Annotated in this window: 55 protein-coding genes and 4 tRNA genes (2 of these 59 only partly in view); 34 read left to right on the top strand and 25 right to left on the bottom strand. The window is 64.5% G+C overall.

Features of this window, described 5'->3' with window-relative positions:
• From P8X75_02230 to P8X75_02190, 9 genes are all read right to left on the bottom strand, one after another.
• Positions 1–408, bottom strand: the 5' portion of a protein-coding gene (locus P8X75_02230; protein ID MEJ1994015.1) for an FAD-binding oxidoreductase. The gene continues 342 nt to the left of window position 1, outside the view; the window shows 408 of its 750 coding nt (coding positions 1–408); the start codon lies at positions 406–408; its stop codon lies beyond the left edge, outside the window.
• 35 nt (positions 409–443) lie between these two features.
• Positions 444–785, bottom strand: coding sequence for an iron-sulfur cluster assembly accessory protein (locus P8X75_02225; GenBank protein ID MEJ1994014.1), 342 nt, complete (start codon positions 783–785; stop codon positions 444–446).
• Between the two features lie 75 nt (positions 786–860).
• On the bottom strand, positions 861–1,259 hold the full coding sequence (locus P8X75_02220) for a DUF59 domain-containing protein (protein ID MEJ1994013.1): 399 nt from the start codon (positions 1,257–1,259) through the stop codon (positions 861–863).
• Between the two features lie 48 nt (positions 1,260–1,307).
• Positions 1,308–1,778, bottom strand: a complete 471-nt coding sequence (locus tag P8X75_02215) for an SUF system NifU family Fe-S cluster assembly protein (protein ID MEJ1994012.1) — start codon at positions 1,776–1,778, stop codon at positions 1,308–1,310.
• A complete protein-coding gene (locus P8X75_02210) occupies positions 1,778–3,046 on the bottom strand; it encodes a cysteine desulfurase (GenBank protein ID MEJ1994011.1) in 1,269 nt (422 codons plus the stop codon). The genes P8X75_02215 and P8X75_02210 overlap by 1 nt, the downstream gene beginning before the upstream one ends.
• On the bottom strand, positions 3,043–4,326 hold the full coding sequence (gene sufD / locus P8X75_02205; GenBank protein MEJ1994010.1) for a Fe-S cluster assembly protein SufD: 1,284 nt from the start codon (positions 4,324–4,326) through the stop codon (positions 3,043–3,045). The genes P8X75_02210 and sufD overlap by 4 nt, the downstream gene beginning before the upstream one ends.
• Before the next feature lie 38 nt (positions 4,327–4,364).
• Complete coding sequence (sufC, locus tag P8X75_02200; GenBank protein MEJ1994009.1) at positions 4,365–5,114, bottom strand: Fe-S cluster assembly ATPase SufC; 750 nt, start codon at positions 5,112–5,114, stop codon at positions 4,365–4,367.
• A gap of 43 nt (positions 5,115–5,157) precedes the next feature.
• The gene (gene sufB / locus P8X75_02195) at positions 5,158–6,615 is read right to left on the bottom strand and encodes a Fe-S cluster assembly protein SufB (protein MEJ1994008.1); all 1,458 of its coding nucleotides are present in this window, start codon (positions 6,613–6,615) and stop codon (positions 5,158–5,160) included.
• Entirely contained in the window at positions 6,616–7,113 is a 498-nt protein-coding gene (locus P8X75_02190) for an SUF system Fe-S cluster assembly regulator (GenBank protein MEJ1994007.1), read from the bottom strand.
• Positions 7,114–7,363: 250 nt separating this feature from the next.
• Here P8X75_02190 and P8X75_02185 point away from each other — a divergent pair, with 250 nt between their 5' ends.
• The 3 genes from P8X75_02185 (at position 7,364) to upp (ending at position 9,667) form a co-directional block, all read left to right on the top strand.
• Positions 7,364–7,744 (top strand): cytochrome c family protein, encoded by a 381-nt coding sequence (locus P8X75_02185; protein MEJ1994006.1) that lies wholly within the window; start codon positions 7,364–7,366, stop codon positions 7,742–7,744.
• Positions 7,745–8,422: 678 nt separating this feature from the next.
• Positions 8,423–8,911 (top strand): cytochrome P460 family protein, encoded by a 489-nt coding sequence (locus P8X75_02180; protein ID MEJ1994005.1) that lies wholly within the window; start codon positions 8,423–8,425, stop codon positions 8,909–8,911.
• 105 nt (positions 8,912–9,016) lie between these two features.
• Entirely contained in the window at positions 9,017–9,667 is a 651-nt protein-coding gene (upp, locus tag P8X75_02175) for a uracil phosphoribosyltransferase (protein MEJ1994004.1), read from the top strand.
• Here the strand turns inward: upp and P8X75_02170 are convergent.
• From P8X75_02170 to P8X75_02150, 5 genes are all read right to left on the bottom strand, one after another.
• Entirely contained in the window at positions 9,652–10,809 is a 1,158-nt protein-coding gene (locus P8X75_02170; GenBank protein MEJ1994003.1) for a 3-phenylpropionate MFS transporter, read from the bottom strand. The two genes, upp and P8X75_02170, sit on opposite strands and share 16 nt — an antisense overlap.
• Positions 10,806–12,128 carry a thymidine phosphorylase gene (gene deoA, locus P8X75_02165; GenBank protein ID MEJ1994002.1) on the bottom strand — a complete coding sequence of 441 codons (1,323 nt, stop codon included), beginning with the start codon at positions 12,126–12,128 and terminating at the stop codon, positions 10,806–10,808. The genes P8X75_02170 and deoA overlap by 4 nt, the downstream gene beginning before the upstream one ends.
• 14 nt (positions 12,129–12,142) lie before the next feature.
• Positions 12,143–12,874 (bottom strand): deoxyribose-phosphate aldolase, encoded by a 732-nt coding sequence (deoC, locus tag P8X75_02160; GenBank protein MEJ1994001.1) that lies wholly within the window; start codon positions 12,872–12,874, stop codon positions 12,143–12,145.
• Positions 12,871–13,290, bottom strand: a complete 420-nt coding sequence (cdd, locus tag P8X75_02155; GenBank protein MEJ1994000.1) for a cytidine deaminase — start codon at positions 13,288–13,290, stop codon at positions 12,871–12,873. The genes deoC and cdd overlap by 4 nt, the downstream gene beginning before the upstream one ends.
• A gap of 166 nt (positions 13,291–13,456) precedes the next feature.
• Positions 13,457–15,031 carry a DEAD/DEAH box helicase gene (locus tag P8X75_02150; GenBank protein ID MEJ1993999.1) on the bottom strand — a complete coding sequence of 525 codons (1,575 nt, stop codon included), beginning with the start codon at positions 15,029–15,031 and terminating at the stop codon, positions 13,457–13,459.
• Positions 15,032–15,252: 221 nt separating this feature from the next.
• Between P8X75_02150 and P8X75_02145 the strand changes: the two genes are divergently transcribed.
• Complete coding sequence (locus P8X75_02145) at positions 15,253–15,951, top strand: alpha/beta fold hydrolase (GenBank protein MEJ1993998.1); 699 nt, start codon at positions 15,253–15,255, stop codon at positions 15,949–15,951.
• 4 nt (positions 15,952–15,955) lie between these two features.
• On the opposite strand, the gene P8X75_02140 is transcribed toward P8X75_02145, so the two are convergent.
• Together P8X75_02140 and parE are read right to left on the bottom strand one after the other, a co-directional pair.
• Positions 15,956–16,543 carry a hypothetical protein gene (locus P8X75_02140; protein ID MEJ1993997.1) on the bottom strand — a complete coding sequence of 196 codons (588 nt, stop codon included), beginning with the start codon at positions 16,541–16,543 and terminating at the stop codon, positions 15,956–15,958.
• Between the two features lie 40 nt (positions 16,544–16,583).
• Entirely contained in the window at positions 16,584–18,584 is a 2,001-nt protein-coding gene (gene parE, locus P8X75_02135) for a DNA topoisomerase IV subunit B (GenBank protein MEJ1993996.1), read from the bottom strand.
• 103 nt (positions 18,585–18,687) lie between these two features.
• Between parE and P8X75_02130 the strand changes: the two genes are divergently transcribed.
• Positions 18,688–19,101: an acyl-CoA thioesterase gene (locus P8X75_02130; protein ID MEJ1993995.1), complete on the top strand. Its 414-nt coding sequence runs from the start codon at positions 18,688–18,690 to the stop codon at positions 19,099–19,101.
• A 10-nt stretch (positions 19,102–19,111) separates the two neighbouring features.
• On the top strand, positions 19,112–19,480 hold the full coding sequence (locus P8X75_02125; protein MEJ1993994.1) for a hypothetical protein: 369 nt from the start codon (positions 19,112–19,114) through the stop codon (positions 19,478–19,480).
• Between the two features lie 28 nt (positions 19,481–19,508).
• On the opposite strand, the gene P8X75_02120 is transcribed toward P8X75_02125, so the two are convergent.
• From P8X75_02120 to P8X75_02105, 4 genes are all read right to left on the bottom strand, one after another.
• The gene (locus P8X75_02120) at positions 19,509–21,392 is read right to left on the bottom strand and encodes an acyltransferase family protein (GenBank protein ID MEJ1993993.1); all 1,884 of its coding nucleotides are present in this window, start codon (positions 21,390–21,392) and stop codon (positions 19,509–19,511) included.
• A gap of 141 nt (positions 21,393–21,533) precedes the next feature.
• Positions 21,534–22,943 carry a type I glutamate--ammonia ligase gene (gene glnA, locus P8X75_02115; GenBank protein ID MEJ1993992.1) on the bottom strand — a complete coding sequence of 470 codons (1,410 nt, stop codon included), beginning with the start codon at positions 22,941–22,943 and terminating at the stop codon, positions 21,534–21,536.
• Positions 22,944–23,034: 91 nt separating this feature from the next.
• Positions 23,035–23,373: a P-II family nitrogen regulator gene (locus P8X75_02110; GenBank protein MEJ1993991.1), complete on the bottom strand. Its 339-nt coding sequence runs from the start codon at positions 23,371–23,373 to the stop codon at positions 23,035–23,037.
• A gap of 274 nt (positions 23,374–23,647) precedes the next feature.
• On the bottom strand, positions 23,648–24,820 hold the full coding sequence (locus P8X75_02105; protein ID MEJ1993990.1) for a pyridoxal phosphate-dependent aminotransferase: 1,173 nt from the start codon (positions 24,818–24,820) through the stop codon (positions 23,648–23,650).
• Between the two features lie 209 nt (positions 24,821–25,029).
• On the opposite strand from P8X75_02105, the gene P8X75_02100 reads away from it, so the two are divergent.
• Positions 25,030–25,106 (top strand) — tRNA-His (locus tag P8X75_02100).
• Between the two features lie 77 nt (positions 25,107–25,183).
• Here the strand turns inward: P8X75_02100 and P8X75_02095 are convergent.
• The 3 genes from P8X75_02095 to P8X75_02085 are packed head-to-tail and all read right to left on the bottom strand — an operon-like array spanning position 25,184 to position 28,447.
• Complete coding sequence (locus P8X75_02095) at positions 25,184–27,034, bottom strand: PAS domain S-box protein (GenBank protein ID MEJ1993989.1); 1,851 nt, start codon at positions 27,032–27,034, stop codon at positions 25,184–25,186.
• Positions 27,031–27,624, bottom strand: a complete 594-nt coding sequence (locus tag P8X75_02090) for a YfiR family protein (protein ID MEJ1993988.1) — start codon at positions 27,622–27,624, stop codon at positions 27,031–27,033. The genes P8X75_02095 and P8X75_02090 overlap by 4 nt, the downstream gene beginning before the upstream one ends.
• Positions 27,625–27,646: 22 nt before the next feature.
• Positions 27,647–28,447, bottom strand: a complete 801-nt coding sequence (locus P8X75_02085; GenBank protein ID MEJ1993987.1) for a response regulator transcription factor — start codon at positions 28,445–28,447, stop codon at positions 27,647–27,649.
• A gap of 346 nt (positions 28,448–28,793) precedes the next feature.
• On the opposite strand from P8X75_02085, the gene P8X75_02080 reads away from it, so the two are divergent.
• The 14 genes from P8X75_02080 (at position 28,794) to P8X75_02015 (ending at position 42,735) form a co-directional block, all read left to right on the top strand.
• A complete protein-coding gene (locus P8X75_02080) occupies positions 28,794–29,951 on the top strand; it encodes an SPOR domain-containing protein (GenBank protein ID MEJ1993986.1) in 1,158 nt (385 codons plus the stop codon).
• A 91-nt stretch (positions 29,952–30,042) separates the two neighbouring features.
• Positions 30,043–30,807 (top strand): aldolase/citrate lyase family protein, encoded by a 765-nt coding sequence (locus P8X75_02075; GenBank protein MEJ1993985.1) that lies wholly within the window; start codon positions 30,043–30,045, stop codon positions 30,805–30,807.
• A gap of 26 nt (positions 30,808–30,833) precedes the next feature.
• Positions 30,834–32,297: an NAD(P)H-hydrate dehydratase gene (locus tag P8X75_02070; protein ID MEJ1993984.1), complete on the top strand. Its 1,464-nt coding sequence runs from the start codon at positions 30,834–30,836 to the stop codon at positions 32,295–32,297.
• Between the two features lie 111 nt (positions 32,298–32,408).
• A complete protein-coding gene (locus P8X75_02065) occupies positions 32,409–32,816 on the top strand; it encodes a hypothetical protein (protein MEJ1993983.1) in 408 nt (135 codons plus the stop codon).
• 118 nt (positions 32,817–32,934) lie between these two features.
• Positions 32,935–33,019, top strand: a tRNA-Leu gene (locus P8X75_02060).
• 139 nt (positions 33,020–33,158) lie between these two features.
• On the top strand, positions 33,159–34,661 hold the full coding sequence (gene tig, locus P8X75_02055; GenBank protein ID MEJ1993982.1) for a trigger factor: 1,503 nt from the start codon (positions 33,159–33,161) through the stop codon (positions 34,659–34,661).
• Positions 34,662–34,731: 70 nt separating this feature from the next.
• Positions 34,732–35,394 (top strand): ATP-dependent Clp endopeptidase proteolytic subunit ClpP, encoded by a 663-nt coding sequence (gene clpP, locus P8X75_02050; protein MEJ1993981.1) that lies wholly within the window; start codon positions 34,732–34,734, stop codon positions 35,392–35,394.
• Positions 35,395–35,563: 169 nt separating this feature from the next.
• Positions 35,564–36,829, top strand: coding sequence for an ATP-dependent Clp protease ATP-binding subunit ClpX (gene clpX, locus P8X75_02045; GenBank protein ID MEJ1993980.1), 1,266 nt, complete (start codon positions 35,564–35,566; stop codon positions 36,827–36,829).
• A gap of 185 nt (positions 36,830–37,014) precedes the next feature.
• The gene (gene lon / locus P8X75_02040; GenBank protein ID MEJ1993979.1) at positions 37,015–39,423 is read left to right on the top strand and encodes an endopeptidase La; all 2,409 of its coding nucleotides are present in this window, start codon (positions 37,015–37,017) and stop codon (positions 39,421–39,423) included.
• A gap of 172 nt (positions 39,424–39,595) precedes the next feature.
• Complete coding sequence (locus P8X75_02035; protein ID MEJ1993978.1) at positions 39,596–39,868, top strand: HU family DNA-binding protein; 273 nt, start codon at positions 39,596–39,598, stop codon at positions 39,866–39,868.
• A 143-nt stretch (positions 39,869–40,011) separates the two neighbouring features.
• A tRNA-Val gene (locus tag P8X75_02030) sits at positions 40,012–40,087 on the top strand.
• A 93-nt stretch (positions 40,088–40,180) separates the two neighbouring features.
• Positions 40,181–40,630: a DsrE family protein gene (locus P8X75_02025; protein MEJ1993977.1), complete on the top strand. Its 450-nt coding sequence runs from the start codon at positions 40,181–40,183 to the stop codon at positions 40,628–40,630.
• Between the two features lie 189 nt (positions 40,631–40,819).
• Positions 40,820–42,061, top strand: coding sequence for an NAD(P)/FAD-dependent oxidoreductase (locus P8X75_02020; GenBank protein ID MEJ1993976.1), 1,242 nt, complete (start codon positions 40,820–40,822; stop codon positions 42,059–42,061).
• Between the two features lie 41 nt (positions 42,062–42,102).
• On the top strand, positions 42,103–42,735 hold the full coding sequence (locus P8X75_02015; protein MEJ1993975.1) for a DUF2238 domain-containing protein: 633 nt from the start codon (positions 42,103–42,105) through the stop codon (positions 42,733–42,735).
• On the opposite strand, the gene P8X75_02010 is transcribed toward P8X75_02015, so the two are convergent.
• Both P8X75_02010 and P8X75_02005 read right to left on the bottom strand, forming a co-directional pair.
• On the bottom strand, positions 42,724–43,032 hold the full coding sequence (locus P8X75_02010) for a hypothetical protein (GenBank protein MEJ1993974.1): 309 nt from the start codon (positions 43,030–43,032) through the stop codon (positions 42,724–42,726). The genes P8X75_02015 and P8X75_02010 overlap by 12 nt on opposite strands.
• Before the next feature lie 47 nt (positions 43,033–43,079).
• Positions 43,080–43,874, bottom strand: coding sequence for a potassium channel family protein (locus P8X75_02005; GenBank protein ID MEJ1993973.1), 795 nt, complete (start codon positions 43,872–43,874; stop codon positions 43,080–43,082).
• A gap of 221 nt (positions 43,875–44,095) precedes the next feature.
• Here P8X75_02005 and P8X75_02000 point away from each other — a divergent pair.
• The 13 genes from P8X75_02000 to nuoL all read left to right on the top strand — a co-directional run.
• A tRNA-Asp gene (locus P8X75_02000) sits at positions 44,096–44,172 on the top strand.
• Positions 44,173–44,471: 299 nt separating this feature from the next.
• On the top strand, positions 44,472–44,837 hold the full coding sequence (locus P8X75_01995; GenBank protein ID MEJ1993972.1) for an NADH-quinone oxidoreductase subunit A: 366 nt from the start codon (positions 44,472–44,474) through the stop codon (positions 44,835–44,837).
• Positions 44,828–45,382, top strand: a complete 555-nt coding sequence (locus tag P8X75_01990) for an NADH-quinone oxidoreductase subunit B (GenBank protein ID MEJ1993971.1) — start codon at positions 44,828–44,830, stop codon at positions 45,380–45,382. Before P8X75_01995 ends, P8X75_01990 begins: the two co-directional genes overlap by 10 nt.
• A 54-nt stretch (positions 45,383–45,436) precedes the next feature.
• Positions 45,437–46,057 (top strand): NADH-quinone oxidoreductase subunit C, encoded by a 621-nt coding sequence (locus P8X75_01985; protein MEJ1993970.1) that lies wholly within the window; start codon positions 45,437–45,439, stop codon positions 46,055–46,057.
• A complete protein-coding gene (locus P8X75_01980; protein ID MEJ1993969.1) occupies positions 46,057–47,235 on the top strand; it encodes an NADH-quinone oxidoreductase subunit D in 1,179 nt (392 codons plus the stop codon). The genes P8X75_01985 and P8X75_01980 overlap by 1 nt, the downstream gene beginning before the upstream one ends.
• A complete protein-coding gene (nuoE, locus tag P8X75_01975; GenBank protein ID MEJ1993968.1) occupies positions 47,232–47,861 on the top strand; it encodes an NADH-quinone oxidoreductase subunit NuoE in 630 nt (209 codons plus the stop codon). Before P8X75_01980 ends, nuoE begins: the two co-directional genes overlap by 4 nt.
• Before the next feature lie 6 nt (positions 47,862–47,867).
• Entirely contained in the window at positions 47,868–49,157 is a 1,290-nt protein-coding gene (gene nuoF, locus P8X75_01970; GenBank protein MEJ1993967.1) for an NADH-quinone oxidoreductase subunit NuoF, read from the top strand.
• 3 nt (positions 49,158–49,160) lie between these two features.
• Positions 49,161–51,221 carry an NADH-quinone oxidoreductase subunit NuoG gene (gene nuoG / locus P8X75_01965; GenBank protein ID MEJ1993966.1) on the top strand — a complete coding sequence of 687 codons (2,061 nt, stop codon included), beginning with the start codon at positions 49,161–49,163 and terminating at the stop codon, positions 51,219–51,221.
• On the top strand, positions 51,214–52,224 hold the full coding sequence (nuoH, locus tag P8X75_01960; GenBank protein MEJ1993965.1) for an NADH-quinone oxidoreductase subunit NuoH: 1,011 nt from the start codon (positions 51,214–51,216) through the stop codon (positions 52,222–52,224). Before nuoG ends, nuoH begins: the two co-directional genes overlap by 8 nt.
• 22 nt (positions 52,225–52,246) lie before the next feature.
• A complete protein-coding gene (nuoI, locus tag P8X75_01955; protein ID MEJ1993964.1) occupies positions 52,247–52,735 on the top strand; it encodes an NADH-quinone oxidoreductase subunit NuoI in 489 nt (162 codons plus the stop codon).
• Between the two features lie 75 nt (positions 52,736–52,810).
• Positions 52,811–53,425 (top strand): NADH-quinone oxidoreductase subunit J, encoded by a 615-nt coding sequence (locus P8X75_01950; GenBank protein ID MEJ1993963.1) that lies wholly within the window; start codon positions 52,811–52,813, stop codon positions 53,423–53,425.
• A 3-nt stretch (positions 53,426–53,428) separates the two neighbouring features.
• Positions 53,429–53,740 carry an NADH-quinone oxidoreductase subunit NuoK gene (nuoK, locus tag P8X75_01945; protein MEJ1993962.1) on the top strand — a complete coding sequence of 104 codons (312 nt, stop codon included), beginning with the start codon at positions 53,429–53,431 and terminating at the stop codon, positions 53,738–53,740.
• A gap of 19 nt (positions 53,741–53,759) precedes the next feature.
• Positions 53,760–55,124, top strand: partial view of an NADH-quinone oxidoreductase subunit L gene (gene nuoL, locus P8X75_01940; GenBank protein ID MEJ1993961.1) — the 5' portion only. Its footprint extends 564 nt past the window's final position; only the first 1,365 of its 1,929 coding nucleotides appear in the window; it begins with the start codon at positions 53,760–53,762; its stop codon lies off the right edge, out of view.

The following is a 55,124-nucleotide window of genomic DNA, read 5'->3' as shown; positions in this document are numbered from 1 at the left end:
CAAGGCCTGAAGCAGGATGTTGTAGACCGGCGCCAAGCCGGTGCCGCCGGCGACCCCGAGCAGCGGGCCTTCGTGGCCCGCGCGCAGCACGCAGGTTCCGAAGGGGCCTTCGATCGGCAGGTGGTCGCCGGGCGAAAGTCGCTGCGCCACGAAGCTGGAAGCGCCGCCTTCTCCATGATCCTTGATATGGAACTCCAGCGCCGGGTCGCCGGGCTGGCTGGCGATCGAGTAGTCGCGGGGTTTGAAATCCGCCAGGAAAAGCCGGAGGTACTGGCCGGGAAGAAAGGAGAAGGCCGCGCCGCCCTCGGTCAGCGGCTGGAGCCAGAGGCGCACGATGCCGCCGGCCAGAACCTGCTTATCGGTCACGCGCGCGGTCAGTTTACGCGGCGCGGGCGGGCTCTGGGTCATGGGGCCTCAGGAATAAGGGGAAGGGCGCTTGGCTGTCACGCCACGTTGAAGCTCTCGCCGCAGCCGCAGCGCGAAGCCTCGTTTGGATTGTTGAACACGAAGCCGGATTGCAGCTTGTCTTCCTGGTAGTCCATTTCGGTGCCAAGCAGGAACATGGTTGCGGTCGGGTCGATGAAGATGCGCACGCCCTTGTCCTCGACCACGTCCTCGAACTTCTTCTGCTCGGTGGCGTATTCCACGAAGTAGGAGAGGCCGGAACAGCCGCGGGTCTTCACGCCGACGCGCAGACCCAGCACCGGTTCGTCGCCGGCGGCCTCCATAAGCTTGCGGACCCGCGCGGCGGCGGCGTCTGTCAGCGTTACGACGGATTGAGCCATGGTTTCGTCTTCTCCGTTTGTCTTCCAAGCGTTAGCGCTTACCGCTCCCGCAGGAGCATAACACAGAATATGGGATCAGAAGATGCCGAGCGCCAGCTTTGCATCCTCGCTCATGCGCTCCTTGTCCCAGGGCGGGTCCCAGGTCAGCGTCACCTCGACCTCGCCGACCCCCGCCGTGCCGCCGACCGCATCGGCGACCTGCTGGGGCATCTCCCCGGCAACGGGGCAGGCGGGGGCGGTCAGGGTCATGGTGATCGCGACGTCGCCCTTGTCGTCCTGCTTGATCTCGTAGATCAGGCCGAGGTCGAAGATGTTCACGGGGATCTCCGGGTCATAGACCGTGCGCAGCGCGTCCTCGATGCGCTCGTTGCCGGCCTTCTCCTCGCCTTCGGGGAGCGGCTTTCCGGCATAGGCGGTGAGGCCCTCGGTCTCCTCGGTTTCGCCCATGAAGTACATGGGATGTCCTGGCATCATGGCGTCTTCTCCTTGACTGATACCCTCATGGTCCTGCCCGGCAAGGGGCTACTCGGTCGTTATCTCTTCCTTATCGTGGACAGCGGCGTCCAGCGTGTGCCAGGCGAGCGTGGCGCACTTCACACGCACCGGGAACTCCCGCACGCCGGCCAGAACCTGCAAGCGGTCCACGGCGTCCTCATCGGTCTCAATGGCCTCCGAGAGGTCGGCGTCGTCTTCCGTGCAGAGCCGGTGGAAGCCGTCGAACAGCACTTCGGCCTCGCGCACCGACTTGCCTTTAAGGATCTCCGTCATCATGGAGGCGGAGGCCATGGAGATGGCGCAGCCCTTGCCGACGAAGGAGACGTCCTCGATGATTCCCTGGCCGTTGGTCTTCAGATAGACCTGAAGCGTATCGCCGCACATGGGATTGTGCCCGTGCGCCGAATGGTTCGCGTCCTCGATCCGCCGCAGGTTGCGGGGATTCTTGCCGTGATCGAGGATCACTTCCTGATAGAGCTCTCTCAGTTCGTCGAGCATCAGCCGAAGAACTCCCTTACCGTTTCGATTGCCTCGACCAGCGCGTCGATCTCGGCCTTGGTGTTGTAGAGGCCGACCGAGGCGCGCGCCGTGGCGGCCACGCCGAAGGCGTCCATGACGGGCTGCGCGCAGTGGTGTCCGGCGCGCACCGCAACGCCTGTCCGGTCGACGATGGTTCCGATGTCGTGCGGGTGGGCGCAGTCCAGGGTGAAGGAGAGGATGCCCGCCTTCTCCCGCGCGCGGCCCTGCAGGGTCAGGCCCTCGATCGCCTCCAGTTTCTGGGTCGCATAGGCCAGCAGGCCCGCTTCGTGCGCCGCCACGTTCTCAAGCCCCAGCGCCTGCAGGTAATCCACCGCGGCGCCGATGCCCACGGCCTCGACGATCGCGGGCGTTCCCGCCTCGAAGCGGTGGGGGGCCTTCTTGAAGGTGGACTTCTCCAGGGTCACGCTGGCGATCATCTCGCCGCCGCCCTGATAGGGCGGCAGGGAGTCGAGCAGCGCCTTCTTGCCGTAGAGCGCGCCGATGCCCGTGGGGCCGTACATCTTGTGGCCGGAAAAAGCGTAGAAGTCGACATCCAGGTCGCGCACGTCGACAGGCATGTGCGGCAGCGCCTGACAGCCGTCAACCAGCACCTTTGCGCCAACGGCGTGGGCCTTCTCCGCGATCTCCTTGATCGGGTTGATGGTGCCCAGCGCATTGGAGATGTGCACCACCGCGACCAGCTTCGTCCTGGGCGTCAGCAGCTTGTCGAAGGCTTCCATGTCGAGCTCGCCTTCGGGCGTGATCGGCACGGCCTTCAGGGTGATCCCGGCGCGGTCTCGCAGCAGGTGCCAGGGCACGATGTTGGAGTGATGCTCCATCTCGGTGAAGATCACCTCGTCGCCCGGCTCTAGCTGCGAGCCGAAGGAGCTGGCGACCAGATTGATCGCCTCGGTCGCGCCGCGGGTGAAGACGATCTCGTCGTCGGAGGCGGCGTTGATGAAGCTTGCGAGCTTCTTGCGGCCGCCTTCATAGAGGTCGGTCGCCTCCTGGCTCAGACGGTGCACGCCCCTGTGGACGTTGGAGTAGTGGTTCTCCATGCAGTCGGTCATGGCCTTTATGACCTGCCGGGGCTTCTGGGCCGAGGCCGCGTTGTCGAGATAGACCAGCGGGCGTCCGTAGACCTCCCGCTTCAGGATCGGGAAGTCCTCCCGGATCCGCTCAACGTCGAAAGCCGCGACCGAGTTGTCGCCGGGCAGCACGCCCTTTGCTTCGCTCACGAGGCTCATGCGCCGTCTCCCGCCAAACTGTCGAGCTTGTCGTCCAGCGCCGCCACCAGGGCGGGCGTCAGGTCTTCGGCCCCAAAGCTCTCGATCACGTCGGTGAGGAAGGAACCGATCAGCAGCCGCCGGGCGTCGCGCAGAGGCAGGCCGCGGCTGCGCAGGTAGAAGAGTGCCTCGCGGTCCAGTTCGCCCACGGTCGCGCCGTGGCTGCACTTCACGTCGTCGGCGTAGATCTCCAGCTCGGGCTTGGCGTCGACCTCCGCGTCGCCGGACAGGAGCAGCGCGCGGTGGGACTGGTTGCCCTCGATCTGCTGGGAGTCCCGGGCCACCTTGATCAGGCCCTGGAAGACACCGCGCGACTTGCCGTCGAGCGCGCCCTTGATGGCCTCGTCGCAGGTGGTGTGGGGGGCGAGATGCTCGACCACGGTGGTGATGTCGCTGTGCTGCTCGCCATCCAGCAGGTAGCTGGCGTTGAGGCCGCAGTGCGCGCCCTGGCCCACCAGCCTGATCTTGTAGTCCTCGCGGGCGACGGCGCCGCCCAGCACCAGCAGCAGCGCCCGGTAGTCGGCGTCCCGCGCCACGCGGACCTGCGTGTTGGTCAGGATCAGCGCTTCCCGGTTCTTCTGCTGGTTGCGGATGTGCTTGAGGCGCGCGCCCTGGCCCAGGGAAATCTCCAGTGCGCCATTGGTGAAGCTGGCGCCGCCTTGGGAGATGTGATGTTCGATCAGCGTGGCCTCGCTGTTCTCTTCCATCACCAGCAGCCCGCGCCACTGCGTGGCGGCTGCCTTCTCGCCGCTGGCGTCCAGGAGCACCAGCTCGATAGGCGCGTTGAGCTTCCGGCCCCGCTCCACGCGAAGCAGGGGGCCTTCGCCCGCCAGGGCGGTGTTCAGATCGAGAAGCGGGCTCTCCGCATCGGCCTCCGCGATCCGGCCCAGGTGATCCTCGGCCCAGCCGGGAACCCCTTGGGAGAGACGCTCGAAGCTGAGACCTTCGGGCAGAGAGTCAGAGAGCTCCGCCTCGAAGACACCGTTCACGAAGACCAGACGGCAGCGCGCCGCGCCTTGCCCAACCAGGCTGGGCAAGCGGTCGGTGCCGGCGTGGGTCTCCTTGGCGGCGGCGAAGTCGAAGCCTTCCAGCGCGCGGAGATGGGTGAACTTCCAGCTCTCCATCCGCCGCGTCGGCAGGCCGGTCGCCTTGAAGCGTTCGAGGGCCTGGTCGCGCAGCTCCTGGGGGAGGGCGCCCTGGCCTTCGAATGCCGTCAGCAGAATGTCGCTGCTATCTTTCATGTTTCCTCGTCGGTCTCTCTTTACGCCGCAGACTCGGCTTACGCCGCAGACTCGGTGAACTCGCCGTAGCCCTTGGCTTCCAGCTCGGCGGCCAGTTCCTTGCCGCCGGAGCGCACGATCTTGCCCCCGGCCAGCACGTGAACATGATCCGGGACGATATAGTCGAGCAGGCGCTGGTAGTGGGTGATCACCAGCATCGAGCGCTCGGGACTGCGCATGGCGTTGACGCCGTCCGCGACCGCCTTCAGCGCGTCGATGTCCAGGCCGCTGTCGGTCTCGTCCAGGATCGCGAGCGACGGCTCCAGCATGGCCATCTGAAGCATCTCGTTGCGCTTCTTCTCGCCGCCGGAAAAGCCCGTGTTGACCGAACGCTTCAGCATCTCTTCCTTCATGCCGAGTTCCTTGGTCTTCGCGCGCAGCAGCTTCATGAACTGCATGGCGTCCAGGCCCGACTCGCCGCGCGTCTTGCGCAGGGCGTTGACCGCCTCCTTCAGGAAGGTGGAGTTTGGCACGCCGGGGATCTCCACCGGGTACTGGAAGGCCAGGAAGATACCGGCGGCGGCTCGCTCCTCAGGCTCCATCTCCAGAAGGTTCTCTCCGTTGAACAGAACCTCCCCGCCCGTCACCTCGTAGCCGTCGCGCCCGCTCAGGACATAGGACAGCGTCGACTTGCCGGAGCCGTTGGGCCCCATGATCGCGTGGATCTCGCCAGGGGCGATGGAAAGGCTGATCCCCTTCAGGATTCCCTTGCCATCGACTTCCGCATGTAAATTTTTAATTTCAAGCATTTGCTGCTCGTTCCTCACCTAAATTTCTATGTTCCTCGGGCCTCTAGCCGACCGAGCCTTCCAGCGATATGCCGACCAGCTTCTGGGCCTCCACGGCGAACTCCATGGGGAGCTGCTGCAGCACTTCCCGGCAGAAGCCGTTGACCACCAGGGCCACGGCGTCTTCTTCGGAAAGGCCGCGCTGGCGGCAGTAGAAAAGCTGGTCCTCGCTGATGCGCGAGGTGGTGGCCTCGTGCTCGATCTGGGCGGAGGCGTTCTTGCTCTCGATGTAGGGCGTGGTGTGGGCGCCGCAGAGGTCGCCGATCAAGAGGGAGTCGCACTGGGTGTAGTTGCGCGCGCCCTCGGCCCGGCCGCCCATGCGCACCAGCCCGCGGTAGGTCTGGTTCGAACGCCCGGCGGAGATGCCCTTGGAGATGATCCGCGAGCGGGTGTTCTTGCCCAGGTGGATCATCTTGGTGCCGGTGTCCGCCTGCTGGCGGTTGTTGGTGATGGCGATGGAGTAGAACTCGCCCACCGAATTGTCGCCCTGCAGGATGCAACTCGGGTACTTCCAGGTGATGGCCGAACCGGTTTCCACCTGGGTCCAGGATATCTTGGAGTTGCGGCCCCGGCAGGCGCCGCGCTTGGTGACGAAGTTGTAGATCCCGCCCTTGCCCTCGGCGTCGCCCGGATACCAGTTCTGAACGGTGGAGTACTTGATCTCCGCGTCGTCCAGCGCGATCAGCTCGACCACGGCTGCGTGAAGCTGGTTCTCGTCGCGCATCGGCGCGGTGCAGCCCTCCAGGTAGGAGACCTTGGAGCCTTCGTCCGCGATGATCAGCGTGCGCTCGAACTGACCGGTGTTGGCCGCGTTGATGCGGAAGTAGGTGGAAAGCTCCATCGGGCAGCGCACGCCCTTGGGGATGTAGACGAAGGAACCGTCGGTGAAGACCGCGGAGTTCAGGCAGGCGTGCTTGTTGTCCCCGTAAGGAACCACGGAGCCGAGATACTTCTGCACCAACTCCGGGTGGTTCTTCACCGCTTCGGAGATCGAACAGAAGATGACGCCGACCTCCTCCAGCTTCTTCTTGTAGGTGGTCGCGACCGAGACGCTGTCGAAGACGGCATCCACGGCCACGCCCGCCAGGACTTCCTGCTCCTTCAGGGGGATGCCCAGCTTCTCATAGGTTTCCAGCAGCTCCGGATCGACCTCGTCCAGGCTCTTGGGCATGTCGTCCTTGCTCTTGGGCGCGGAGTAGTAATAGGCGTCCTGGTAGTCGATCGGCGGGAAGCCGACCCGCGCCCAGCCCGGCTCCGGCATGGTCAGCCAATGGCGATAGGCCTTCAGGCGCCACTCCAGAAGCCACTCCGGCTCCTCCTTCTTGGCGGAGATGAAGCGGACGATGTCTTCGCTCAATCCCTTGGGAGCGGTATCGGCCTCAATGTCGGTGACGAAGCCGTACTTGTACTTCTCTTCGCCGAGGGCGCGGACCTTATCGACGGTCTGTTCGCTCGCAGCCATTCAGGATTCTCCCGTGCTTGTGCCGGCGGTTGCGCCGGTGGTGGTGCCGCTCCGCCGCGCCGCATCGGCGGCGGGGGCGGGCGGAAACGTCAGGAAGGAGGCAGCCATCTCCGCCAGCGTCACGCTGTCGAGGGCGCCTTGGATCGCCTGATTGACGCGGTCCCAGGTGCCGCGGATCGGGCAGAGCGACTCAGAAGCGCAGGAATCTTCCGACCCGTCCACGCAGGCTGTCAGGGCGATGGGCCCCTCGATGGCCTGGATGATCGCCGCCATGGTGATGCGCTCAGGCGCTTGGGCCAAGTTGTACCCGCCGGATGCGCCCCGCTGTGAAACAATCAGGCCGTCCTTGGCCAGAAGCCCCAGCACTTTCGAGACGGTCGGCAAGGGAACGGCGGTTTCCCGTGCCAACTGCTGTGCGGAAAGGGTTTCTTCCTCGCGCAGAGCCAGCTGCGACATCACGACGACGGCATAATCTGTCAGGCGGTTGAGCCGGAACATTCCCGGGCCTCCAATCCCTACGAAATTAGTATGGTTTGATAGGTACCCACGCTCAGCTAAAAATCAAGAGTAAAGTGGTAAGGATTGGGTCATTTCACTGCTTTCTTGCGATAAATTGACCCACGCCGAGGCTAAAGGCTTGTCAGGCTCCGGGGATTGATCCATTTCTTGGACCGTATATCACTGTGAGGCGCTGGCCCGGATTGTGGCCAACCTCAGGAATACGCAAAAAGAGACCCGAGGAGGAATCATGCGTTTCAAGAATTTCGCGATCGCCGCCGCCGCTGTGACCGGTGTTGTATTCAGCGTTGGCGCTGCTCAGGCCGCTGGCGACGCTGCCAATGGCGAGGGCATCTTCAAGAAGAAGTGCGCCGTCTGCCATGCGGTGGAAGAGGGCAAGAACAAGGTGGGGCCATCTCTCCACGGCGTCGTCGGTCGGCAGGCGGGCACCGTCGATGGCTTCCGCTACTCGAGCGCCATGCAGAGCCACGATGTGGTCTGGGACGCCGAAACCCTGGATCCTTACCTCGAGGACCCGCGCGGCGTGGTCAAGGGCACCCGCATGGCTTTCCCCGGCCTCAAGGACGCCGGTGAGCGCGCGGACGTGATCGCCTACCTCGTAACTCTCTAAACGCTCTTGATCGCCGTAGCGGCTTGGTCCGCTTCGGCGCTACGGTGCGAAGAAGGGCCTGCCCAGCGAATGGGCGGGCCCTTTTTCGTTGCAGGCCAGCGTCAAGCCAGCGGCAGGCCGGCGGCCTCACAGGGATGTCATTTTGAAAGACGCGACTCTTGCGTGTAGTTCTAAATTACTTAAATTATTATTAGGACATAAGCTCGACGGACGCCGAGTCATCAGGAATGGCTCCCCTCTCGGTCCATAGCTCAGGAGATGAAGATGCGCGCCAGGAAGATCAAACTCTTCACCTCTACGATGCTTCCTCTCGCCGTCGCGTTCGGAGTGGCCGGGGGAACGGCCTTGGTCATGACCAGCCACAAGCCGCTGAGGGCTGCTGAGCCCGAACGGACATTGCTGCCGCAGGCCCAGCCGAAGCCGCAGTCCTCGCAGATGGCTCAAGCGGGCGGTTGTGGCCCTTGCAGCCCCTGCGCGGCATCATCGGCGGCGGTCCCGACGGATTGCTACGTTCCAAGGCTGCGGAACGCGGCCGCCGGTTCGCCTTGTAGGCCCAGTTCACCCTGCAATCCCTGCGCGGCCACCAATCCCTGCGCGGCCACCAATCCCTGCGCGGCTGCGAATCCCTGTAGCCCTTGCGGGGCCGGTAACCCCTGTGCGGTTTCGGCGAGCGCAGGCTTGAGCGATGCGGAAGCGCTGGCTGCCTATGACTGCGTCTTGGAAGCTCTGGGGGCCGCCTATGCGAAGTCCGGGCTGGAGAGCGCGGTTTCCTATCAAGCCTGGGACATCTACAGCACCGCGCCCTATGGCTCCGCGACGCACGGCGGCCTCTATGTTCACAACTACGCGAACGAGGCGGCGGAGGCTTATGGCGCGTTCGAGAACGCAGGCGTCATGCCAGAGGGCGCCAAGCTCGCCAAGGACTCCTTCCGGGTGACGGAGGCGGGCGCCGTTCAGGTCGGGCCGCTTTTCATCATGGAGAAGATGGGCTCGGGCTTCAGCCCGGCGAGCAACGACTGGCGCTACACCATGGTGTTGCCCGACGGAACGGTGGCCGGAAGCACTGGCGGAGAGGGCTCTGGGAAGATGCAGTTCTGCGCGGATTGCCATCTGGCGACGGCCAGCGATTCCATGATGTTCATCCCGGAGAAGTACCGCAGCGAATGACCGCGGTGCGGCGGAAGGGCGGCATCCGGGTTTCCCGTCTCCGCGCGGCCTGCTATTTCTGATCTTTGCCGACAGACTTCATCGATCAGGGGAGCCAGCCGTTCCATGTCCGTCACACCATCTGAGTTCGAGGGGGTGACCCTCGTCGACCATCCGCTGGTGCAGCACAAGCTGACCTGGATGCGCCAGAAGGACACCCCGAGCCCGCAGTTCCGCCTGCTGCTGAAGGAGATTGCGCTGCTGCTGGCCTATGAGGTGACGCGGGACCTGAAACTGACCACCATCGACATAGAAACCCCGCTCCAGGCCATGCGGTCGCCGGTGATCGACGGCAAGAAATTCTGCCTGATCTCGATCCTGCGGGCGGGCAACGGGCTGCTGGAGGGCATGATGGACCTGGTGCCCAACGTCCCGGTCGGCCACATCGGTCTCTACCGCGATCACGAAACGCTGCAGGCGGTCGAGTACTACTTCAAGGTTCCGAGCCACCTGGAAGAGCGGATGTGCATCGTGGTCGATCCCATGCTGGCGACGGGCCACACGGCGGTGGCCGCCCTGACCAGGCTGAAGGAGGCGGGCGCCAAGAGCCTGCGCTTCGTCTGCCTTCTGACCGTGCCCGAGGGCATCCGTGAGCTGCGCGCCGCCCATCCCGATGTGCCGATCTTTACAGCCGCGATAGACGAGCGTTTGAACGAGAAGGGCTACATCCTGCCGGGCCTGGGCGACGCGGGCGACCGCATCTACGGCACCAAGTGAGGATCGCGCCGGCGCCTCAGCCAAAAGCCCAGCAAGAGGGCTAGCGCGGAGAGGGCGGCCATGGCCAGGAATGCCATTCCGCCATAGGTCTCGAACAAGGGGCCGCTCACCAGCATCATCAGGCCCATGGCGCCGCCGACGGCGGCGGCCAGCAGCGACTGGGCCCCGGCGGCCCGCTGCGGTTCGACCCGTCCGGCGATCCAGTACATGGCCCCCAGGTGCGCCGCGCCGAAGGTCAGGGCATGAAGCAGCTGTCCGGCACCCAGCAACCAGGGGTCGACGGTCCAGGCGAGCAGTGCCCACCTCAGAACGCCGCCGCCCGCCGCCAGCAACAAGAGGCTCGTGGGCCGCATCCGCCGGACCAGCGGCTTGCCGAGGTAGAAAAGCAGCACCTCCGCGATCACGCCCAGAGCCCAGAGCAAGCCCACAAGGGTCTCATCCAGTCCGCCTGCCTTCCAGTGCAGGGCGGAGAAGGCGTAGTAGACGGCATGACTTGCCTGCAAGAGGGCGGCGGTGCCCAGGAAGTGGAGGTAGTAGCTGTCCTTCAGCAGGGTACGCGGCCGTGCCGCCGGTCGAGGCGCCCGTGGCGCCCTCGGCAGAAAACCGATGGTGGCCGCGGTCGCCAAAGCGCCGCCGATCAGGAGCCAGAAGATGCTGTCGCTGTCCGTCAGGGTCACCAGCTTGCCGGTCGCCGTCACGGCGAGAATGAAGCTGAGCGATCCCCAAAGCCGGACGCGTCCGTAATCCATCTCGCCCCGTTTGACCGCCTGCATGGCCTGGCTCTCGCCGAGGGGGAGCAGCGGCTGGGAGAGGGCGTAGGCGGCTATCTGAAACGCGAGGAGTGACCAGAAACCCTGGCTGAGAGGCATCATCAGGAAGGCGGTGATGCTGGTGAAGGAACAGAAGAGCAGGAGGCTGCGCAGGCGCTGGCTCCGGTCGGCCACCTCCCCGAACAGTGGCGCGACGGCGACCCGCGCCCAGGTTCCCGCAGCCAGCAGAAACCCGACTTCCTCGGCGGACAGGCCGCGTCCGCTGAGCCAGAGCGGCCAGAAGGGGAGTTGCACGCCCGCGGCAAAGAATAGAGCGCCGTAGAAGAAGGCGAAGCGCGGGCCGCTGCCGACCCGGCCCGTCTGTCCGCTCATGTCCCGATCCGCTCGATCACCGGCGAGGGGGCGGCCGCGCCATCTTCCTCTTCGATGCGGTAGGCCCGGCGGAGCGCGTTGGCGGCCTCCTCAAAGGAGGCCTCGTCGCGGGCGTGGATCAGGGCCAGGGGCGTATCGGGCTCAACGGCGGCATGGCGCGGGAGCAGGGCGGAGAAGCCGACCGCAGGGTCGATGGATTGATCGGCCCGGCTGCGCCCGCCGCCCAGCCCCATGACGGCGAGGCCCACCGCCCGCGTGTCGACCGCGGCCGCGACGCCTGACCGTCCGGCGAGGACGGGCCGCCTCAGGGGCGCCTCCGGCAAGTGTTCGTCCGGGGCTTCCAAAAGATCGGCGGGGCCGCCAAGGGCGGCAACCATGCGTTGGAAGCGCTCCGCCGCCGCGCCGCTTTGCAGGGCGTCGTCCAGAAGGCGCGCCGCCTGCGTCTGATCCGCGACCAGATCGGAAAGAAGGAGAGCTTCGGCGGCGAGCGCCAGCGTGACCTGCTCCAGCCTCGGCTCGCGCGCCTCGCCCTTCAGGAAGTCCAGGGCCTCGCGGACCTCCAGCGCATTGCCCGCGGTCAGGCCCAAGGGCTGATCCATGTCCGTGATCAGCGCGGTGACCGGCAGGCCGGAGGCAGCACCGGTTTCGGCCAGGCTGCGGGCCAGCTTCCGGGCGTCCTCCAGCAGCGGCATGAAAGCGCCGCCGCCGGTCTTCACGTCCATCACCAAACCCTGGAGCCCGGCAGCCAGCTTCTTGGAGAGGATGGAGGCGGTGATCAGCGGGATCGACTCCACCGTCGCGGTGACGTCCCGGATGGCATAGAGGCGTCCGTCAGCGGGCGCGAGGGACCCGGTCTGTCCGATGATCGCGCAGTGTTCGGCCCGCACGACCGCCTGGAACCGCTCCAGATCCGGCTGGGCGTCGTAGCCGGGTATGGACTCCAGCTTGTCGAGCGTGCCGCCTGTGTGTCCCAGTCCGCGGCCCGAGATCATGGGAACCGCCGCGCCGCAGGCCGCCAGCAGAGGGGCCAGGATGAGCGAGACCTTGTCGCCTATGCCGCCGGTTGAATGCTTGTCGAGGACGGGCCTGTCCAGGCCGGGCCAGGTCAGTCTTTCGCCCGAGTCCGCCATGGCCTGGGTCAGCGACAGACGTTCGTCCGCTGTCATGTCTTGGAAGTAGACCGCCATGGCAAAGGCGGCTGCTTGGCCGTCGCTGAGGCTGCCGTCCGTCAGGGCCTGGACCAGCGCCTCGATTTCCTCGCGGGTAAGGGCTTGCCCGTCGCGTTTCCTGCGGATCACTTCCTGGGGAAAGAAGGTCATGCCCGCCCCGCCGCTCACAGCCTGGAGAGCAGGTCGTCGAGCAGTGAGGAGGCGCCGATGCGGAAGTGGGCCGGATCCGCCCAACCTTCGCCCAGGATCTCCTCGGCCAGGGATAGGTAGGCGGTTGCCTGCTCCAGGGTCTTGATGCCTCCCGAGGCCTTGAAGCCCGCCGCGCCGCCGTCCTCGGCGATCGCGTCCAGCAGGATGCGGGCGGCCTCCAGCGTCGCACCGCCGCCGCACTTGCCGGTCGATGTCTTGAGAAAGTCGGCGCCGCTTTCCAGGCAGGCGCGCGCCGCCTCCGGCAGGTCGTCCCGACCTTCGAAGGCGCTGGTTTCCAAGATCACCTTGAGCCGCGCGCGTCCCTCGGTGAGCGCTGCAATGCGCTCTACCGCCACCAGAGCGCGGGCTTTGCGGCCTTCCTGCCAGGCGCGCCAGTTCCAGACGAGGTCGATCTCGCCGGCTCCGACGGCCAGTGCTGCGATCACCTCGGCCTCCACGGCTTCGACCTCGTCGGTGCCGTTCGGAAAGTTGGCGACCACGGCGAGCGCGATGGGGCTCCCGGCCAGCCGTCTGGCAGAGAGCGCGGCGAAATCCGGCCAGCCGCAGACGGCGGCCGGGTGCGGGTCCAATGCGAGCGCACGCTCGCACAGCGCGGCCATGTCGTCGTCCAACGCATCGTTGAGGCTGGTCAGGTCCAGAAGACCGATCAGGCGGCGCGCCAGCGCTTTCGTGTCAGCCCCGCTCATCGACGCTCTTCCTCTGGCAGGCCGAAGGCCTCGGGCAGCAGCTCGCCAAGGGTGAAGCGGGCCCGGAGCCCCTCGGGGCCGCAGACGAGGACGGGTGTGTCGGCCTCGGCGAACTCGGCCAGCCTTTGGCGGCAACCGCCGCAGGGCGTGCAGAGACGCTCTCCCTCAGCGACCAGAAGCAGGCTTGTAATGCGCCGGCCACCGCCGGCCACCATCGCCGAAATCGCGCCGGTCTCGGCGCAGGCGCCCTCCGGATAGCTGGCGTTCTCCACATTGCACCCGCAGAAGTACTCCCCGCCGGCCTCTTCAAGGCAGGCCCCGACGCGGTAGCCGGAGTAGGGCGCATAGGCCCGCTCCCTGGCGGCCAGTGCGCGCCGCAGCATCTCTTCCATTTTTTCTGACGTTTTGCCGGTCATGAAGGCTGGCGCTCCCGATTCGACCCCTCGCCAAAGAAGGTGCGACAGAAGGGGCGCTCGCGGCAAGCCCCAGGCCGGACAAGAAACTCCAGGGCCGGGCAAGAAAAAAGCGCCCGCCGGGAGGCGAGCGCTTCTTCGTCTTACGCGTGGCTGACGTTTTGAGCCGTCAGGCGACCAGCGGCACCGGCTTTAGCAGGAAGGCCGGGGTGTGATCGCCAAAGGGCGTGGAAACGTGGCCGTTACCGTCGCCGGGCTGCTTCTCGCCATGACGGCCCTTGCCGCCCTCGGCGCGCTTGCCGCGCGGCTTGTTCTCGGTCTTGTCGCTATTGTCCATTTTTTCCTCTTTTTTGGGCTTCTTAGAGCGGGCGGACTTCTTGGCCTTGGGCTTTTCGTCCTTGCCCGCATCTTCCTTGGCCGTCTCGACCTTTGGCGCCTCGTCCTTGGCCGTGTCGTCCTTGGCCTCTTGCTTGGGCGCGGCAGCCTCTGAAGGCTCCGGCGCCGCCTCGGCCTTGATTTCCGTTTCAGACGGCTTCGCGGCTTCGGTCTTCGCGTTTTCCGGGGTTTCGGCTGTCTCGGTCGTCGCGCGCTTGTCGTGCGCCTGCGGAGCATTCCTGCTGTCGGGGACCATCTCTTCGATCGGGCGCTTGATCAGGCGTTCGACCGCGCTCAGCAACTTGCTGTCGAGAGAGGTGGAGAGGGTGAAGGCCTTGCCGCTGCGGCCCGCGCGGCCGGTGCGGCCGATGCGGTGGATGTAGTCGTCGGCGTGGCTGGGCACATCGAAGTTGAAGACGTGCGAGACTTCCGGGATGTCGAGACCGCGGGCCGCGACGTCGGAGCAGACCAGGATCTTGATCTGTCCCTTGCGAAAGCGCTCCAGGGTCTCCATGCGCGAGGACTGGACCATGTCGCCGTGCAGCGCTTCGGCATCGTAGCCGTGGCGCGCCAGCGACCGTTGCAGGATGCCCACGTCGCGCTTGCGGTTGCAGAAGATCAGGGCGGATTGGATCGAATCCAACTCCTGGTTCAGCAGCGTGCGGAGCACCGCGCGCTTGGCCTGAGGCTCCTTGGCGCAGCGCACCAGGCGCTGGGTCACGGTCTCCGCCGGAGAGGAGGGCGGCGCCACGCTGATTTCCTTGGGGTTTGACAGGAACTTGTCGGCCAGACGGCGGATTTCCTTGGGCATGGTGGCCGAGAAGAAAAGCGTCTGGTGCGGGAAGGGCAGCTTGGAGACGATGCGCTCGACATCGGGGATGAAGCCCATGTCCAGCATGCGGTCGGCTTCGTCGATCACCAGGATGCGGGTGTCGGCCAGGATGATCTTGCCGCGCTCGAACAGGTCGAGCAGGCGGCCCGGCGTGGCGATCAGCACGTCGACGCCGCGATCCAGGCGCTTCAGCTGTTCTGCCATGGAGGAGCCGCCGATCAGCAGCGCCATGGAAAGCTTGTTGTTGGCTCCGTACTTCTCGAAGTTCTCGGCGACCTGCGCGGCCAATTCGCGCGTCGGCTCAAGAATAAGGGAACGCGGCATCCGCGCCTTGGCGCGGCCGGAGGCCAGAATATCGATCATGGGAAGGGTGAAGGAAGCGGTTTTCCCGGTGCCGGTCTGCGCGCATCCGAGGACGTCGCGGCTCATCAGCACGTAAGGAATCGCCTTTTCCTGAATGGGTGTCGGCTTCGTGTAGCCCATCGCCTCTACGGCGTCGACCACCTCGGTGCTCAACCCTAGGTCTCTAAAACTCATGCAGTCTCTTTGTTTGGGATTTTTGTAGCTCTATCGGCTCGATTAAAGACGCGCTCATCGCGTCGATGGCCGCTATATACGCTCACCTGAAAAATTGTCAATGAAAGCCTTGTTATTTCGGGATTCTTGGGCCAAGAACGTGCCTTTATTGCCACAAGACCGGCCGCCATAGCAGCTTTGTTTCGCGAATTCATGGCGGTGTTGAGGGAAAGGAAGGGGCGATGACCAAGACAGCGCTGGCGCTTCTTCCCGGACTTCTCTGCGATCATGCGCTTTGGCGGCATCAGGTGGATTCGCTCATAGATATAGCAGATTCGCAGGTCGCGGACTTCACCACGCAGGACTCCGTCGCGGACATGGCCGAGAGCGTCCTCGCCATGATGCCGCAGCGCTTCGCGTTGGCCGGGCTTTCCATGGGCGGCTACGTGGCGCTGGAGGTGATGCGCCGCGCGCCGGAGCGGGTGGAGCGCCTCGCCCTCCTGGACACCTCGGCCCGTCCGGACACCGAAGAACAGTCGCGCAAGCGCCGTGGGCTGCTGTCGCTGGCCGAGCGCGGCCAGTTCAAGGGCGTCACGCCCCGCTTGCTGCCGCTGCTGATCGCCGAGCGTTTCCTGGAGGACGAGACCATCACCTCGGTCGTGATGGAGATGGCCGAGCGGGTCGGTCGCGAGGCCTTCAAGAACCAGCAGCGGGCCATCATGAACCGCCCCGATAGCAGGCCGGACCTGGCCGGCATTTCAGTTCCGGCCCTGCTGCTCTGCGGGGCGGAGGACGTACTGACGCCGCCGGACCGGCTTCAGGAGATGGCCGAAGCGATCCCCGACGCCGATCTGGTGATTCTGGGAGGTGCGGGGCACCTGACGCCGCTGGAACGGCCCGAGGCCGTCACCGCCGCGTTGCGCGCCTGGCTTGACCGCTAGGAAATCAGGGCTTCCACTTCCGCCTGCCGTCGCGGCCCCGGTTCGGGTTGTCGGGCGGCAACGTGACCAGCAGCATGGTTCGCAGGAGCTCACCGAGCGCCGCGTCGTCCGGCCGCGCCGGCGGCAGCAACGATCCCCGGGACCGGGATACCGGCTGCCTTCCCCGGCAGGCCGCCATGTAGACGCGCATGCGCTCTCCGGCTGATCCGGCCGTCAGCTCGCCGCCCCGGCAAAGATCGCCTGCTTCCGTGCTCGCCGCCGCATCGAGCAGCACGACGATCCGAAGACCAGGGTTAACACCCGGCGGCGCTTCGGCCAGAAGCGGGATCTGGTCGCCGATCCGCGCGGTGCGCATGGATTGAAGCAGGAGCGGCACGGCGGTTTCGCGCGGCTCAAGGAACGGAAGGTTCGGGAAGCTGACCGGGATGCCCCCCTGAGCGGCGGTGTAGCGCAGCAGGGCAGGGCTGTAGGAAGGCCCGACATCGACGTTGTTCACCAGCGGCGCGCCCGGGGTCTGCGCACAGGCCGTGAGCAGCAGGGCCGCGGCGCAAAGGAGGCCCTTGAGGGCGCTGATCTGTGAACGGATCGTCATGTCATGAAGATAGGCGGCCTGATGCTCCGCTCCAAGCCGCTTAGATGTCGATCTCCTCGACGAAGCGGGCGCGCTCCTGGATGAAGGCAAAACGCAACTCCGGCTTCTTGCCCATCAGTTGTTCAACGAGGTCGGCGGCGCGCTTCTGCTCTGCCGCGGGGTCCGCGTCGTCCGCTTCGACCACGGTGACACGCAGCAGGGTGCGGGTCTTCGGGTTCATGGTCGTTTCTTTAAGCTGCATGGGAGGCATTTCTCCCAAGCCTTTGAATCGGCTAATTTCTATCTTGCCGCGCCCCTTGAATCCGCTCTCCATCAATTCCTCCTTGTGGAGGTCGTCGCGGGCGTAGATGGAGGTTGTGCCCTGGGTCAGGCGATAGAGCGGCGGTTGGGCCAGATAGAGGCGGCCGGATTCGATGAGACCGGGCATTTCCCGGTAGAAGAAGGTCATGAGCAGCGAGGCGATGTGCGCGCCGTCGACATCGGCGTCGGTCATGATGATGACCCGCTCGTAGCGCAGCTTCTCGAGATCGAACTGCCCGCGCGTGCCGCAGCCCAGCGCCTGGGTCAGGTCGTTCAGCTCCTGGTTCTGCTTGAGCTTGTCGGAGGTCGCGCTGGCGACGTTCAGGATCTTGCCGCGCAGGGGCAGCACCGCCTGGGTGTCGCGGGTCCGCGCCTGCTTGGCTGACCCACCGGCCGAATCGCCCTCGACCAGAAAGATTTCCGTGCCGTCGGAGCGGTTGCGCGAGCAGTCGGCGAGCTTACCGGGCAGGCGCAGCTTCCGGCTGGTCGCGGTCTTGCGGTTCAGTTCCTTTTCCTGGCGGCGGCGCAGGCGCTCCTCGGCGCGCTCGATGGTCCGCTCCAGCAGGAGGCGGGCCTGCTCCGGGTCGCCCGAAAGCCAGTGCTCGAAGTGATCCTTGACGGTGCTTTCCACCAGACGCTGCGCTTCCGGGGTCGCCAGCCGCTCCTTGGTCTGGCCCTGGAACTGCGGGTCGCGGATGAAGACGGAGAGCAGGGACATGGCCCCGCCGAGCAGGTCTTCAGCCGTCACCTGCTGCGCCTTCTTGTTGCCGATCAACTCGCCATAGGCCTTGAGGCCCCGCAGCAGCGCCGAGCGCAGCCCCTGTTCGTGGCTGCCGCCCTCGGGCGTCGGGACGGTGTTGCAGTAGGAGTTCTGGAAGCCGTTCTCGTCGGCGGGCCAGGTGATCGCCCATTCGGCGCGTCCCCGGTCTCCGGGGAAAGCGGCTTCTCCGACGAAGGGAGCGGGCGTCAGCGAGCGGCGCTGGCCCAGCGAACTGGTCAGGAAGTCCTGCAGTCCGTTGGGGAAGTGCAGCGTCTCAGTGGCCGGGGTCGCATCGCCCTCCCGGATGAGGCTCTCCGCGCAGGACCAGCGGATCTCCACGCCCCGGAAGAGGTAGGCCTTGGAGCGCGCCATGCGGTAGAGACGCTGAGGCAGGAAACGCGCGCCGCTGCCAAAGATCTCCGGGTCGGGATGGAACAGGATCGTAGTGCCGCGCCGGTTCGAGACGGCGCCGGCGTTCTCCAGCTTGCCGAGCGGCTGGCCCTTGGAATAGGACTGGCGCCAGAGGGTCTTGTCGCGCGCCACCTCGACCGTCAGCTTGTCCGCCAGGGCGTTGACGACCGACAGGCCGACGCCGTGCAGGCCGCCGGAGGTGGCGTAGGCCTTGCCGCCGAACTTGCCGCCCGAATGGAGCGTGGTCAGGATCACTTCCAGGGCGGACTTGTTCTTGTACTTGGGATGCGGGTCCACCGGGATGCCGCGCCCGTTATCGCGCAGCACCACCGCGCCGTCCTCGCCCAACTCCATCTCGATTCGCGTCGCGTGTCCGGCGACGGCCTCGTCCATGGAGTTGTCCAGCAACTCGGCGACCAGATGATGCAGCGCGCGCTCATCGGTGCCGCCGATGTACATGCCGGGGCGGCGGCGCACGGGCTCCAGCCCCTCCAGGACCTCGATGTCCTTGGCGGAGTAGGCGTCGTCGGTTCGCGCTGCGTTCTGGAAGAGATCGGCCATGGCGGGCATTATAAATCCGCACCGGGCCGTAGCAAGCAAATGCTGTGGTGGATAAGTCCGATTTCCACTAGATATAGCCAATTCTCAGACAGTTACAGAAAAAGAGGTCAGCATGAACGCCAAAGCCGCACCACCGGAGGGGATCGAGCCTGCGCTCCGGACGCTCGCCATGCCGGGCGATGCGAATCCGAACGGCGACATCTTCGGCGGCTGGGTCTTGTCCCAGATGGACCTGGCGGGCGCCGTGCCGGCCGTGCGCCGGGCCCGCGGGCGCGTCGCCACCGTCGCGGTCGATGCGATGCGCTTCCACCGCCCGATCTTCATCGGCGATCTGGTGAGCTGCTATGCCTGGATCAAGGAGGAGGGGACAACCTCCGTCTCGGTCCATATCGAAACCTGGGCCGGGCACCGCGACAACGAACAGCCCGTCAAGGTCACCGAGGGCACCTTTGTCTACGTCGCCATCGACGAGCGCGGTAACAAGCGCGCCCTGCCGCCCGACCCGACCCGGACGCAGATCGCGTGAGGAGCGAGTCATGAAGTTGAGAAAATTCGTCCTGGCCGCCGCTCTAGCCTTTCCCGCATTCCCGGCGATGGCGGGCGATGTCGAGATCGTCGAGGCCGTCGCCTACGCCGATGCGGGCGGAACCTGGATGTTCGACGTCACCTTGAAGCATGGGGACACCGGCTGGGATCACTACGCCGATCAGTGGGAGGTGCTGGCGCCGGACGGCGGCGTGCTGGGCACCCGGACCCTCTACCACCCCCACGTCAACGAGCAGCCCTTCAGGCGCTCCTTGAGCGGTGTGCGGGTTCCCGAAGACCTCGATCACGTCATGATCCGCGCCCGGGACTCGCTGCATGGCCACGGGCCGGAGCTGTTCCGGGTGACGCTGCCCCGGTGACCTTGCCCCGGTGACCTTGCCCCGGTGACTAGGAAGGATTCTCAAGCCGTTTGATGGCGGGCGTCAGCATCTCGTCCACCGCCCGACGGCTTCCCAGCAGAGTGTAGTGGCCGCGATCCCAGAAATAGAGGCGGTCCCCTTCGCCGAAACGGCAGGTCTGCCGCTCACAGAACAGGGGCCAGGGATCGAGGAAGAGGGCGCCCTCGGACGCGGCGGCGACCGACTCGTTCAAACCTGGTTCCTGCACAGGCTGTCCGCTGCCGACGCTGCGTTCGGGCCCCATGTTTCCCCAGGCGAAGAGGGCTGGGACCCGAGCTGCGAAACTGGGCGATTGTCCGATCACGATCACCTTGAGACCGCGCTGCTTCAGCCAAGCGACTGTCTGGCTCAGCTCTTCGAGCCGATAACCCTCACCAAGCGCAGTGGTCCAGTCGGCTCCCAGAATGACTCCCTCGAAGCCACCTTGTTCCAAGAGGTCGCGGGCATGCTCGTTGTAGTCGACGCAGGTCTTGTTGGACGGCGGTTCGTAGGTGAAGCCGGGCGGGCAGGCGGACTTTGTATGCTCGACAAATGTGACCGGCAGCTGGTCGTCGCGCACAGTCAACCCCGGGCGGTAGTGGCCGAGGAAGGAATCACCCCAAAGCAGATAGCGGCTCTCTGAAGCGCCGGGGATGATGCAGTCCTCCAAACGCCAGTCGTCCGGCGTTTGGCGCTTGTTCTGCATGCAGCCGTCCATGGCGTAGTACTCACGCCCAGTCAAATCGAGGTCGGCGTAGCCGGCGGGCAGACGCTTGGGATAGCCCTCGAACTCCGTTGCGCGGACCGCATGGAAGACACAAAGAGCGATCAACAGCACGCCGCCGGCGTAGATCGACCTCCGGCCCGGCCAGCCCCGGCGTTTGCGAAAGGGTTGCTCGACGAAGCGCCATGACAGGGTCGAGATGACCACGGCCAGGGCCGCGGCGGTCAGGGATTCCCATGTCTCCAAGTCGCGCCCCAGCCAGAAGACCGGAAACACCAGCAAGGGCCAGTGCCAGAGATAAAGCGAATAGGAGATCTTGCCGAAGAAGACCCAGGGCGAAAGCCGCAGGAACCGCGAAGCCAATCCCTCCGCGCCGCCGAGTCCAGACCAGATGATCAGGCTGGCGCCCAGCACCGGCGGGACAGCGCCAATGCCAGGGAACGGCGTTTGCGGGTCATAGAAGACGATGGCGCCTAGGATCAAAAGCAACCCAAGGAGGCCCGTACAGTCTTTCATGCGCTGGCTGCCGGGCGCCGGAAAAAGGCCAAGCGCGATGCAGCTTCCCGCAAAGAGCTCCCAGGCCCGAGACGGCGCCAGGAAGAAATTCGCCTGCGGATCTATCGGGGCCAGAAGCAGACTGACCGCAAAGGAAGCGACACTCAGCCCCACGACCCAGGCACGCAGTGTCTTGAGGTTGCGCTTCAGCAGCAGGATCATCATCACCGGCAAGATGAGGTAGTACTGTTCCTCGACAGCGAGCGACCAGGTGTGGATCAGGGGTTCGGTATCCGCCGCGGCGGCGAAGTAATCCAGTTCCAGATAAAAGAAGATGTTGGAGACGAAGAGCGCGGCGCTCGCGGCGCTTTGCGCGAAGCGGATCAGGGCTTCCGGCTCGAACATCACCAGGGTGATCCAGACGCAGGCGCCAATCACCGTGAAGAGCGCGGGAAAGATGCGGCGGATGCGCCGCTCATAGAACCCGAGAATCGAGATGCGCCCTTCTCGATCATGCTCCTCAAGAAGCAATCGCGTGATGAGATAGCCCGAGATGACGAAGAAGACGTCCACGCCGACGAAGCCGCCGGAGACGGCGGAGAAGCCGGCATGGAAGAAAACCACCGGCAGAACGGCTACGGCGCGCAGCCCATCTATGTCGTCCCTGTAACGCATTGCCCGCCTAGATAGCCGAACCGTCGCGGGAAAGAACCAAAAAAAGTGCCTCTTGGCAGTGGTTTCCGCAAAAGCAAGGGCCGCCCCCGCAATAGGGACGGCCCAGCCTTCAAGAGTCTGAACTTACGCTACAGAAACTCGTCAGGAAGAGTAGTACATCTGGAATTCGATCGGGTGGGGAGCCTGCTCGAAGGCGTAGATCTCCTCCCACTTGAGCTCCATGTAGCCCTCGATCTGGTCCTTGGTGAAGACGTCGCCGCCGAGCAGGAACTCGTGGTCCTCGGCGAGCGCCTGGACGGCCTCACGCAGCGAACCGCAGACGGTCGGGACGTCCTTCAGCTCCTCGGGCGGCAGATCGTAGAGGTTCTTGTCCATGGCGTCGCCCGGGTGGATCTTGTTCTTGATGCCGTCGATACCCGCCATCAGCATCGCCGTGTAGGCCAGATAGGGGTTGGCGGTCGGATCCGGGAAACGGATCTCAACGCGCTTGGCCTTGGGGCTGGATCCGAAGGGGATACGGCAGGAGGCCGAACGGTTGCGGCTGGAGTAGGCCAGCAGGACCGGCGCCTCGAAGCCCGGCACCAGACGCTTGTAGCTGTTGGTGCTGGGGTTGGTGAAGGCGTTGATCGCGCGGGCGTGCTTGATGATGCCGCCGATGTAGAAGAGGGCCATCTCCGACAGACCGGCATAACCGTCGCCCGCGAACAGCGGCTTGCCGTCCTTCCAGATCGACTGGTGAACGTGCATGCCCGAGCCGTTGTCGCCGTAGACCGGCTTCGGCATGAAGGTTGCCGTCTTGCCGTAGGTGTGGGCGACGTTGTGCACGACATACTTATAGAGCTGCATGCCGTCGGCCATCTTGATCAGCGTGTTGAACTTGATGCCGAGCTCGTGCTGGGAGGGCGCCACCTCGTGGTGGTGCTTCTCAACTTCGAGACCCATCTCCTTCATCACCGTGACCATCTCGGCGCGCAGATCGGTTCCGGAATCGACGGGCGGAACGGGGAAGTAGCCGCCCTTGACGCCCGGACGGTGGCCGAGGTTGCCCTCTTCGAACTCGGTGCCCGAGTTGTAGGGACCTTCCTCGCTGTCGAAGCGGAAGAAGGAGTGGTTCATGTTGACGCCGAAACGCACGTCGTCGAACACGAAGAACTCGGCCTCGGGGCCGAAAACGGCGGTGTCGCCGATGCCACTGGACTGAAGGTAGGCCAGCGCCTTCTTCGCGGTGGTGCGGGGGTCGCGGTCATAGGGCTGACCGGTCGAGGGCTCCAGCACGTCGCAGAACAGGATCAGCTGCGGCTGCGCGGCGAAGGGGTCCATGACGGCGGTGGCGAGGTCGGGCTTCAGGCTCATGTCCGACTCGTTGATCGCTTTCCAGCCGGCGATCGAGGAGCCGTCGAACATGATGCCCTCTTCCAGCATCTCTTCATCGACGGTGTCGATGTGCTGGGCGACGTGCTGCCACTTGCCGCGGGGGTCGGTGAAACGGAAGTCGACGTACTTGACGTCGTTGTCCTTGATCATTTCCAGAATGGTCTTTGGGTCCGACATGATGGTTCCTCTTCAATTGGACGGTTGGTCGGTTGGCTCTAGCGGTGGGTGGAGGGCGCGGGCGCCCTCAAGTAACGAATGGTCCGGCGGATCAGACGGCTTCTGCGCCCCGCTCGCCGGTGCGGATGCGAATGGCTTCGTCGATCGTGGAGACGAAGATCTTGCCGTCGCCGATGCGGCCGGTCTGGGCGGCCTGTTGGATCGCCTCGACGGCGCGCTCGACGAGTTCGTCTTCTAAAACGACCTCGACTTTCACTTTCGGCAGGAAGTCCACGACGTACTCAGCGCCGCGATAGAGCTCGGTATGGCCTTTCTGGCGACCGAAACCTTTCGCTTCGATGACCGTGATGCCCTTGATGCCGACCTCGTGAAGGGCTTCCTTCACCTCGTCCAGCTTGAAGGGCTTGATGATCGCCTCGATCTTCTTCATGGCTTTATTCGCATCCTTCCAAAAAAACTCGCAAATCCCTCGGGCTGTCCCAAAGGGACGCAGCGTTGCCACCACGCCCTGACGCCTGAAAACATCTCAAAGGCTTGGGCCGCACTATGTCTCGTGCGGGAAGAAGCAAGAGCCGTGCCAACTTGGCATAAGACCGTCACAACAGAGACTTAGACGGTGGCGGCGCTTCCATATGAGCGGAGCCTCAAAGGGGCTGCACAAAAAAACGGCAGGTCAATGCCTCACAGTCGTGCAGGGGCGCGCCCTAGCGGGCTGCGATCCAGTCACCCATGCGGCCCACGGCCTCCTGGATGTTCTCCAGGGAGTTCGCATAGGAGAGGCGGAGAAAGCCTTCACCGCAGCGTCCGAAGGAGGTCCCGGCGATGGTCGCGACCCCGGCATCTTCCAGCAGACCCACCTCCATCTCCTTGGCCGTCAATCCGGTGGCGGAGATATTCGGGAAGGCATAGAAGGCGCCGCCGGGCTCCACGCAGCGGACCGAGGGCAGGGCGTTCAGGGCATCGACGAGCCAACGCCGCCGCTCGTCGAAGGCCCGGGCCATGTCATCGACGGAGTCCTGCGGCCCGTCGAGGGCGGCGATGCCCGCGTACTGGGTGGCCGCGTTGACGCAGGAATTGGAGTTGACGGCAAGGCGCGTGGCCCCCTCGACGAGGCTCTCGGGCCAAACGCCGAAGCCCATGCGCCAGCCGGTCATGGCGTAGGTTTTGCTCCAGCCGTCCAGGAGGATCAGCCGGTCTGCGATCTCGGGATAGCTGAGCAGGGAAACGTGCTCGCGCCCATCATAAAGCAGCCGGCTGTAGATCTCGTCGGACAGGAGGCAGACGTCCGGGTGGCGTTCCAGGCCCGCCACCAGCTTGTCGATCTCTTCCTTGGGCGTGACGCCGCCGGTCGGATTGGCCGGCGAGTTGATGATGATAAGGCGCGTGCGCTCCGTGATACGCCCGAGCAGCGCCTCGGCGGCGAAGGCGAATCCGTTCTTCTCCTCCAGCGGCAGCGGAACGGGCGTCGCCCCGGAAAAGCGGATCATGGATTGATAGATGGGGAAGCCCGGGTCGGGATAGATGATCTCGGCCCCCGGTTCGCCGAACATCAGGATCGCGAAGAACATGGTGACCTTGCCGCCCGGCACGATCACGACGCGGGCCGGATCGACTTCCACCCCGTAGCAGCCGTTCAGGTACCGTCCGACGGCCTCTCGCAACTCTGGGATGCCGTTGGCAGGGGTGTAGCCGTGATGACCGTCGCGCAGGGCCTTCACAGCGGCCTCCACCACGTGCTCGGGGGTCAGGAAGTCAGGCTGCCCGATGCCGAGGTTGACCACCGACCGGCCCTTGGCTTCCAGCGCCTTCGCACGTGCGAGCACCTCGAAGGCGGTCTCGGTTCCCAGGCGGCTCATGGCGGCGGCGGGTTTCAGCATCGGGGTCTCTCTCTGCGGCTTGAAAGCAGTGGCTCGAAAAGGCGGCGCCAGGATCGGCGCGAAGGCGAAGATAGGCCGAACGTCCGCTGTCCGCCAAGGTCCGAATGGAGGCTCCCCGAGACAACTTGACGCCACGCGCGCGAGGGCATACAACGCGAAACCTCAGCAGGAACGGGCCGACTTCTACCGTCTTCGCCCTTGTCCCGATGGTGGCTGTAGCTCAGTTGGTTAGAGCGCCTGGTTGTGGTCCAGGAGGTCGCCGGTTCAAATCCGGTCAGCCACCCCATTCTTCAATTCAGATTAGACGGCATCGCACGGTCCCAGCGCCCCGGGCCCAGCGCCCCGGGCCCAGCGCGCCCTCGGTCACTGTGCGGCAGCCGTGTCGCTCACCCGCGACGCCTCCTGCACCAGCGGCACGGTGATGGTCGCCTGGAGACCCGTCTCGCCATTCTTGAGGCTGAGGCCGCCTTCCATGTCGCGCAGGATTTCGCTGCTGATGGAAAGTCCCAGGCCCGTGCCTCGATCCGCGGGCTTCGTGGTGAAGTAGGGCTCCAAGGCCCGCTGGAGCAGGGCATCAGGCATGCCGCCGGCCGTATCTTCGACCAGCAGGCTGAGAAGATTATCGGTGCGGCAGAGTTCCACGGTGACTTTTCGCTCAGAGCCCGCGGGCAGCGCCTCCAACGCATCCGCGGCGTTGTTCAGCAGATTGAGCAGGACCTGCTCGAAGAGGATGGTATGCCCCCGCACCGGCAGAGGCTGTTGGGGCTGGCGCAGGCTGAGACGGATATCCGCGCGCTCGAAGCGATGCTGGATCAGCATCAAGGCGGCCTTCAGGCTCTCCCGGCTGTCGAAGACCTGGGTTTCGCCGTCGACCTTCCTGCCGAACATCCGCAGATGCTCGATCACGGCCCTGAGGCGGGCCGTGCTCGATGCGATCCGCTCCGCCTTGGAAAAGGCGTAGGAGCGCATCTCCTCGGCCGTGAAGTCCTCCTCCTTGAGCGTCTCCATCATGTTCTGGGCGATCATGTCCATGACGCTCAGGGGTTGCTTGAGCTCATGGGCGATGGAGGTGGATATCTCCCCCAGGGTCGCGAGCTTAGATGTCTGGATCGCCATCTGCTCGGCGACACGCTGCTTGCTGACGTCACGCGCCACGATCAGATATTCCGAGATGCGCTCAAGATCGTCGAAGACGGCACTGAGGGTTGCCTCGATCCAGCGGATCTCCCCATCGGCGGTGGTCAGGCGGCAGGCGAAGGCGGCGCTGCGTTGTTGCGGGGAAAGCTTCGCGTGAGCCGCCTCGATGTACTTACAGTCCTCCGGCGGGATCAATCTCGCCGGCCGTTCTCCGTAGAGTGTGTCCCTGTCGTACCCCACCATCTCCAGAAACGCGCCATTGGTGAAGGTCACTTGGAAATGGCGGTCGAGGCGGCAGATGCTCTCCGTCTGGCTTTCGACGATGCTGCGGTAGCGCTCCTCGCTTTCGCTCAAGGCCCGGCGGCTAGCGTTCAGTTGTTCGACCATCTCATTGAAACCGTTCACCAGCGGCTTCAGCTCCCGGTCTCCGATCTTCGGCATGTAAAGACCCGAGGTGCGGCCCTCACCGACGCAGCGCATGGCTTGGCGGAAGACGTCCAGAGGGGAGAGGATCGCGTTCACCTGACGGCGCGCCAGCATCCCCGCGAGCGCGATGGAGACCAGCAGGATCGGAAGCACGATGACGGCCGTGCTTTGGAACCACTGCGAGAAGCTTTGCAGGGCGGAGACCATGACCAGTTGGCCGACGAGTTCGGAATCCACCATGATCGGCGTACGCACGCTCAGGCGTCCGGCGTCCAATTGGTGCCCCTCGATCTCCAGCCCCATGCGGAGGTATTCCTTGTCCACGCCTTGGGGATAGGCGGCGAAGAGCGTGCCATCGGGCAGGAAGACGCCGGCCGCCGTCATGCCCGGGCGGCCTTCGAGCGAGTGCAGCACCTCCAGCGCCGCCGTGTCATTGCGGAACAGAACCGTGGCGCCGAGGTTCTGGCTGATCACCTTGGCGATGGCTTCTTCGGCGTTGATCGCGGAGCGGCGGTTCCCGTCGAACTGGACGTAGGTAAGCGTGATGGTGACGAGCAGCAGCGCGAGCACCACGGTCCCCAGGGAGGCCCGCTTCAGCTTCGAGTGGAGCGAGGGGGCGCTGGCCAAGCGGCTGCTGTCGAAGCGGCTCACGGCTGCCTCCCGTCGCCGTGGCCGGGCAGGCTGCCCATGCGCATCAGCGATTGGGCGAGCTGGATTCCGCACTCGACCAGCATCGGTTGGTTGAAGCGGAAGAAGGCGTTGTCTTCGTTGAGTATCAGTTCGAACGAGCCGCCCTCCGCGGCGAAGCCGGGGGTGTCGCCGACATAGGCGATGGGATGGTCGGCCCGCCCGGCATGGTGACGCCGGAAGACCGCCATGTCCTCGCTGGAGAAGAAGGCGACCTGACAGGACTCCAGGTGAACCAAGTCTTCCGATTCACGCAGGATGACGCCGCGCCCGTTTATCGGCGTGGCGGCATTTGCATAGTCTTCCGGCAAGACCACGTGGCCGGGGCGCGCGCAGACGACGGTCGGCGCTTCCTTGTCCGCGTAGGCCGCATCGGGCCAGTAGGAGAACCGCATGAGGTTTACGATCGCCCAGCCGCGCACGACGGGCGCGGTGCTCCCCCCGGCTTTCGCATAGGCAACCGATACAAGGCCCGTCAGAGATATCAACACCAGGCTGGCGAAGACCCCGTGGCGGGCCATCTGTCTCGAGGTGCTGGTGCGGGCTCGCTTCATGTGCCGGCCGCCGCAGCGGCGGTCAATCCTGACCGCCGCCCAGCTCCTCGATGTCGGGGGTGAAAAGATATCCGCGGCTTCTGACCGTCTTGATCATCTGCACGCCCTCGCGTTCGTCCTCCAGCTTCTTGCGCAGCCGGGCGACCAGGTTGTCGATGCTGCGGTCGAGCGGCGACCACTTCCTGTTGTAGACGTTCTGCAACAGGTTATCGCGGCTCAGAAGCTGGCCCGGATGATTGAGGAACGCCTCCAGCAGCATGTATTCAGCAGTGGTCAGATCGACGTAATCGCCTTTGGGCGTCATGACGCTGCGGCTGCGTCCGTCGACGTTCCAGCCGAGGAACTTCCACTGCTTGTTGGAGGTGCGCTGGGGCACGGTGCTGGCGATCGCGTGGCGTCGCATGACGGCCTTGATGCGCGCCTGCAACTCCCGGAAGTCAAAGGGCTTGCTGATGTAATCATCCGCTCCGATCTCAAGCCCCACCACGCGGTCGATAACATCGTCGCGCGCGGTGATGATGATGATCGGCACGTTGGAGCGACCCCGGACTTCGCGGGTCAGCGCGATCCCGTCGTCCCCGGGTATCGTCAGGTCCATCAGAATGACATCGAAGGGCAGGCGGTGGCCGCCGCCATGCAGCAGACGTCCATCGGGATAGGCCGTAACCTCATATCCCTGGCGCGTCAGGTACTCGGCGAGTTCGCTGCGCAGGTCTTCGTTGTCCTCAATTAGAAGTAAGCGGTTGAGCGACTCGCTGCTCTGTTCCTCGCGGCTTCGGTACCCGCCGTCACGGGCTTCCACGACAGTCTCACTGGCTGGCACGTCATAGGCTCCTTTCACCCTCGAACCGCTGGCGCACGCCGGACGGCTTGTTAGACCCCCAATGGTGAGGCCTTGATAGGCGCTTCTCCGCCGACCGGCCTTCTCATCCCGCCTGTTTCCAACCTTGTAAGACCCGGGTATTCGCGTAATCTGCTGCAAAGGGTCGATCGGCCAGACGGGTGTTATCGAGCAGTGAATCTGCTCTTATTAGTAATCGTTCGCAGACTAGCAAGTTTCGCTTATTGTGAAAATAGAAAATTCTCATAAGGGTACGATAGCGAAAGTTATCCTTAACCTTAAGGTTGCAGTCTGTACCTGTGGAGAGAATCAGGAGGAGCCTTCCCCTATGACCGGACGTTGGCAGCTGTTGGCGCGACGCTTCGGGCTGGTGGCCTTCGTATTCTTCTTCGGCCTCGGCATGGTCGCGAGCGACCTGCGCGCGCAGACCTACGAGGCGGGCTTGCGCGCCTTCAACCAGGCCCAATACGACCGGGCGGAGGCTGAGTGGCTGCCGCTGGCGCGCAGCGGCGATCTGAGATCCCAATACGCGTTGGCCGTGCTCTACGAGAAGCGGGGCGGTCGCGATCCCGCCTTCCTGGAGCAGGCGGCCGAGTGGTACCGCCGGGCCGCCGAACAGGGCCATCCGGGCGCGCAGACCAACTACGCGAGCCTCCTGGCCCAAGGCGCTGGCGTGGCGAAGGACCAACCCCTGGCGGTGCATTACTGGCAACTGGCGGCCCGGCAGGACAACCTGCTGGCGCAGTACAACCTCGGCCTCGCCTACTACCGGGGAGAGGGCGTGGTGCCGGATGCGACTCGCGCCCTTGGCTGGTTCCGACGGGCCGCCGATGCTGGAATGGCGGACGCACAGTTCGCCATGGGGCAGATGAACGCCCTGGGAGTCGGCACCGCCCGCAATCCTGGCCGCGCCCTCACGTGGTTCGCCCTGGCCGAAGCGCAGGGGCACAACGATGCCGGGCGGCAGGCTCAGCGCTTGCGCGAAGAGGGCGTGGTCGCGGCAGCGCCCGGCACGCCGCTGCCCGTAGCCGAGGACGCGGAGGTGCCGCCGGTGGCGGAAACCGCAGAACGCCCACCAGCGATTGAGGAAGAGGCCGACGCCGCCGAAGCGCCGACCGGGACCGCCCCAGCGGCGGCAGCGTCCGAGGCCGACCCGGAGCCAGCCACCGAAGTCGCCACTGCACCCGCCACTGCACCCGCCGCCAAGCCGGAGACCCTTTCGGAGCCTGAAAAAACCGAGAGCGGGGTGGGGCTGCTATGGCTGGGCAGCTTCGCCGAGCGCGCGGAAGCCGAGACCTTCAAGGACAAGACCATCGCGCTCTATGGCGCGCGCTTCGCGGAACGGCCCTTGCAGGTTGAGCCCGCTGGCGAAGGGCGCTTCCGGGTGATGGTGGCCGGATTGCCCGATAGCGAGGCGGCGCTTGCGTTCTGCCGCACCCTGAAGCGCGACATCGAAAACGCGTTCTGCGCCGTGCTTCAGCCCTGATTGCACGCACGCAGCGCGCTCTCGACCGCAGCGCCCCACCGTCCTACTGTTGCCTTCTTGCTTCTGTTTTCGGGGACGACGGGGAGGGACCATGCCGACCATCAAGGAACGCCTGAAAGACGGGCAGCGCACCCTCGGCTGCTGGCTGGGACTCTTCAATCCCATCGCCGCCGAGATCGTGGCGCTCTCCGGTTACGATTGCGTCGTGATCGACATGGAACATGGCGCGGGAAGCTATCTCGAAGCGATTCCCCTGCTTCAGGCGATCAAGGGAACCTCTTGCGCTCCGCTGGCCCGCGTGCCGTCCAACGAGCCGGTCTCGATCAAGAAGACCCTCGACCTGGGGGTCGAGGGCATCATCATCCCCAACGTCAGCAGCGTCGCCGAGGCCGAGGAGGCGCTCAGGTCTTGCCGATACCCGCCGCAGGGGATTCGCGGCAACGCCGCCGGTTTGGTCCGCGCGTCCGACTATGGTCTGCGGGCCGAGGACTATCAGAAGACCGCCAACGACGACCTTCTGGTGATCCTCCAGATCGAAAGCGCCAAAGGTCTGGAGAACGTCGAGGCAATAGCGGGTGTGCCGGGCGTGGATATGCTCTTCATCGGCCCCTCCGATCTCTCCTCCACGATCGGGCACCACGGCGATCCGGGGCATGGCGAGGTGGCCGAGGCCATTGCGCGCATTGAACGCGCGGCGGCCTCCGCCGGCGTTCACATCGGAAGCATCCTGCTGCGGGGGCGCAGCGCCGCCTCCATGGCGCGCGATGGCTACGCCTTGGTCGTGGCGGACTCGGACATCACCCTGCTTCGGCGTGGCGGCTGTCAGTCGGTAGAGGCCTTTCGTAGCGATAGCTGAGCGCTGAGCGGAGCCGGAAAAACGAAATGATGCAGTCCGGGCTGGAACTTTTGACCGTCGAGCAGATGGGGCGCGCAGACCGCTTGGCAATCGAGGCGGGCGTTCCCGGGGAGCTTCTGATGGAAAACGCAGGGCGCGCGGTGGCGGACGCCCTTTGCGAGCGGGCGCCCTGTGGCGCGGTCCTGGTGCTCTGCGGCCCCGGCAACAACGGCGGGGACGGTTTCGTTGCAGCGCGCCATCTGGCGGAGCGGGGCTGGCGCGTGCGCCTGGCGCTGTTCGGTCCGCGCGAGGCGCTCAAGGGAGACGCCGCCCTGCACGCCCAGCGTTGGACGGGTGAGGTGCTGTCAATCGAGGACGTCGAGCCCCAAGCGGAAGAGGCGGTGATCGATGCTCTCTTCGGAGCGGGTCTCAGCCGGCCTTTGGAGGGCGCCGTCGCGGCGCTGGTCGGCAAGCTGAACGCGCTGCCGGGTTTGAAACTCGCCGTCGACGTGCCGAGCGGCGTGAGCGGCGACAGCGGGGCCGCGCTCGGCGGACTCGCACTTGAAGCCGATGTGACCGTGACCTTCTTCCGGAAGAAACCGGGTCACCTGCTACTGCCCGGCCGGCTGCTCTGCGGTGAGCTGCTGCTCGCCGAGATCGGCATCCCGGCGGAGGCGCTTGAGACGATAGCGCCTCAAGTGGCCGAGAACGGGCCGGCGCTCTGGCGCTCCGGCTTCCCGGTGCGCGGGCTGGCGGACAATAAGTATAGTCACGGCCATCTCCTTGTGCGCGGCGGCGCGGGCAGTGGCGCGGCCCGTCTCGCAGCCCGGGCGGGTCTGCGCATCGGCGCGGGGCTCGTCACCCTCGCGGGTCCGGCCGCGCTGCATCCGCTCTACGCGCTCTCGGGCGCCGCTGTGATGCTGGCGCGGGACGATGCGCGTGGCGATTGGCGCGACCTCCTGCGCGACCGACGGCGCAACGCCTGTCTGGTCGGCCCCGGCAATGGGGTGGGGGAGGCGAGCCGCGCCGCCTGCCTGGATGCGCTGGCCGAGGACCGCGCTTGCGTCTTCGACGCCGATGCCCTCACCAGCTTTCGGCAGGATCCGGACGCACTTTTCTCCGCAATTGCGGGGCCTGTGGTGCTAACGCCCCATCAAGGGGAGTTCAGCCGTCTCTTTCCTGACCTGGGGGAGGAGGACAAGCTGAGCCGCTGCCGGTCCGCCGCCGCACGGAGCGGCGCCGTTGTGCTGCTCAAGGGAGCGGACAGCGTGATCGCCGCGCCGGACGGCCGGGCCGCTATCAACGCGAATGCGCCCGCATGCCTTGCCACGGCGGGCAGCGGTGACGTGCTTGCTGGGATGATCGCCGGCCTGCTGGCACAGGGGATGCCGCCTTTCGAAGCGGCGGCGGCGGGTTGCTGGTTGCAGGGAGAAGCCGGCGCCGCCTGCGGTCCCGGACTGATCGCGGATGACCTGATAGAGGCGATTCCGGGATTGCTTGCAGGCCTGTAAACATCAGCTTTCGCTTAACCTGCCATTAATCCGCCCCAGTCTACCGTTTCAGGACGGCAATCGCGATGAGTTGCCGCCATGATTATCTTAGCGTGAGAAAGGGGACGGCAGTTGCAACTCTTTGCTTTCCCGCATATAGTCGAGACTGAAGCGCCGGGTCAGCGATCGGAAATCGGTCGTGAAGAGAAGGCCAAAGGGTCCGCCCGGTACGCTTCTCAGTTTGGGGCCAAGCTCTGGGGGCAGGGTGGCTTTATGGGTGCTCAGGAACGAGTTTCGACATTCTTCCGGAAACCATCGCCCGACGATGGCGTGCAGCCTGGCTCGCGTTTCCGGTTCTGCGGCCAGAAGATCACGGAAACCGCCGAAGTCATCGCGCTGATCAAAGACGAGATGGGCATCCCGCACGTCCGCTTCCGCGTGACCATCCAGGCGCCCTACCAGCGCCCCTTCGTGGACGGTCCGCGCACGCTCAATCTGAAGAGCTTCCGGGAGCGTTATTGCGAGGCCGTGGTCGCCTGATTCCGCCGGCCGAAGCCCGGCCTGCCTCCAGTCCTGTTAAGATCGCAGAAGAAAGCCTCTCTGGCGCAGTTGCCAGAGGGGCCGTCTTTGTTGTACACCGCGCACCTCGCAAAGAGTTGCGGGCGTGGCGGAATTGGTAGACGCGCTGGATTTAGGTTCCAGTGGAGAAATCCGTGGGGGTTCAAGTCCCTCCGCCCGCACCACAACTCTTTGCCGTCCGGCCGCCGATTATCGCGACGAATGTGATTGAGGCGCCGACGTGACGACCGTGGACACGAAGACCGTGGACGCGAAGACCGTGTTTGAGATTTGAATTTGGACCAAGAAAGGCCGGGCCCTGTCATGCAGGTACAAGAGATCAGCACCGAAGGCTTGAAGCGCGAGTTCTCGGTAACAATCAGCGCCAAGGACATCGACGAGAAGGTCGAGAGCCGTTTGGAAGAGGTCGGCAAGACGGTCAAGATGCCGGGCTTCCGTCCCGGCAAGGTGCCGCTCAACCTCTTGAAGAAGCGCTACGGCCAGGCCGTGATGGGCGAGGTTTTGGAGCAGGCGGTCAACGACAGCTCCCGCCAGGCGCTGGATGAGCGCGGCCTGCGCCCGGCCATGCAGCCGAAGATCGAGGTCACGAAGTTCGAAGAGGGCGAGGATCTCGAATACAAGATGGAGATCGAGCTGCTGCCCGATTTCACGCCCATGGACTTCTCCAAGCTGGAGCTCGAGCGCGTCACCGTTGAGGTGCCCGACGGCGAGGTCATGCAGGCGATCGAGAACCTGGCCGCGAACTACCGCGACACCAAGCCTCTGGAAAAGGACCGCCCGGCCAAGAAGGGCGACACCCTGATCCTCGACTTCGACGGGTCGGTCGACGGCAAGAAGATGCCGGGCATGGCCGGTCAGGATCATGCCTTGGAGCTGGGGTCCAACCGCTTCATCGAAGGATTTGAAGACCAGCTGATCGGCGCCAGCAAGGGCGACGAGCTGACCGTGAACGTCACCTTCCCGAAGGAGTACATGAACGACGAGCTGTCCGGTAAGGACGCCGTCTTCGAGGTGAAGGTGAAGGACATTCAGGAAACCTTGCCGCAGCCCATCGACGATGAGCTGGCGAAGAAGTTCGGCGAAGAGTCCCTGGCGACCCTGAAGGACCGCGTGCGCGAGCAGATCGCGGGCGACTACGCCGGCGTCACGCGCTCCAAGTTGAAGCGTCAGCTGCTGGACAAGCTGGCCGAGGGCCACGATTTCCCCGTGCCGGCAGGCATGTTGGAGAGCGAGTTCGAGGTGATCTGGCGTCAGGTCCAGCAGGACAAGGAAAAGGGTGAGCTCGATCCGGAAGACGCGGACAAGGATGACGAGACCCTGCAGCAGGAGTACCGGGATATCGCCGAGCGCCGTGTGCGTCTTGGCCTGGTCCTCTCCGAGGTTGGCCGCATCAACGCGATCGAGGTAACTCAGGACGAGTTGAACCGCGCCCTTCTGCAAGAGGTGCAGCGCCACCCCGGTCAGGAGCGCGAGGTCTTCGAGTTCTTCCAGAAGACGCCCGAGGCCATGAACAACCTCCGCGCGCCCGTCTTTGAGGACAAGGTGATTGATTTCATCACCGAACTGGCCCAGGTGACGGACCGCAAGATTTCGCCCGAAGATCTGCGCAACGAACTGGACGCGGAGATGAAGGCCGGCGAGAAACCCGCCAAGAAGGGCGGCGCCAAGAAGGCCCCGGCCAAGAAGGCGGCCTCCAAGAAGGAGGCGGCCGATAAGGCGCCAGCCAAGAAGCCAGCTGAGAAGAAAGCCGCGGCGAAGAAACCGGCCGCCAAAAAAACTTCCGCCAAGAAGTCTGGCGAAGCCTGATCCAAGGGCTTAAATGAGAAGAGGCGGGCCAAGCGGGGCGACGACACATCAGGCGACAGGAAGAGAGAGCATGACGGACCAAGGCGACGAGCTTCAGATGAACTACCTGGTTCCCATGGTGGTCGAGCAGACCAACCGCGGGGAGCGTTCCTACGACATCTACTCGCGCCTCCTGAAAGAGCGGATCATCTTTCTGACCGGTCCGATCAACGATGCGGTGGCGAGCCTGATCTGCGCCCAGCTGCTTTTCCTCGAGTCCGAGAACCCGGACCGGGACATCTCCTTCTACATCAACTCACCGGGCGGCGCCGTGACGGCGGGTCTGGCGATCTACGACACCATGCAGTACATCCGCCCGCCGGTGTCCACCGTCTGCGTCGGACAGGCGGCCTCGGCGGGATCCCTGCTGCTCTGCGCCGGTGCCAAGGGCAAGCGTTATGCGCTGCCGAACGCGCGGGTCATGGTTCACCAGCCCTCCGGCGGGTTCCAGGGGCAGGCCACGGACATCGAGATTCACGCCCGCGAGATCCTTTCGATCCGCGCCCGGCTCAACCAGATTTACGTCGATCACACCGGCCAGCCCATCGAGAAGATCGAGGAAGCCATGGAGCGCGACCGCTTCCTGGCGCCGGACGAAGCGGTGGCCTTCGGCTTGATCGACGAAGTGGTGACGAATCGTCCCAAGGCGCCAGGTGAAGAGACCGGCGGCAAGGGCGAGAAGAAGGACGCGTGACGCAGGGTCCGCGAGGAACCGCCCTTCAACTGCCGGAAACTCCCATCGGCGGATCGGAAGAAACGAGCGCTGCCCTTGTCTTTCAGGGGTATCGCCCGATTTTTCGTTGTGCGGTTTCGAATGACTTGTCTAACATGACAATTGTGCTGGAACGCTAAGTGACGAGGCCATGACTAAAAGCACCGGAAGCGATTCCAAGAATACTCTTTACTGTTCTTTCTGCGGAAAGAGTCAGCATGAAGTTCGTAAACTCATTGCGGGCCCGACGGTCTTTATTTGCGATGAATGCGTCGAACTCTGCATGGACATCATCCGCGAGGAGAGCAAGTCCGCTCTTCCGAAAACCGGCGATGGCGTGCCTTCGCCCGGCGACATTTGCGGGGTTCTGGACGACTACGTGATCGGTCAGGGGCAGGCGAAACGGGTTCTCTCGGTCGCGGTCCACAACCACTACAAGCGCCTGGCGCATGGCCAGAAGCACAACGACGTGGAACTGGCCAAGTCGAACATCCTGCTGGTCGGGCCCACAGGTTGCGGCAAGACGCTGCTGGCTCAGACGCTGGCGCGCATCCTCGATGTGCCCTTCACCATGGCCGACGCCACCACGCTGACCGAGGCGGGCTATGTCGGCGAGGACGTCGAGAACATCATCCTGAAGCTGCTGCAGGCCGCGGACTACAATGTCGAGAAGGCGCAGCGCGGCATCGTCTACATCGACGAGGTCGATAAGATCAGCCGCAAGTCCGACAACCCCTCGATCACCCGTGACGTGTCGGGCGAGGGCGTTCAGCAGGCGCTGTTGAAGATCATGGAGGGCACTGTCGCCTCCGTGCCGCCGCAGGGCGGGCGCAAGCATCCGCAACAGGAGTTCCTGCAGGTCGACACCACCAACATCCTCTTTATCTGTGGCGGCGCCTTCGCGGGACTGGAGAAAATCATCGCTGGGCGCGACAAGGGCTCCTCCATCGGCTTCGGCGCCGAGGTCAAGGGGCCCGACCACCGCTCGACGGGTGAAATCCTGAAGGGCGTGGAGCCGGAGGATCTCTTGAAGTTCGGCCTGATCCCGGAGTTCGTTGGACGCCTGCCGGTGGTCGCGACCCTGGAAGATCTGGACGAGGCCGCGTTGATCGAGATTTTGACCCAGCCCAAGAACGCCCTGGTCAAGCAGTACCAGCGCCTCTTTGAGATGGAGAACGTGAAGCTGGAGTTCAGCCACGATGCGCTCGAGGGGATCGCTCAGCGCGCCATCGCGCGCAAGACCGGCGCGCGGGGTCTGCGCTCCATCATGGAGGGCATTCTGCTCGATTCCATGTACGAGCTGCCGTCTCTCGAAGGCGTCGAGGAAATGGTGATCAATCGCGAGGTGGTTGAGGGGCGCGCCAAGCCGCTCAGCATCTATGCCGACCGTCGCGACGACGTCGGCAGCAGCGCCTGATCCGGCCGCCCTGGCGAACCGGCCGTTTCAAGAACTGCGCCCTTGAACAAGGGGTGCTATCTGCCCAATTTGTTCTTTGACCGCGCTGGTTCGTCTTTTCTTTAGAGAACTGGCGTATTCCGGGAATCGTTGCCCATGTTGGGGATGGTTTGACCCGGACAAGGAATGCTGTTGAAAGGGGACATATGTCTGATCTCGCCAAAGGCGCCGTCTTCCCCGTCCTTCCCCTGAGGGACATCGTGGTTTTCCCGCACATGATCGTGCCGCTCTTCGTGGGCCGCGAGAAATCCGTGCGGGCGCTGGAAGACGTGATGAAGGATGACAAGCAGATCCTGCTCGTCACCCAGAAGAACGCCGCCCAGGACGATCCGCAGCCCGAAGACCTCTACGAGGTGGGCACCATCGGAACGATCCTGCAGTTGCTGAAGCTGCCCGATGGCACCGTGAAGGTGCTGGTCGAGGGCAGCCACCGCGCCAAAATCGTTTCCTACGGAGAGAATCCGGAGTTCTTCCAGGCCTCGGCTGAGGTGTTGGAGGAAGAGCGCGCCGATGAGCGCGAGCTGGACGCGCTCGGCCGCACGGTCGTGGGCGAGTTCGAGCAGTACATCAAGCTCAACAAGAAGATCCCGCCCGAGGTTCTCTCCTCGGTCAATCAGATCGAAGAGCCGAGCAAGCTGGCCGATACGGTCGCTTCGCACCTCAACCTCAAGATCGCCGAGAAGCAGGAGCTTCTGGAACTGCGCGCCGTCGCCGACCGTCTGGAGAAGGTCTACTCCTTCATGGAGAACGAGATCGGCGTGCTGCAGGTGGAAAAGCGCATCCGCAACCGCGTCAAGCGGCAGATGGAGAAGACCCAGCGCGAGTACTATCTGAACGAACAGCTAAAGGCGATCCAGAAGGAGCTGGGCGAGGGCGAGGACGGCAAGGACGAACTCGGCGAGCTCGAAGAGAAGATCCGCAAGACGCGTTTCTCCAAGGAAGCCCGCGACAAGGCCCAGGGCGAGCTGCGCAAGCTGCGCAACATGAGCCCCATGTCGGCCGAAGCCACGGTGGTGCGCAACTACCTGGACTGGCTGGTGGGCATCCCCTGGAAGAAGCGCACCAAGACGCGTAACGACCTGAAGATCGCTCAGGAGATCCTGGACCGCGATCACTACGGTCTGGAGAAGGTCAAGGAGCGCATCCTCGAGTATCTCGCCGTTCAGGGCCGCATGAAGAAGGTCAAGGGGCCGATCCTCTGCCTCGTCGGACCTCCGGGCGTCGGCAAGACCTCCCTCGGCAAGTCCATGGCGGAGGCCACGGGCCGCAAGTTCGTCCGCATCTCGCTGGGCGGCGTGCGCGACGAGGCCGAGATCCGCGGACACCGCCGGACCTACATCGGCTCGCTTCCGGGCAAGATCGTCCAGGGCATGAAGAAGGCCGGGAAATCCAACCCGCTGTTCCTGCTGGACGAGATCGACAAGCTCGGCAACGACTTCCGCGGCGACCCCTCGTCGGCCCTGCTCGAGGTCCTGGACCCGGAGCAGAACGGCACCTTCAACGATCACTACCTGGAGGTCGACTACGACCTCTCGGACGTGATGTTCATCACCACGGCCAACACGCTGCGCATGCCGCAGCCGCTGCTGGACCGCATGGAGGTGATCCGCATCCCCGGCTACACCGAGGATGAGAAGGTCGAGATCGCCAAGCGTCACCTGCTGGATAAGCTGATCGCCAACCACGGCTTGAAGAAGTCCGAGTGGTCGATCACGGACGAGGCCCTGCGCCAGTTGATCCGCCTCTACACCCGTGAGGCGGGCGTGCGTAACCTTGAGCGCGAGCTCGCCAATCTGGCGCGCAAGGCGGTCAAGGAGATCGCGCTGGAGGAGCATGACTCCGTGGAGGTCACGCCGGAGAACCTCGACAAGTACGCCGGCGTGCCGCGCTACCGCTCGTCCGAGGCCGAGAAGGAAGACATCATCGGTGTCTCGACCGGACTGGCCTGGACCGAAGTGGGCGGGGAAATCCTGCAGATCGAAGCCGTCACCGTTCCCGGCAAGGGCCGCGTCAGCTCGACCGGCAAGCTGGGCGACGTGATGAAGGAATCGATCCAGGCCGCCGAGTACTACATCAAGAGCCGCGCGATCGAGTTCGGCATCAAGCCGACGCTGTTCGACCGCAAGGCGATCCACGTCCACGTTCCCGAGGGCGCCACGCCCAAGGACGGCCCCTCGGCCGGCACCGCCATGGTGACCGCCATCGTGTCCGTCCTGACCGGCATTCCGATCCGAAGCGAGGTCGGCATGACGGGCGAGATCACCTTGAGGGGCCGGGTCCTCGCCATCGGCGGCTTGAAGGAAAAGCTGCTGGCGGCGCTGCGGGCCGGCATCAAGACCGTGATCATCCCCAAGGAGAACGAGAAGGACTTGGCGGATATCCCCGAGAACGTCCTCAAGGAGTTGACCATCAAACCGGTCGATACCGTGGACGAAGTCCTCAAGATCGCGCTCACGGAGGCTCCGACTCCGATTGAGTGGACCGAGGAGGATGAGCTCGAAAGGGCCGCTTTGGCGAAGGACGGGGGCGACCACAAAGAGGTTGTCACCCACTAACCACCCGAGTCGCGTGGGAAATCCGCTGAAACTGGCGGTTTTCCCACGCTTTCCACAGCTTCGCGCGTTGACGCGGCTGAATCCCCGCCGGTAAAATCTACGGGTCTGAAGCGGTTTTCGCTTTGTTAGATTCCAAAAGACACCCGCAGCTTTATTGGAAGGGGGGTTCGACGTGAACAAAAACGATCTGATTTCCACCGTCGCGTCCGGCACCGGTCTCTCGAAGGCCGACGCCGCAAAGGCCGTTGACGCGGTTTTCGATTCCATCACCGGTGCTTTGAAGTCCGGTGACGATGTCCGGCTGGTCGGCTTCGGCAACTTCGCCGTCAGCCAGCGCGCCGCCTCCGAGGGCCGTAACCCGCGCACCGGTGAGAAGATCCACATCCCGGCCTCCAAGCAGCCGAAATTCAAGGCTGGCAAGGCCCTGAAGGACGCCGTCAACTAAAACGAGCGTCGACCAGGTTTCAAGAAAACGGCTGTTGCGACGGGAAACCGCGCAACGGCCGTTTTTCTTTCAAGGTTTTTGCGGTAGAAGAGCGGCGCTGCGGCATTCGCACCGCTAAACGGGTGCGATGGTTCCGCCGAGATGGGCGGTTAGCTCAGTTGGTAGAGCATCTCGTTTACACCGAGAGGGTCGGCAGTTCGAGCCTGTCACCGCCCACCACCTTCCAGCCCAAACCATTCCAAATATGCGAATATTAATATAAGCTCCTCCTACAATAGAAAAATCTTGGGAGGAACTCAGATGACACTCGCCATGAAACTGTTATCCGCTTTGACCCTCGTGGCACTCGTGGCTTTCCCGGCTGGTCAAGAGGCCGCCGCGGAGGGCTACGGCAAGCAGAAGGTCGTCTATCACATCAACTATCCGGGTGGTGAGGGCGACAAGGCCTACAAGGGCGCCATGCGGAACATTCAGAACCACATCAATGCCGTGGGCGCGGAGAACCTCGACCTGAAGGTGGTGCTCCATGGCAATGGCGTTGGTCTTCTCATGAGCGCCAAGAGCGACGACACGCTCCAAACCACGGTCGCCTCGCTCAAGGGTCAGAATGTCGGTTTCTATGTCTGCAACAACACGCTGACCGGCCGCAACATCAGCTACCAGAACGACCTCTACGATGTCTGGGACCAGGACATCGTGCCCTCGGGCGTGGCCGAACTCTCCCATCTGCAGCAGCAGGGCTATACCTACATCAAGCCCTAAGCTTCTTTTCCCGCCTCCAGGACGAGCGATCACCTCTCCACTTCGGCGGAGAGGTGATTTTCCTGACCCCTAGTCCTCGCGGGGGGTGGGGCCTGTTCCCGCGATCTATCCCTTCTTCAAAGCAAGCGTCTGAAATAGACTTCTTGAGCGGGGTTTCGAAAGGCCCTGATGCCGGAATGGGAAGGTGAGATGCCGAACGAGAAAGTCGAGACACTGGTGGTGGGCGGCGGACAGGCCGGCTTGGCGATGAGCAAGCATCTCAGCCGCCAGGGGCTTTCCCATCTGGTTGTCGAGCGCTCCCGGATCGCCGAGCGTTGGCGCAGCGGGCGCTGGGATTCCCTGGTCGCCAACGGCCCGGCCTGGCATGACCGTTTCCCGGACAGGGAGTTCTCCGTGACCGGCCCCGACGGCTTTCCGCCGAAGGACGAGATCGCGGACTACTTCGAGGCCTATGCCGAGCAGATCAAGGCGCCGATCCGCTGCGGCGTGGAGGTGACGCGGGTTCAGCGCAAGGCGGGCGAGGCAGCCTTCACCGTCGAGACGTCGGACGGTGTGATCGAGGCCAGGAACCTGGTCGCCGCGACCGGGCCTTTCCAACGCCCGATCATTCCCCCGATCGTGCCTGAAGAGGCAGGCCTCCTGCAGATCCATTCCTACAACTACCGGAATCCGGCCCAGCTGCCCGAGGGGGCGGTGCTGGTGGTGGGCGCCGGGTCGTCGGGCGTCCAGATCGCCGATGAACTGCTGAGAGCGGGCAGGCCGGTATACCTCTCCGTCGGCCCGCACGACCGCCCGCCCCGGCGCTACCGCGGCAAGGATTTCGTTTGGTGGCTCCGGGTTCTCGGCAAGTGGGAGATCAAGGCGCTGGAGCCCGGCATGGAGCATGTCACCATCGCCGTGAGCGGCGCGCACGGCGGGCAGACCGTCGACTTCCGGCGCCTCGCCGCGCGCGGCATGACGCTCCTTGGCCGGACCGACGCTTGCAAGGAGGGCGTCCTGAGCTTCGCCCCTGATCTCGCGCGCAACATCGCCCAGGGTGACGCCAACTACCTCTCGCTGCTGGCCGAGGCGGATGACTATGTCGCACGCCAGGGCCTCGATATGCCGGAGGAACCTGAGGCCCACGAGATCGGCCCGGACCCGGCTTGCATGACCAACCCGATTTTGACGTTGGACCTTGCAGAGGCCGGTATCACCTCGATCATCTGGGCGACGGGCTACGCCCTCGACTTTGGCTGGCTCGATCTAGACGTCTTCGATGAAAGCGGCAGACCCAGGCATAGGCGCGGCGTCTCGGTCGAGCCGGGGCTCTATTTCCTGGGCTTGCCGTGGCTGTCCTGCCGGGGCTCGTCATTCATTTGGGGCGTTTGGCCCGATGCGGAGTATCTGGCGGGTCATATCGCCGCGGGAGGAAAGACCAATGTCGCATAGCGCAGCGGCTCCTTCATGGGCAGCGGGAGGGATAGGACGACATGCCGCAGCGTGACAACGGCGGGGGTTTCTCCTTAAAGCCCCGGGAATGGGCGGTGCTTCTTTTCACGCTCGGCTATGTCGGACTCTTCTCGGTCTACTTCCTCGCCATCGGGAACCATGAGTTCCTCTGGTACGTCACCACCATGCTCGTGCTGATGGGGCTGGCGCTTGCAGGCGCGCGGGCGGCGGAGTTTCCCGCCTACCTTCTTTGGGCCCTGAGCCTCTGGGGCTTGGCGCACATGGCCGGGGGCGGCGTCCAGGTCGGCGACAGCGTGCTCTACGCCTACCGGCTCGTCCCCATCGCGGGCGAGGGGGAGTTCACCGTCCTGAAGTACGATCAGGTGGTGCATGCTTACGGATTCGGCGTCGCCGCGCTGGTGTTGCGGCATCTGCTGCTGCGCGCCTTCCCGGGCGTGGCGGGCAGCAAGTCGCTCTACGTGTTTCCGGCCTTGGGCGCCATGGGCTTGGGGGCTGTCAATGAGATCATCGAGTTCATGGCCGTGGTGATGCTGCCGAACACCAACGTGGGCGGTTACTACAACACGGCCCTCGACCTTGTGTTCAACGCGCTGGGGGCGGTTCTTGCCATGGCGGGGGCGGCGCTGCTGTCACGCAAGTCCTCAGCTGAGTGACCGGCGGGCCCAGGCGCCAAGCGCCGCACCGATCGCGACGCCCGCGGCGTTGGCCAGAAAATCCAGCATCTCCCCATAGCGGTTGACGAAGGGCTGTATCAGTTCAACGACCCCGCCCCAGGCCACGAACCCGCAGAGCAGGAGCGGCCAAGCCTTCGGCCTGGCGAGCGCGGAGGGCAGGGCGAGCAGCGCATAGGCTGCCAGGTGGTGCAGCTTGTCGCCGCCCGGCGCCGGTGGCAGCTGATCGAGCGGCGCCAGGGAGAGGTAGCTGATCGCCGCCAGTACCACTAGGGTCACTGTCGGCCAGCGCCGCGCCGTCAGCCGCAGGGCCGGGTCGAGCAGGCTCAATCGCCACCTTCCGTCTTTATTTTCAGAGTGTTGCCGCAGTGCTTGCAGTGCACGGCATCGGGATCGTGCCGGGTCAGCCCGCACTGCTCGCAGGTGTGGCGGACCTTCTGCGGGCGGAACATGGTTTGCGCCAGACGCAGGAACAGCGCCACGCCGACCACCATGATGACGACGGTCAGGATCCGGCCGGTGGTGTCCGTCATGGTGATGTCGCCGTAGCCCGTGGTGGTCAGGCTGGTGACCGTGAAATAGAGCGCATCCAGGAAGGAGCTGATGCCGGGATTGCTCCGCCCTTCCAGCACGAAGACGACGGCCGAGACGAAGAAGACGAAGACCACGAGGTTGGTGGCCGAGCGCAGGGCGTCCTCGTTGTTGCGGAACCACGCGACATGCCCCCGCAACTCCTTCACGACATGGTAGCTGCGCAGCAGCCGCAGCATCCTCAAGACCCTGAGGAAGGCGAGGTTGTCGAAGATCAGCGGCGCCAGCAGCGAGAAGATCACCAGCAGGTCCACGACAGCAAAGGGGCTCATGAGACTGCGCCAGGTGCGCGGCGCGATGATCGTGCGGGCCGCGAGATCGGCGGCGATGACCGCGGCAATGATGTAGTCCAGCCCGAAATGGTTGGTCCCTGTGGGTAGGGCCGTGGTCACCACGAAGAAAATCAGGGTCGCGATATCGAAGATCAGCAACCCGATACGAAAGCGTGTGGAAAGGCGGCTGTCTCCGAAGTAGAGCGCACGCAGCTTGGCTTGGACCGTAGGCTCGCTTTCAGGTTTCTTGCTGCTCATGTCCGGCGGCTTCCCCCTCTGGAACGCAAAGGAGTCTGCACGCTGGACGGCGATATGCAAAGGCCGGCTTCTCCCGCCGCCCCTTGCGCTTCGCCGGGCAGCCGGGAAGCGGTCAAAAATCGCGTCAGCTCGCTTGACAGCCACGGGGGGCTGGAGTAAGTCACGGCTCCGTCGCGGTCACGGCTGCGGCGCCCTGGACGAAGTCCAATCTGGAAGGTTCCGGGGGTGTAGCTCAGTCGGTTAGAGCGCTGGCCTGTCACGCCAGAGGCCGCGGGTTCGAGTCCCGTCACTCCCGCCATTTCCCGGTTCTCCTTCAAAATCGCAATCCGAAAGCAGAATCGGGCGTTCTCCCGCTCACCGGCGGCGGCGCTGCCGCGCGTCTCTTGTTCCCGGTGCTTTTAAGAGCGCTTGGGGGCTTTGCTTTCCACGTCTTTGCGTGTTGCAATGCGGTAGCTTTAATGGAGCTTGTCCGGCTGGCAGCTTCCATGGGAAGCATTGCGCCTGCCGCCGCTTGCGTTTGCGGCTTGCGGCGTAAGGCGAGGTCGTTATAGTCCCGAGCGCGGAGCCGCCGCCGAACGGGCATTTGGAGCGGAGGATATGGACGCACTCTTAATCGAATACCTCCCGATCCTTATCTTTATCGGGCTGGCGATCGGCTTGGCGGGCGCGATGGTGATCGCCTCCTTCGTCGTGGCGCCGCAGCGCCCCGATCCCGAGAAGCTCTCGGCGTACGAATCCGGCTTCGAGGCTTTCGACGACGCACGCAGCCGTTTCGACGTGCGCTTCTATCTGGTCACCCTGCTGTTCATCATCTTCGATCTGGAAGTCGCCTTCCTCTTCCCCTGGGCCGTGTCCCTGGGCGAGATCGGCGTCTTCGGCTTCTGGTCCATGATGGTGTTCCTGGGCGTTCTGACCATCGGCTTCATCTACGAATGGCGAAAGGGAGCTTTGGAATGGGAGTAAAGGCGACAGGCGCGCTCGACGCGGCGGCGCCGCTGCCCCCCGGCGCCGAGCAGGACTTGATCTTCAAGAAGGTCAACGACGAGCTCCAGGACAAGGGTTTCGTGGTCGCTCAGTTGGACAAGCTCGGAGCCTGGGCCCAGTCGGGCTCGCTCTGGCCCATGACCTTCGGGTTGGCGTGCTGCGCGGTCGAAATGATGCACACGGCCTGTAGCCGCTACGATCTCGACCGCTTCGGCATGGTGTTCCGGCCGAGCCCGCGCCAATCGGATGTGATGATCGTCGCCGGCACGCTCTGCAACAAGATGGCGCCGGCCCTGCGCAAGGTTTACGACCAGATGGCAGAGCCGCGCTACGTGCTCTCCATGGGCTCCTGCGCAAACGGCGGTGGCTACTACCACTACTCCTATTCCGTGGTGCGCGGCTGCGACCGGATCGTGCCGGTCGATATCTACGTGCCGGGTTGCCCGCCGACCGCAGAAGCGCTGCTCTATGGCATTTTGCAGCTGCAGAAGAAGATCCGCCGTCAGGGCGGGCTGTCACGCTAACAGGGGCGCGTTGATTCAGCGTGGCTCCTCCAGGGAAGTCGAACGAAAGCCGATATGAACGAAGCTTTGAAGGAAATGGCCGATCTTCTGGAGGCGACACGCCCCTCGGAAGTCCTGCAGGTCGAAGAGGTGGTGGGCGAGCTGATCGTCTGGACCAGCAAGACCGGTTTGCCGGTGCTCTTGAAGCATCTGCGCGACGACCAGAACCTGAAGTTCCAGCAGCTTCTCGACATCACGGCGGTTGATTACCCCTCGCGCGAAGAGCGTTTCGAGGTGGTCTACAACCTGCTTTCCCTGATCCACAACCAGCGCATCCGCGTGAAGGTGTCGGCGGGCGAGGAGGACACGCTGCCCTCCGTCGTCTCCCTCTTTCCCTCCGCGGGCTGGATGGAGCGGGAGGTCTGGGACCTCTACGGCGTCTATTTCGCCGATCACCCCGACCTGCGCCGCATCCTCACCGACTACGGTTTTGAAGGGCACCCGCTGCGCAAGGACTTCCCGCTGACCGGTCACGTCGAGCTGCGCTATGACGAGACCCAGAAGCGCGTGGTCTACGAGCCCGTGAAGCTGACCCAGGACTTCCGCACCTTCGACTTCGTCAGCCCCTGGGAGGGCATCCTGCACCTGCCGGGCGACGAGAAGGCCGAGAAGAAGAAAGAAGAGGGGGCTTCCTGATGGCTGAGACCAAGATCCGCCCCTTCACGCTGAACTTCGGCCCGCAGCATCCCGCCGCCCACGGCGTGCTGCGCTTGGTGCTGGAGATGGACGGCGAGGTGATCGAGCGCGCCGACCCGCACATCGGCCTGCTGCACCGGGGCACGGAAAAGCTGATCGAATACAAGACCTACCTTCAGGCCATGCCCTACTTCGACCGGCTGGACTACGTGTCGCCCATGTCGCAGGAGCATGCCTTCGTGCTGGCGACCGAGAAGCTTCTGGGCCTGGAGGTTCCGCCGCGCGGGCAGTACGTGCGGGTCCTCTTCTGCGAGATCACGCGCATCCTGAACCACCTTCTGAACATCGCGACCTTCGCCATCGACGTGGGCGCCATGACGCCGATCCTCTGGATGTTCGAGGAACGCGAAAAGCTGATGGAGTTCTATGAGCGCGCCTCCGGCGCCCGGCTCCACTCGGCCTATTTCCGTCCGGGCGGGGTGCATCAGGACATTCCCGCGGGCCTGCTTGAGGATATCCACGACTGGTCCAAGGGCTTCTTGAAGCACCTGGACGACATCGAAGCGCTGTTGAACGAGAACCGCATCTTCCGCCAGCGCACGGTGGACATCGGCGTGATCTCGGCCCAGGACTGCTACGATTGGGGCTTCACCGGCCCGATGCTGCGCGGCTCAGGCGTCGCCTGGGACCTGCGCAAGTCGCAGCCCTACGAGTGCTATGAGGAGCTGGACTTCGACATTCCCGTCGGCAAGAACGGCGACTGCTTCGACCGCTATCTCGTCCGCATGGAGGAGATGCGACAGAGCCACAGCCTGATCCTCCAGTGCATCGAGCGCATGCCGGACGGCCCGGTTTCCGCCGTCAACAACAAGGTCGTGCCGCCCAAGCGCCCGGAGATGAAGAAGTCGATGGAAGCGCTGATCCACCACTTCAAGCTCTACACCGAGGGTTTCCACGTGCCGCCGGGCGAGACCTACTGCGCGGTCGAGGCGCCCAAGGGCGAGTTCGCCGTCTATCTGGTGTCCGACGGCTCCAACCGTCCCTACCGCTGCCGCATACACGCGCCGGGCTTCCTGCACCTCCAGGGCATGGATTACATGTGCAAGGGCCACATGCTGGCCGATTCCGTCGCGATCCTCGGCTCCATGGACATCGTCTTCGGGGAGGTCGACCGATGAGCCTCAAGATCACCAGCCATCCGGAGCCCCGGGATAAGGGCTTCGAGTTCACGCCCGAGAACCAGAAGAAGGCGGAGGCCTACATCGCCCGCTATCCCGAGGGACGGCAGGCGAGCGCGGTTCTCTATCTGCTCTATCTGGCGCAGGAGCAGAACGGCAACTGGGTGTCCCCGGCCTGCATCGAACACGTGGCGCGCCTGCTCGATATGGCGCCGATCCGCGTCTACGAGGTCTCCAGCTTCTACACCATGTTCAACCAGAAGCCGGTGGGCGACCATCTGGTGCAGGTCTGCCGCACCTCGCACTGCTGGCTCAACGGGTCGGACGCGATCACCAAGGCCTGTCTCGAAGCCGCCGGCACCTCCAAGCTGGGCGAGACCAGCGAAGACGGCAAGGTGACTGTCACGGAGGTCGAGTGCCTGGGCGCCTGCTGCAACGCGCCGATGTTCCAGGTCAACGACCGCGACTACTACGAGGACCTGACGCCGGAGCGCGCCAAGGAGATCGTGGCGGCTCTGCGCAAGGGCGAGAAGCCCGAGCCCGGGTCGCAGAAGGGGCGTCTCTCCTCGATCCCGGAAGGGGGCCCGACCACGCTTCAGGACACCTTCGGCAAGGAGGGGGCGTGAGCAGCCATGCTGAGTGACAAGGACCGCATCTTCCAGAACCTCTACGGCCAGCAGGATTGGCGCCTGAAGGGCGCGGAGAAGCGCGGCGTCTGGGACAAGACCAAGGAGCTGCTGGACCTGGGCCCCGAGGAGATCGTCGAGCGGATCAAGGCCTCCGGCTTGCGCGGGCGCGGCGGGGCGGGCTTTCCGACCGGCCTGAAGTGGTCCTTCATGCCCAAGCAGAGCGATGGACGCCCGGCCTACCTGGTGGTCAACGCGGACGAATCCGAGCCGGGTTCCTGCAAGGACCGGGAGATCATGCGCAACGACCCGCACATGCTGCTGGAAGGCTGCCTGGTCGCGGGCTTCGCCATGCGCTGCACCAAGGCCTTCATCTATATCCGCGGCGAGTACTGGGAGCCCTGGGTGCGCCTGGAGGAGGCCGTGGCCGAGGCGCGCGAGGCGGGGTACCTGGGCAAGAACGCCTGCGGCTCGGGCTATGACTTCGATATCGTCATCCACCGCGGCGCGGGCGCCTACATCTGCGGCGAGGAGACGGCGCTGATCGAATCGCTGGAGGGCAAGAAGGGCCAGCCGCGCCTGAAGCCGCCGTTCCCGGCGGCGGTGGGCGTCTACGGCTGCCCCTCGACGGTCAACAACGTGGAGACCATCGCGGTGGCGCCGACGATCCTGCGGCGCGGCGCGGACTGGTTCGCCGGTCTCGGTCGCCCGAACAACACCGGCACCAAGATCTATTCCATCTCCGGCCACGTCGAGCAGCCCTGCAACGTGGAGGAGGAGATGGGCATCCCCCTGCGCGAGTTGATCGAAAAGCACGCGGGCGGGGTGCGCGGCGGTTGGGACAACCTGCTGGCCGTAGTGCCGGGCGGCTCTTCGGTCCCGGTCATCCCCAAGGATGTCTGCGACAACGTGCTGATGGACTTCGATTCGCTTAAGGAGGCGAAGTCGGGCCTGGGCACGGCGGCGGTGATGGTGATGGACAAGTCGACCGATATCGTCGAGGCCATCGCGCGCTTCAGCCACTTCTACATGCATGAGTCCTGCGGCCAGTGCACGCCCTGCCGAGAGGGCACGGGCTGGATGTACCGGGTCATGACCCGCATGGTGCAGGGCCGCGCGGACGTCGAGGAGATCGATAACCTTCTGGACGTCAGCTATCAGGTCGAAGGCCATACCATCTGCGCGTTGGGCGACGCTGCGGCCTGGCCTGTCCAGGGCCTGATCCGCCACTTCCGGCCGGAGCTGGAGAAGCGGATTGCGGACTATAAGAAAAACCACCAAACGGCAGCGGAGTAAGCAATGCCGAAGGTAACCGTCGACGGCATCGAAATCGAAGTACCGGCAGGAGTCACGGTGCTCCAAGCCTGCGAGATGGCGGGCAAGGAGATACCGCGCTTTTGCTATCACGACCGCCTGTCGATCGCGGGCAACTGCCGCATGTGTCTGGTCGAGATGGAAAAGGCGCCCAAGCCCATCGCGTCCTGCGCCATGCCGGTCGGCGAAGGAATGGTGATCAAGACCGACACCGACAAGGTCAAGAAGGCGCGCAAGGGCGTGATGGAGTTCCTTCTGATCAACCATCCGCTGGACTGCCCGATCTGCGATCAGGGCGGTGAATGCGACCTTCAGGACCAGGCCATGGCCTATGGCTTCGACCGCAGCCGCTACGAAGAGAACAAGCGCGCGGTCACCGAGAAGTACATGGGGCCGCTGATCAAGACGATCATGACCCGCTGCATCCACTGCACGCGCTGTGTGCGCTTCTCCACGGAGATCGGCGGCGTCGAGCAGATGGGCCTCGTCAATCGCGGCGAGCACGCCGAGATCACCAGCCTTGAGCAGGCGGTGAACTCGGAGCTTTCCGGCAACGTTGTGGATGTCTGCCCGGTCGGCGCACTGACCAGCCGTCCCTACGCCTTCCACGCGCGCCCCTGGGAGTTGCGCAAGACCCTCTCGGTCGACGTTATGGACGCCGTGGGCTCCAACATCCGCGTCGACGTGCGGGGCAGGGAGGTCCTGCGGGTCCTGCCGCGCCTGCATGAAGGCATCAACGAGGAGTGGATCCACGACAAGACCCGCCATGCCATCGACGGCCTCAAGAAGCGCCGTCTGGACCGGCCCTACCTGCGCCGGGACGGCAAGCTGCAGCCGGTGAGCTGGGAGGTGGCCTTCCAGGCCATCGCCGACAAGCTTTCCGTGCTGAAGGGCGAGCAGGTGGCGGCCATCGCGGGCGATCTCTGCGAGGTCGAGTCCATGCTGGCGCTGAAGGACCTGATGAGCTCCCTCGGCTCGGCCAACATCGATTGCCGCCAGGACGGCGCCAAGGGCGATCCGGGCGTGCGCGCCTCCTACCTTTTCAACAGCTCCATCGCGGGTATCGAACAGGCTGACGCTTGTCTCATCGTCGGGTCCAACCCGCGCTGGGAAGCGGCCATGGTCAACGCACGCCTGCGCAAGCGGTTCCTGAGGGGCGGCTTCAGGGTCGGCGTGATCGGCCAGCCGGTCGACCTGACCTACGAGACCGACTACCTGGGCGCGGGGCCAGACAGCCTGAAGGAACTGGCCGAGGGCAAGGGCGCCTTCGCCGAGGTGCTGGAGAAAGCCGAGAAGCCCATGATCATCCTGGGCTCTGGCGTCCTGGCGCGCGCGGACGGCGATGCGCTGCTGGCCCTGGCCCGGCAGGTGGCCGAGCGCTTCGGCATGGTCTCCGGCGACTGGAACGGCTTCAACGTGCTGCAGCGCGCCGCCAGCCGCGTCGGCGGTCTCGACATCGGCTTCGCGCCGGGCGAGGGCGGGCGCGACACGACCGGCATCCTGGAGGGCTGCGAGAAGGGCGATATCGGCCTGGTCTGGCTGCTGGGCGCGGACGAGATCGACATGGGCCGCCTGGGCGACAGCTTTGTCGTCTATCAGGGGCACCACGGCGACGCGGGCGCTCACCGCGCCGATGTGATCCTGCCGGGCGCCGCCTACACGGAAAAGAACGGCACCTACGTCAATGTCGAGGGCAGGGTGCAGCTCGGGCGCCTGGCTGCCTTTCCGCCGGGTGAGGCGCGGGAGGACTGGACCATTCTGCGGGCTTTCTCGCCGCTGACCGGCAAGGCGCTTCCCTACGACAGCCTGGGCGAGTTGCGCCAGCACATGATCGAGGTCAATCCCCTCTTCGCCGCCATTGATCAGGTGCCCAAGGCCGCTTGGGAGGCCTTCGGAATGGATGGGAGGATTGCATCGGAAGCCTTTGATCTTCCAATAGAAAACTTCTACATGACTGACCCGATCTCACGGGCGTCGGAGACCATGGCCGCCTGCAGCGAGGCCTTCGTCTGGAACAAGGGGGAGGCGACGGGCACCGATGGCTGAGTTCTTCCAGGGCTATGCGTTGCCCGGCATCATCATCGTGCTGCAGATCCTGGCGATCGTGGTGCCGTTGCTGGGCGCCGTCGCCTATCTGACCTACGCCGAGCGCAAGGTGATCGGCGCCATGCAGCTGCGCAAGGGGCCCAACACGGTCGGGCCGCTGGGGCTTCTGCAGCCTCTGGCCGACGGCATCAAGCTGCTGTTCAAGGAAACCATCCTGCCCGCGGGCGCCAACAAGATCGTCTTCGTCGCCGCGCCGATGCTGACCTTCATCCTGGCGATGGTGGCCTGGGCGGTGATCCCGGTCGGGCCGGGTCTGGTGATCTCCGACATCAACGTCGGCATCCTGTACCTCTTCGCCATTTCCTCGCTCGGCGTCTACGGCGTGATCATGGCCGGTTGGGCCTCCAACTCGAAGTATCCCTTCCTGGGCGCGCTTCGGTCGGCCGCGCAGATGGTCTCCTATGAAGTTTCCATGGGTTTCGTGATCATCACGGTGCTGCTCTGCGTCGGCTCCCTGAACCTGACCGATATCGTCGAGGCGCAGCGCGGGCTCTGGTTCGCCGTGCCGCTGCTGCCGATGTTCGTGATCTTCTTCATCTCGGTCCTGGCGGAGACCAACCGCGCGCCCTTCGACCTGCCCGAAGGCGAGTCCGAGCTGGTCGCGGGCTTCTTCGTCGAATACTCCTCCATGACCTTCGCGCTCTTCTTCCTGGGCGAATACGCCAACATGATCCTGATGAGCGCGATGACCACGATCCTGTTCCTGGGGGGCTGGCTGCCGATCATCGACATCGCGCCCTTCAATTGGATCCCGGGGCCGATCTGGTTCGCGGCGAAGATCTGCCTGGTGCTGTTCTTCTTCCTCTGGGTCCGCGCTACTTTCCCGCGCTACCGCTACGACCAGCTGATGCGTCTCGGGTGGAAGGTCTTCCTTCCCTTCTCGCTGCTTTGGGTGGTTCTGACCGCGGGTGTGCTGGTGGCCTTCGACTGGCTGCCGAAGTGATAACAAAGGGTAACGAGCAATAATGTCCTTCATAGATCGCAGCGCTAAGTCCCTGTTCCTGGCCGAGTTGCTGGGCGGCATGGCCATGACCCTGCGCTACTTCTTCACACCGAAGGTGACGCTGAACTACCCCTACGAGAAGGGGCCGATTTCGCCGCGCTTCCGGGGGGAGCACGCGCTGAGGCGCTATCCCAACGGCGAGGAGCGCTGCATCGCCTGCAAGCTCTGCGAGGCGATCTGTCCGGCGCTGGCGATCACCATCGAGTCGGAGCCGCGCGAGGACGGCAGCCGCCGCACCACGCGCTACGACATCGACATGACCAAGTGCATCTACTGCGGCTTCTGTCAGGAAGCCTGCCCGGTGGACGCCATCGTCGAGGGGCCGAACTTCGAGTTCGCCGCGGAGACCCGCGAGGAGCTCTTCTACAACAAGGACAAGCTGCTGGAGAACGGCGAGCGTTGGGAGTACGAGATCGCGCAGGCGATCGCCAAGGACGCGCCCTACCGCTAAGGCACACGGGGCGCGGAACTAGGGACACGGGGAACGGATGTTGTTGAACAAGATAAAAGGGGAGGGCGCGAAGCCATGATCGTTCAGGCCCTCGTATTCTATCTCCTGGCCGGGATCATCGTCGCGTCGGCGATCATGGTGATCGCCGCGCGCAATCCCGTGCATTCCGTGCTGTTCCTGATCCTGGCCTTCGTCAACGCCTCGGGCATCTTCGTGCTGATGGGCGCGGAGTTTCTGGCCATGATCCTGGTCGTGGTCTATGTCGGCGCGGTCGCCGTCTTGTTCCTCTTCGTGGTGATGATGCTGGACATCAACATCGTCGAGCTCCGGCAAGGGTTCCTTCAATACCTGCCCATCGGGGCCTTGATCGGTCTGGTGCTTCTGGCCGAGCTGATCCTGGTGTTCGGCGCCTGGGCCGTGGCGCCCGAGGCCGCCAGCGTCGCCCAGCAACCGATCCCGCCGATCGATCAGGTGACCAACACCGAGGCCATCGGCCGCGTGCTCTACACCGACTACGTCTACCTCTTCCAGGCCTGCGGCATGATCCTGCTGGTCGCCATGATCGGCGCCATCGTGCTGACGCTCAGGAAGCGCGAGGGCGTGCGCCGCCAGTCGATCTCCAAGCAGGTGTCGCGCAAGGTCGGCGATACCATCGAGGTCAAAAAAGTACCGAGCCGGAGCGGGGTCTAGATCATGCTTGAAATAGGTCTTTCACACTACCTGACGCTCTCGGCGATCCTCTTCACGCTGGGGATTTTCGGCATCTTCCTGAACCGGAAGAACGTCATCGTGATCCTGATGTCGATCGAGCTGATGCTGCTGGCGGTCAACATCAATCTGGTCGCCTTCTCGACGCACCTGGGGGATCTGGTCGGGCAGATCTTCACCATGATCGTGCTGACCGTGGCCGCCGCCGAAGCGGCGATCGGGCTCGCCATCCTGGTGGTCTACTTCCGCAATCGCGGCTCCATCGCGGTCGAAGACATCAACATGATGAAGGGCTGAGGGGGGAGAACAAGAAACCATGGAAGCCCTTATCGTATTCCTGCCGCTTCTGGGCGCGATCATTGCCGGTTTCTTCGGCAAGAAGATCGGCGACCGCGGCGCGCAGATCGTCACCTGCTCGCTGCTGATCGTCTCGGCTGTGCTGTCCTGCATCTCCTTTGCGACCATCGGGTTCGGCGAGGAGAAGCTGAAGGTCATCGAGCTCTTCACCTGGTTCGACAGCGGCGCTTTCGAAGCCTCCTGGGCGCTTCGGATCGACACGCTCTCCGCCGTCATGCTGGTGGTGGTGACCGGCGTTTCGGCCATGGTCCACGTCTATTCCGTGGGCTACATGAGCCACGACAAGTCGATCCCGCGCTTCATGGCTTACTTGAGCCTCTTCACCTTCTTCATGCTGATGCTGGTGACGGCGGACAACTTCGTGCAGATGTTCTTCGGCTGGGAGGGCGTCGGTCTGGCCTCCTACCTGCTGATCGGCTTCTGGTACGAGAAGCCCAGCGCGAACGCAGCGGCCATCAAGGCCTTCCTGGTCAACCGCGTGGGCGACGTCGGCTTCGCGCTCGGCATCGCCGGCGCCTTCCTGCTGCTTGGCACGGTCAGCTTCGATCAGGCCTTCGAGGCCGTGCCGAACTTCCAGGACTACACGGTCAACTTCCTGGGCATCGAGGGGCACGCGCTGACCATCATCTGCCTGCTGCTCTTCATCGGCGCGATGGGCAAGTCGGCGCAGTTGGGCCTGCACACCTGGCTGCCGGACGCCATGGAGGGCCCGACGCCGGTTTCCGCGCTGATCCATGCCGCGACCATGGTGACGGCGGGCGTCTTCATGCTCTGCCGCCTCTCGCCGATTTTCGAGTACGCGCCGGACGCCTTGACCGTGGTGACCATCGTTGGCGCCTGCACGGCCTTCTTCGCGGCGACGGTCGGCACCTGTCAGAACGACATCAAGCGGGTGATCGCCTATTCGACCTGCTCCCAGCTCGGCTACATGTTCTTCGCGATCGGCGTTTCCGCCTACAGCGCGGCCATGTTCCACCTGATGACCCACGCCTTCTTCAAGGCGCTGCTGTTCCTGGGCGCGGGCTCGGTGATCCACGCGGTCGCGAACGAGCAAGACATGCGCAAGATGGGCGGCCTCTGGCGCACCATCCCCTGGACCTACGGGCTCATGTGGATCGGCTCCCTGGCGCTGGCGGGCATCCCGCCCTTCGCCGGCTTCTTCTCCAAGGACATGGTTCTGGAGACCGCCTACGCCGCGCATACCAACGCGGGCACCTTCGCCTACTGGGCGGGCGTGATCGCGGCCTTCCTGACGGCCTTCTATTCCTGGCGCCTCTTGCTCATGACCTTCCACGGCAAGTTCCGGGGCGACCAGCAGGTCTTC

This window comes from Limibacillus sp., from assembly GCA_037379885.1.
In the GTDB taxonomy this organism is placed as follows: Bacteria; Pseudomonadota; Alphaproteobacteria; order Kiloniellales; family CECT-8803; genus JARRJC01.
The sequence above is the reverse complement of the archived record's forward strand: the minus strand, read 5'-3'. Positions and strand labels throughout refer to the sequence as shown.

Coding starts and splice junctions, on each gene's coding strand:
- P8X75_02225 (MEJ1994014.1), bottom strand. CDS start 785: ATGGCTCAATCCGTCGTAACGCTGACAGACGCCGCCGCCGCGCGGGTC.
- P8X75_02220 (MEJ1994013.1), bottom strand. CDS start 1,259: ATGATGCCAGGACATCCCATGTACTTCATGGGCGAAACCGAGGAGACC.
- P8X75_02215 (MEJ1994012.1), bottom strand. CDS start 1,778: ATGCTCGACGAACTGAGAGAGCTCTATCAGGAAGTGATCCTCGATCAC.
- P8X75_02210 (MEJ1994011.1), bottom strand. CDS start 3,046: ATGAGCCTCGTGAGCGAAGCAAAGGGCGTGCTGCCCGGCGACAACTCG.
- sufD (MEJ1994010.1), bottom strand. CDS start 4,326: ATGAAAGATAGCAGCGACATTCTGCTGACGGCATTCGAAGGCCAGGGC.
- sufC (MEJ1994009.1), bottom strand. CDS start 5,114: ATGCTTGAAATTAAAAATTTACATGCGGAAGTCGATGGCAAGGGAATC.
- sufB (MEJ1994008.1), bottom strand. CDS start 6,615: ATGGCTGCGAGCGAACAGACCGTCGATAAGGTCCGCGCCCTCGGCGAA.
- P8X75_02190 (MEJ1994007.1), bottom strand. CDS start 7,113: ATGTTCCGGCTCAACCGCCTGACAGATTATGCCGTCGTCGTGATGTCG.
- P8X75_02185 (MEJ1994006.1), top strand. CDS start 7,364: ATGCGTTTCAAGAATTTCGCGATCGCCGCCGCCGCTGTGACCGGTGTT.
- upp (MEJ1994004.1), top strand. CDS start 9,017: ATGTCCGTCACACCATCTGAGTTCGAGGGGGTGACCCTCGTCGACCAT.
- P8X75_02170 (MEJ1994003.1), bottom strand. CDS start 10,809: ATGAGCGGACAGACGGGCCGGGTCGGCAGCGGCCCGCGCTTCGCCTTC.
- deoA (MEJ1994002.1), bottom strand. CDS start 12,128: ATGACCTTCTTTCCCCAGGAAGTGATCCGCAGGAAACGCGACGGGCAA.
- deoC (MEJ1994001.1), bottom strand. CDS start 12,874: ATGAGCGGGGCTGACACGAAAGCGCTGGCGCGCCGCCTGATCGGTCTT.
- cdd (MEJ1994000.1), bottom strand. CDS start 13,290: ATGACCGGCAAAACGTCAGAAAAAATGGAAGAGATGCTGCGGCGCGCA.
- P8X75_02150 (MEJ1993999.1), bottom strand. CDS start 15,031: ATGAGTTTTAGAGACCTAGGGTTGAGCACCGAGGTGGTCGACGCCGTA.
- P8X75_02145 (MEJ1993998.1), top strand. CDS start 15,253: ATGACCAAGACAGCGCTGGCGCTTCTTCCCGGACTTCTCTGCGATCAT.
- P8X75_02140 (MEJ1993997.1), bottom strand. CDS start 16,543: ATGACGATCCGTTCACAGATCAGCGCCCTCAAGGGCCTCCTTTGCGCC.
- parE (MEJ1993996.1), bottom strand. CDS start 18,584: ATGCCCGCCATGGCCGATCTCTTCCAGAACGCAGCGCGAACCGACGAC.
- P8X75_02130 (MEJ1993995.1), top strand. CDS start 18,688: ATGAACGCCAAAGCCGCACCACCGGAGGGGATCGAGCCTGCGCTCCGG.
- P8X75_02125 (MEJ1993994.1), top strand. CDS start 19,112: ATGAAGTTGAGAAAATTCGTCCTGGCCGCCGCTCTAGCCTTTCCCGCA.
- P8X75_02120 (MEJ1993993.1), bottom strand. CDS start 21,392: ATGCGTTACAGGGACGACATAGATGGGCTGCGCGCCGTAGCCGTTCTG.
- glnA (MEJ1993992.1), bottom strand. CDS start 22,943: ATGTCGGACCCAAAGACCATTCTGGAAATGATCAAGGACAACGACGTC.
- P8X75_02110 (MEJ1993991.1), bottom strand. CDS start 23,373: ATGAAGAAGATCGAGGCGATCATCAAGCCCTTCAAGCTGGACGAGGTG.
- P8X75_02105 (MEJ1993990.1), bottom strand. CDS start 24,820: ATGCTGAAACCCGCCGCCGCCATGAGCCGCCTGGGAACCGAGACCGCC.
- P8X75_02090 (MEJ1993988.1), bottom strand. CDS start 27,624: ATGAAGCGAGCCCGCACCAGCACCTCGAGACAGATGGCCCGCCACGGG.
- P8X75_02080 (MEJ1993986.1), top strand. CDS start 28,794: ATGACCGGACGTTGGCAGCTGTTGGCGCGACGCTTCGGGCTGGTGGCC.
- P8X75_02075 (MEJ1993985.1), top strand. CDS start 30,043: ATGCCGACCATCAAGGAACGCCTGAAAGACGGGCAGCGCACCCTCGGC.
- P8X75_02070 (MEJ1993984.1), top strand. CDS start 30,834: ATGATGCAGTCCGGGCTGGAACTTTTGACCGTCGAGCAGATGGGGCGC.
- tig (MEJ1993982.1), top strand. CDS start 33,159: ATGCAGGTACAAGAGATCAGCACCGAAGGCTTGAAGCGCGAGTTCTCG.
- clpP (MEJ1993981.1), top strand. CDS start 34,732: ATGACGGACCAAGGCGACGAGCTTCAGATGAACTACCTGGTTCCCATG.
- clpX (MEJ1993980.1), top strand. CDS start 35,564: ATGACTAAAAGCACCGGAAGCGATTCCAAGAATACTCTTTACTGTTCT.
- lon (MEJ1993979.1), top strand. CDS start 37,015: ATGTCTGATCTCGCCAAAGGCGCCGTCTTCCCCGTCCTTCCCCTGAGG.
- P8X75_02025 (MEJ1993977.1), top strand. CDS start 40,181: ATGAAACTGTTATCCGCTTTGACCCTCGTGGCACTCGTGGCTTTCCCG.
- P8X75_02020 (MEJ1993976.1), top strand. CDS start 40,820: ATGCCGAACGAGAAAGTCGAGACACTGGTGGTGGGCGGCGGACAGGCC.
- P8X75_02015 (MEJ1993975.1), top strand. CDS start 42,103: ATGCCGCAGCGTGACAACGGCGGGGGTTTCTCCTTAAAGCCCCGGGAA.
- P8X75_02005 (MEJ1993973.1), bottom strand. CDS start 43,874: ATGAGCAGCAAGAAACCTGAAAGCGAGCCTACGGTCCAAGCCAAGCTG.
- P8X75_01995 (MEJ1993972.1), top strand. CDS start 44,472: ATGGACGCACTCTTAATCGAATACCTCCCGATCCTTATCTTTATCGGG.
- P8X75_01990 (MEJ1993971.1), top strand. CDS start 44,828: ATGGGAGTAAAGGCGACAGGCGCGCTCGACGCGGCGGCGCCGCTGCCC.
- P8X75_01985 (MEJ1993970.1), top strand. CDS start 45,437: ATGAACGAAGCTTTGAAGGAAATGGCCGATCTTCTGGAGGCGACACGC.
- P8X75_01980 (MEJ1993969.1), top strand. CDS start 46,057: ATGGCTGAGACCAAGATCCGCCCCTTCACGCTGAACTTCGGCCCGCAG.
- nuoE (MEJ1993968.1), top strand. CDS start 47,232: ATGAGCCTCAAGATCACCAGCCATCCGGAGCCCCGGGATAAGGGCTTC.
- nuoF (MEJ1993967.1), top strand. CDS start 47,868: ATGCTGAGTGACAAGGACCGCATCTTCCAGAACCTCTACGGCCAGCAG.
- nuoG (MEJ1993966.1), top strand. CDS start 49,161: ATGCCGAAGGTAACCGTCGACGGCATCGAAATCGAAGTACCGGCAGGA.
- nuoH (MEJ1993965.1), top strand. CDS start 51,214: ATGGCTGAGTTCTTCCAGGGCTATGCGTTGCCCGGCATCATCATCGTG.
- nuoI (MEJ1993964.1), top strand. CDS start 52,247: ATGTCCTTCATAGATCGCAGCGCTAAGTCCCTGTTCCTGGCCGAGTTG.
- P8X75_01950 (MEJ1993963.1), top strand. CDS start 52,811: ATGATCGTTCAGGCCCTCGTATTCTATCTCCTGGCCGGGATCATCGTC.
- nuoK (MEJ1993962.1), top strand. CDS start 53,429: ATGCTTGAAATAGGTCTTTCACACTACCTGACGCTCTCGGCGATCCTC.